Genomic DNA, 44,943 nt, shown 5'->3' with positions numbered 1-44,943 from the left:
GCTGCAGGCCAATGGCGAATGGCGAGATACTCGAGCCAGTACGGCATTGCTTAGCATTTTCTAAAAGCGCGTAATGATGGTGAGGCCAAGCGGCGACAGTGACCAAGGATTTGAGGCTTCGTCTTTGGGCTGCTTTCAAAGACGACCTTGCTTCGATGTTGAAAAGAGAGATATCCATTAGCCGGAACCGTGAGCTCGATTGGACGTTGGTGCCCACCAATGACCAATATGACCCGCCCTTCGTGAGGTCGATGTGCTGAATATCTCGGTGGCTGATCGGCTGGCTATCAAGTCCATTCTCGTTATTCAGACGAAGTACATCGGGGATGTCATTCTGACCTCGGCGCTCGTGCGAAATCTGCGCCTCGCTTACCCAAACGCCGCGATAGCCATGCTTTGCGCTCCTGGCCTGCGAGACTTCATAGTCAGCCAGAATATCGCAGACGTGGCCATCGGATTCGACCGTCGAGGTGCTGGTAGAAGTCTGCCTCAGCGAGTGAAGGAATATTCAAGCTTGGTCGCTGACCTCCGCCGCCGAAAATTCGATCTCACCATTGATCTAACTGACTCGAAGACATCAAGGATAATGCACAGGTCAATCGGCGCCCCCCTGCGCGTTGGATACAATCCCCCGGAAAGGCCCCTGAAATTTTGGGAAAGTCAGCCTGCTAATATATTTGCTGAAACCTTCGGCCATGGAGGCGCGCACTACTTGTACCGATATCTGTCCCCGCTTGAAGCTCTTGGGATAGAATTACGCGAAGTGACACCGAGGCTTGAACCCACACCAGTCGGGCGAAGCGCATCTACCCAGGTTCTGGCGCAAAGCAATCTGGCTGTAAAAGCTTTCGTCGCAGTACACGCTGGAGCAAGGTTCGAAGGGCGGTGTTGGCAACCTGAACGGTTCGCTGCAGTAATCGACGAGGTTTATGCAACGACGGGCCTGCGGTCACTGCTGATTGGTGGACCTGATGAGAGCGCAACCGCGCAAGCTATCCTGAATGTGGCAGTGTCACCATTGGTGAGCGTTGTTGGTCAAGCCTCGCTTGAGACACTAACAGCATTGCTTGCGGATGCATTTATCTTTCTAGGAAACGAGAGCGGCCCAATGCACCTGGCTGCGTCAGTCGGAACTCCAGTTGTGGGCCTGTATGGCCTGACGCCCCCCGACATCTGGGGGCCTTTTGGGGTACTTCACCGCACCGTTGAGCCGCCGTTGCCTTGCCAGTGTGTTGCGCCCGATTTGTGCAAACCCGACAACCCGGGCGGCGTCTACTGCGTTCATCGACTACCAGTTGCCAAGGTCGCTCAAGCGACACGAGACTTGATAGATGCAGTGAGACAACAGGCGAATGAGACGGCCAATTGAACCTACTCCCTCCGGTAGGAGACAGCCATGACCGGCCCGCTTGAAACCGTGAAGAAGGCCCTGCAGGCCTATGTCGACAAGGATCGTGCGCTCATCGATCCGGTGATCGGCAAGCCGTACAGCTTCACCAGTCGCGGCGCTCGGGCGGTACGGCCGCTTTTTGATCGTTTCATCGTGATAGCGGACGGCCGGCTTCCGGCCCCCCAGGTAACGGTTGGTATCCTTCTGGCCAATACTGGCCGAAGGAGAACATTATGGGACATTCACATTACGATCCTGCGACGCATGGGCGGCGTGCGTGGAACGCAGGCAGAAAGGTCGGCGCCAAACGAGCGCTGAACCCGCGACAGATTCATATCGGCGGAAGTCGGCGAGCGTCACCCCCTTCATGGTGGCGCCGCCCGGATCGGCAGGATTGTCGCTCCATCCACTTTCAGATTTCAAAACGAGCGCAAGCGCCCGCGCGTAGTTGCGGTCCATGGGTTTTCCTTTCGGGTGATGATTGGCTATGGTTGGCGGCCGGGAGGAGCAGATCGTCGATTGCCTAGTATTCAGGCTTCGGGTAGAGACCAAGAAGATCCGGAGGCCAAGTTGCTAGGGATTTGTTCGAGACTGCGACGGCTGGTTCGCCCCACTGTCACTCAACGACCATCTGACGAGTATTGCGTCGAGCGCCTCTCGTTCGTGGATGGAGTTTTGATCGCAACTGGCCGGACAACGGGGGAAGATCCCCAACTTGTGTACGGAGGCGTCCCGATCCCTCGCCAGGCGTGCGCCCGCTATTTTCGGCCAGACATCGATATACCCCGAAGTGCCGGCTTTAGGATCGCTGCACCGCTGCCCGACAAGAACATTGCCGAGCAGGAAGTCATAGTCAGGTTTGACAATGGTGCTGAACTCCGGCCAGCACCAGGGTTTTTCGATACCAACACCATGCTGGATAAATTCCGGGGGGAGGTTTCCGCGAAGCCTGGGGCCAAGCTGATCGAGATCGGATCCAGAGCCAGATCCGGTAATACCTACAGGCAACTTTTCCCGAACTGCGCATACTTCGGCATTGACGTGGCGCCAGGCCCCAATGTCGATCTCGTTACCGACGCTCACAGCATGGCCGGCGTAAAGGATATGTTCGATTTCGCCTTTTCGATATCTGTGTTCGAGCATCTGATGATGCCGTGGGTCGCGCCTCACGCGCTCAACCGCGTTCTTAATAATGGCGCATTGGCCTTTATCCAGTCCCATGCGGCATGGCCGCTTCACGTGCAGCCTTGGGATTTCTTTCGTTTTTCGAAAGAGGCGTATTCCTCGATCTTCAATGCCTTCACCGGCTTCGAGATGATCGATGCTGGCTATTCGATGCCGGCCTTCATCGTTCCCACAAGCGCCGAAGGCGGGGCTCTACATGGATTGGACGACCAGCCCGCATTCCTGCTAAGCGCTTGCCTGGTAAGGAAGACAGGAGAGCCGACAGTCAATTGGTCAGCTGACCCGTCGACCATTTTCAACCTTAACTATTCGCACGGCATCTTGACGTAGAGAGTAGAAATGGAGATCGATCATGACCACGCCAGATTACCCGATTGGTGGCGAAAAGCTGCCGTTTCAGACGGCCGAAGACCGCGCCGCGTTGGTCGGCCGCGAAGTACGCTATTTGAGGCAGTGAGACATCGTCGATATGGGCGGCAAGCCGCATTTCTTTCCTTTGTTGGCCACCGTCAAAGCGGCGGATCAGTCCGGCTTGCTGATGGATAACGGCACGCGGGTAGGCGTTGATGAGCTTAAGATTATCGTCGCTTAACCATTTATTGCGTGGTGAATTCCCAGCCACGTAAATAGTACCCACGGCCGCCATCGCTGGCAACCTGCCGCATGAGGATTTGAAGTGCGCCAGACGGCCCAATCGGAACACCGTTGATCCGTAGGGGACCTGTTCCGGTGTGCCCGGTCCACGCGACCGATGCTTCAAATTCAACGACATCGCCAGACCGCTTGTACCAGCCTTGCTGTGTCGTAGGTGTGTAAGTACCGGCAGTAGTGGCACCAAATACTACAGGTGTGAAAGGTATCTTGCGCGGGTCAGCAGCCGATAAAATCTGGTAGTCCAATATTGCCCCCGAGGATGAAGTGTTGGAAAAAAATGGGGAAATTCCTTGCAGTGCTGCTCTTTGGCGCGAGCCTTTCGGTATTGCCGGTTCAACCGTCTCAAGCGTCGAATACCCCTTGCAGCGGCCACAAGGGTGGTGTCGCGCACTGCCAAGGCCGCACGTTCGTTTGCAATGACGGCTCGGTGAGTGCCAGCAAAAGGGATTGCTCTGCCGACAAAGGTGGCGGTTCCAGTCAGGGGCTTGGCCTGGTGGGCAACGAAGATGCAGACATGACGCCGACAGACAATCAGTCGGAATGCTCGTGTAGATCCGGGCATTTCTGTACGGGACCTAGAGGCGGGCACTACTGCATCACCGACGGTGGGGCCAAGAGCTACTTGCGCAAGTAACCTATTGGACCGTCATCTGCTTGCGCCATTCCCACGGCCTTTCGAACGACCCGGCCCACATACCGCGCGGCGCGGTAGCCTCGGCATTTGGTACGTTGGCGCTCGTATGGGCATTGGAGTTGGGATTGCTGCTACGACGGGCTTCGTCACCTTTATTCTGGCTTGCAAATAGCGGCCGCTACACAACGACGACGCCAAATGCTGCGAATTTCGCTACCTTGGCGAAAACGTGGCGTCACATCATTCCGGCAGGGACGAGCAATCTCACAGTCTATGTTGGTGGTGTTAATCTGGGCACTACGGCGCTTCCAGTGCCGTATGTCGACGGCTTTAAGGGTGCGCGTGCGGACGGTGCGGGAAAGACCATCGTCATCACTGATCTTCGCGACATCGAGCACTAGCACCGGTATCTCAATCGTTGCGCCGAAATCCCAATCCATGTAGGGCATGAACATCACGATTTGGCGGTGGGGTCGATCAGGTAAATACAATGACGCCGAGCAAGCCGGACCGCTTCCCCTACCTCAGCGCGCTGCGTGGTCTCGCCGCTCTATGGGTCGTGATGGCTCACGTAGCACTAATGCCCAATCCACGCTTTGTGCTCCCCTGGTGGCCGCAAACTCTGGCCCAAAGCGGCGTCATGGGCGTCAATCTGTTCTTCCTTGTGAGCGCCTTTTCCCTCTGCCTCACGATGCCAAAGCACGATAGCGAACAGAGGCCATATTTGGGATTCATGCTGCGGAGGTTTTTTCGGATAGCCCCGCTGTTCTATGCCCTGATTGGTCTGGCGTGTCTGTCGCACTGGTTCAACCCGGCAGGCCTTCCCTACAATTACAAAACGATCCTGGCGAACCTGACGTTTGTCTTCAATTTTACCCCGGGCCTTGGGTACCAGTCCTCGGTCCTCTTTGCGGGATGGACGATTGGCGTTGAGATGGCGTTCTACCTAGTGTTCCCCTTCATATACGCCAGGACTAAAAGTGTAACCTTGGCGATCCGAGCGCTCGTCGTTGCCCTCGTCGTGGCCGCGGTCTTTCGCTCGGTAATCGGGAATCTCGTGGCAGAGCCCAGGATCTACATTCCTAAATCGATATTTCACCTAGCTCCAATGTTCATGTTCGGAATTATCGCGTTTTATGTGGTTCAGATTGCCGGCGAATGGACACACAAGCGAGCGATTGGCGCTATCCTGCTGGCGTCCGTGCCGCTTCAGTTCTATGTGATTGTCAGTGGCATGGTGCCATTTGGCGAGCCGATGTATTGGCAAGGTCCGATGTTTGGATGTCTGCTGGTTGGGCTCTATTTGTTCCCCATCAAGCCTCTTGTGAACAGAGCGACGGTGTGGCTGGGCAATGTCTCCTATTCAGTCTACCTGGTGCATGGCCCAATCATCGCCGCCTTGTTTCCTTTGTTCTGGCGACTTCGGCACTCGGGACTGAGCGAACCTCAGGCCTATGTGCTGTTGCTTGCGATAACGCTGCTGTGCGTCATCCCGGTCGCAACTCTGACCTACTATGGCTGGGAAAACTGGACCAATGAATGGGGCAAGCGCTTTGCCTCACGATGCGCCGGCGGGAAGCGCGTCGAGGGGACTGGCATCGATAGTGCGAAAGTTGTTGTGGCCGAGAGCAGGGAAGAGCGAGGCGGCTACCCTGCAGAGTCTTTGACCTAACCCGGACGGGAATTTCACCGGTTCGCCGCTAATTCGCCTTCCGCAGCACGTTGAGGATCACGTCTGCATCGCTGTGGTCGCCGCTCTCAAATACATCCCAGACACCGTCAACACGCATGAGACGTCCGCCGCCATAGGTGCGGATTTCGCCGGAATTACTATTTTCTTTTCGTCGCCTGCCTCGCTTCCCGGCTAACCTACACGCAATGACGGCCGGACGGACATGGTAGTAAGCGCACTGTCACCGTAGTTCCATCAAAGTCTAACGATCAGAAAAGCGCACTGGAAAGCACGTGCGGTAACAGTTGATTCAACCATCGCTGGTATATTAGAGGGTGTGAGTAGCGGCTCCGACAGTGGGCGGGCGCTGAGTGCCGGAGCCGCCTGCGCAGTCCGGTTGGGGGTTTGACCGCGCCGTCCTATTCTGGGACAGCGCGGTCAACGATTCGTTAAAATGTTCCGGAACTAATTAAGCGTGTGCTAATTGAATTGCGCCTTTTGCCAGGGAACGGCTTATTCGGCTCAGCGATGAGCGCCAGGCCGCGCGAGACGCTTCGCAGGGGTAGGACTGCTGAATTACGGTGACAGTGCACTATTTTCTTTTCGTCGCCCGCCTCGCCTTCCCGGTTAACCTACACACAATGACAGCCGGACGGACATGGTAAGAAAGTGCACTGTCACCGTAATTCCCGACTTTCGATAGTATCCGATAGCGTTATCCGCAATCATCACAATGAATGGCGGCAAGCGTAAAATGCCCATGGTAGCATCGGGCACGTTTTCCGCATCGGAAGGTCAGTCCTAAGTGCTCTCAACTGTTTTACGAGAAAAGCTGGTTTGCGAATGCGGTCGCACTGGGTATTTGAAACTACGAGAAGACGATCAGCCCCTCAGCGGCACCTGGGAATCCTACAGCTTGGAGGGTTTCAATGGCGGTAGCCTGACGATCACCAGCTCCGGAGATATTCCGGGCGACAAGTTGGCCTATCTCCATCCTTTGTGTCCTCAATGCAGCCAGTGGGGCAAGGTGAGGTATGCCTGCCGGACCTAAGCCCACAAGAACCACATATATCGTGAGCGTTTTCGAGAAGCCGCATTGGAATTACGGTGACAGTGCGCCATTTTCCTTTCGCCGCTTGTCTCGCCTTTCCGATTTCACTGCTTTTCCGGTTTGGTTGGGCAGCCCGATCCAGAAAATGGCTTCGCTGCCTGCCGGCCGACCGATGCTCTCTCGGCTTTGCGCAGTGCATCGAAAGCCGCCATTGCTGGCAAGATGGGCTATGCGGTTAACCTGCACACAATGACGGCCGGTACGAACATGGCAAAGGGCACTGTCACCGTAATTCGTGGTCAACGGCGACGCTCAAAACGGTGGATGACACCACCAGAAAGCCTTGGCTTCCTCTTCGGGCGTCATCGGACGGACCTCCCATGAGTCCGTTTTCGCGATGTAACGTGTCCAAATGGGCGTGCCTTCTTCGCTGACGCTTTCGTGCCAGTCGGTAAACCCCATCAGCGGCAATAACGCTTCTCGGATCGATCGAAGCCGCAGTGCTGCCGTGTGCATGGGAATGACCTCCCTTCGCTGGTTACGGTGAGGAATTCCGACCTATCCGTCAGCGCTCCGCCACCGATTCTTGCGCAGCCTCACCCCGCCACCACCGCGTAGCGTTGCCGACCGTTTTCCAGCGGTCCGGCGGCCATGGCGGGGGGCTCGGGGTTTGACCGCCGGGCCTGACCAGCAAACGGGGTGGGTTTTGCCGGCTGGCAAATTATAGGCCGTTTATTCGAATATTCAATTTCTCTAAAATGATCCGTATGAGCCGCAACCGACCGTGCCGCCGCTCACGGATCGGGACGGGCCCGGTGCGGCCTGAGGCCGGTTACAAAACCTCGGTTGACCAGTGAATTGATCAGCGTCGAAGCGGTCAAAGGTCCTACATAAAACCATAGGAAAAAGCCCGCCACAGGAGCGACCTGTTCGTCAAGCGTTAGCTAATATAGATAAGCCCGCGTCATCCAATTGAGGGATGGCGCGACTTAACCTCCTGCTCCACCTAATGGCAAGGCAAAGGGCGGCAACCCGGTTTTGCTGCCCAAGGGGCCTGCTGGCTCTAGGGGGCTAAATATGAGCAAAACGACTCTCATACTCACTATCCTCGCGATCAGCATCGGCTATGCCGATGCCAAGGACCGTAAGGTGAACCTGCCGGTTTGCACCGCGTCAAGCTCACTCGCCGAAGTCCTGGGTGACAAGTGTTATCTCGTCAAAGGCTCGATGATCTACGGCGACATCGCCGAACTTTCCCAGATAATCACTTGGGCTGGTGGCGGAACTGGCGGTCTGTGAGGGTGCCCTGACCGGAACATCTCGTTCACCAGCATCCGAAGACACCAGGACCGCGGCGCTCAGACTAGGCGGCCCGGCATCCCTGTTACAGCGCGGTGGCCAGCAGGGCGCCGGGCCTGACCGGCGCGGGGGGCATGGGCGGTCGCGCCGGCTGGCGAATATATGTATGCCTCTGCTAATATAATCGGCACTTATCCGTATGAGCGATGGAAGCAGCAAAAGGTCGAGCACAAGCCGGTAATGACCTGGCACCCACCTTTTTGCGTCTAGCGCCTGCCATCCCCGACTGTACGTTTTTAACCAAGGCGCATAGGGCCGCTTCAATACGTCAAAGTTGAATGCGGCGTAGTTGCATAACTGCTAATATATATCGATGGCAGGGCTGCCTTCGCGGAATGGCCGGCGCCTGTTGTATGGGCTTTGTGGTAGAGGCGCCGCCTGGCAGGGGGTGAGAGCTCGTCGCTTCGCAAATGGGGCGACGGGCCGTCGACAGACTTTCCAAGCAACTTTCAGAGGCTGAGATCGAGCGCTTTCTGACGGCAGCGGAGTCGCTCCATAAGAGCATCGTCAAGCCGCTTCTATTGCCTACCAGCGACCACCATCGAGCGCTCCAGGGGGCGCATGAAGCGCTCCTAAAATCTATCCGAGAAATCACTGGCAAGGATGCGCCGTTCATTCAATTGTTCGGGGCGGGGCCGGTGCGGCCTACGGCTGGGTAGCGCTGGCTGAGCGGCCCGGCGCCCTGCTTTTGACACTGAACAAACCAGAGGGGCGCCGAGCCTTTACCGGCGGCGCTTTGAGGAAACGACGCCGAGTATTGAGTTATAGCGCTCTCGCTAGAGTTGCGGGAACACAGCCTTTTGGACGATGGCCGACGCGGTTTGCCATTTCATTAGAAATTGCTAAATTACAGTCGATATCGGGAATTGTGAGATTGGATGCTGCACGCATTAGCGTTGAGGCCAGACGACGGGCAGACTCGGTTGCTCCGCCGCCTCAATATGATCCTTTCTGGGCAAGTGCGGCCGGGGCGGCGATAGCCGGCGGCGTGGTCGCTATTTTTTGTTGGCTTCTCGGCAGCAGTCACATGACGGGTGCGATCGGCATAGTCATGATTTTGGCATTTGCGCTGCCGTATTTCTATCTCCGGAGCCAGGACCGGAAGAACAGTGAGGCCTTTGATACCTATTACATCAGGTTGTTGGAACTGGAGAGGGCAAGAGAGAAAAGCTTGCCTGCCGCCAAACCAAAGTCGCTTCCGGTAACAAAAGCTCGCCTGACGATAAGAAGGCCCCGCGTGCCCGTAAGAAAACCCCGCCTGTAATCGCGACTGGAAGCCGACATTCGAGAGAAGATGAATAGGCATCATAAGTCGCTGGAACATTAGCGACCTCTAAATGTTTTTACCTGGCGGCAGGTGGTGCCCTCCATCGCCTGCCGAAGATCGGGCCTCCGATCGGCCCGCGCTCTCCCGCCGAGGCGCGGGCTTTTGCGTGGCGGCTACCCCTTTCACTATGTGGCACGGAGGGTGTTCGGTGCGGCCCCTGCGGCTGGGTAGTCGACTAGGGACTTCAGTCTTAGTTGAGCTATCTCTAATATGAGGATAGCGTAGCCACAGTGGGCTGGGCTAGGTCCCGTCGCTCCGCAAAATGGGGCGGCGGGCCTTTGGATGGAGCGGCCCGGCACCCCTGCGGGTTGGGATGGGGCTAGGACACCGGGCCTAGCCGGCGGGATGTGCTCGCGAGGAACATCGCCGCCAGCTGGAGAACTTTATGCGCCTTTGCTAATGTAAAGTGAAGCACCTAATGAAGGAACGCAAAGGTCTGGCGATGACAGGTACGCCGGCAACAACCTACGTGGTGAGCGTATTCGAGAAGCCACATTGGCGCACCTGTCCTGACCACCAAAGACAAGGCCAAAGCACTGGCGATGACGAAGGAGATCGGCGACAAGGTCCGGGTTGAAGAGATAACGCCGAAGCCGAAGGAGCGTTAGGGTCGGCCCGTCAGGGCGATGCAATGGAACATTAGAGGCTGCTAATAGTTGTTAGTCAGCAGGGGCAAACCAACACCCCAGCAAGTCCCGCTATCCCTAGGGACTGCCCGCCGTTGCCGTGAATGGAGCGGCGGGTTTTTTGGCTCGCTGTAAGCAGCGCCTATAGGCACCTGCAAAAGCCCGAAAAACCTGATCAATGAAAAGCCCGCCACGGGAGCGACCTGCGGCGGGCTTTTGGAGTGGCTACATCCCTAAGGAATCGACCGCTTGTGGTTGTATTGTGAACTGCGTGATCGCGTTAGCCTATGGTGTGATCGCGGAAGCCCTGGCGTAAGCGCTCCCGTCCGTCTCACTTTCGTCATCGATATGGCGCACCGGAAGATAGGCATTCGTTTCCAGCCATTCCCGCAAGATCCGCACGATCGAGGGCGTCGCTCATCCGCGCTAATCGCCAAAAATCTCACATTTGAAGCCTCGCTTTCGCGGGGCTTTTTTCATTTCAGGGGATGCCTGAACAACCCGAAAAGTGGCCAAAGGGCGTCCAATGGACGTTGATGCATGCCCACAACGCGGGGCAGGTGGCACGTATTCGGTGTGGCTACTGCAACATCAAACGCTTCTACAAGCCTCTGGAATTGCGCGAGGTGATCGGCAACGTCACCGTCGACCAGGTGCGCGCAAAGGTACGCTGCGAGAGATGCAAGAAGAAGGAATATATGGACGCGGAACTATTTCACCCTGTCGGGCAAGAACTCGAGACCATCCGTTTCCGGCGCCTGGTCGAGATCAGGTGGGAAAAGCGCGTGATCTGGAAGGATGAGTAGCGTGACGGCCTTCATCGTCAGCTTCTGGGAGCCGTTTCCAATACGCCTTGGAATTGCGCGAGTTGCTTTGGAAAATGATGCGCTAGGTAACGTACAATCTTGAGATTATCCATCAGCCGGTTGAGGTACCCCCGTACCGCTATAAACTCAAGGTCCCATGAACCGAGGCGCTCGGCGGTGTTGCGGAACTCCTTGCTCAAGTCAGTCGATTCACTCTCCATCGCCTCGATTTGATTGGCAGTGATGCCTGCGCACTGCGTTCGCGGGATCGAAGGATCTGCAAGCTGTGATTGCGGCGTGAGCGCGATGAGGACCCTTGCCCAATTGACCTTCACCCTGTCCAACGCGATCATGAACTGTGCAATCTCTACCTGCCGGCTCGGTACGACCTTCCGTAGCAAGCCAAAGATTTTCGGGTTTACGCTGCAATCTTCCAAAAGGTCGATAACTTCGTAGCAAACACCTACGATGAGATGCTGACTCGCCGCTATGGTATGGCCCGGCTTATCGCAACCGATGAGAGTACTCGACTGATTGCGCGAGATTCTTTCTGCCAGTGTCCTTGGGGTCGTCGCGAAACCTTCCGCCTTCAGCAACGCTCGAAACGCATCAACAGGCATCAATTGGCGAAGAGCCTCGACGGCATTTTCGAGGCGCTCTCGCGACGCGTTTGCCTCACCGATGAAGCGCCGCATGCGTTCGCACTGGCGTCCGTGCGTTCTGAGCAACACATATCGGTTAAGTGGGGTCTGCGGCTCCAGCAAATCGTCGGTCAGATGGATTGCATGGCGGCTGCTCTTTAGAATGCGATCGGCCTCGGTTCGAGGCATGACTATGAGCCTAGCTCGATCGGCGCTCGCTTTGCCAACTCCACCAGAGGATCCAACGACTGGAAAAGGAAAGCATCGAGGCGCGTACCACTGTTTGATCTTAGCATAGGTGGGGCGCGTTGTGCGTCATCTGCCGGCGCGATCAGGTAGTCGCGTACCGTGACATTGTCGGTCTTCATCCTTATCAACACCGAAATGTCGGACACGGTCTCACGCCGCCTCCTAAATGGCCAGCGAGGATAACCGTAGCTTGTGGGGCGGTAGCGTGCGACCCATATCGCGACGGTGAACTCCTCATTGATCCGCAAAAGCCCCGTCTTGGCGTCGTAATAGGCCACTCCGCCTGCCTTGCCGATTGCGGCCACAAGATCCTCAATTAGCTCCAGTCGGCGCCGATGAAGCTGGTTGTTGAGGTCGAAATACCGGTAATTCAGCGAGGCCTCAAATCCTATCAGCCTATAAGCGACCTGAAGGCTTCCAAAGCGATGAATGTAAAGGCTTTTCTTCGAGCAGTCGGGCGCAGCGTTGATGATCGACGCCGATAACCACCCCCGCTTTTCCAGAAGCTTGGAAAGGTCAACCAGCATCTGCTCATTGCTGATCCGGCAAGCGCGTGCTTTTGCGATGGCCTGCGCGCGGTTGAAGAGATCGCGACTGACGAGCGGCTCGGACGCATTTTCCACGCGGACCCAGGTGCTCACAGGATTGCCAACCCGCTTGCTATGAAGCCTGGTGGATTTGCGATTCCACACATTGTTGCCGATATATTTTTCGTTGGTCAGCACCGTACGTACGGAACTGGTCGACCATGGCTGGTTCAGATCCGTCACCACGCCGCGCTCGTTCAGCGCAATTGCGATTTCGACGGCCCGTTTGCCCTTTTTGACAAACTGGCCGAAAATCCAGCGGACGATTGCAATTTCATCTGCCGGTCCAGGCACAAGGATGACCCGGTCCGTCACCAGGCTTTTATACTCCCGTTGCTTGAGGATGGTTTTGGGGTTCCCGGATGCGTCAACCATGAGGCGCCGGAAACCATATCCCGCGTAGCCGCCCCCTCGGAAACCCATCTTGATTATCCGGCTTTGCCCGATGAATGTCTTCTGCGAAAGCATGCGGCTCAACTCGGCGGCCATGGTGCGTTTGATCGCCTTAAGCACATCGGACCCGATGCTACCGTCGTTCGCAAATTGCTCGGCGCAAAACTCGATCCGCACCCCAGCCATCTGGCATCGATATTCGTAGGAGGCGCTTTCGTCGATGTTCTGGAAGCGCCCCCAACGGCTGACGTCATAGACCACAACCGTCTCAAAATCGGCCTGGCCGCTCTCGACATCGCGCAGTAGCCGCCTCAGACCAGGACGCCCTCCGATGCTAAGTCCACTCCGGCCGGGGTCTTCATATGTGGCAACGATGTCGTAGCCCATGACATCCGCATAGTCGCGGATCGCATCCCTCTGGTTTTCGATGGAGTAAGTCTGGTACTCGGTGGACATACGCAGATACTGAGCCGCGCGCACCTCGCGCCGTCCGGAGTTCTGGGTCGCCGATGCTTTTCCCATCGCCTCGCGCCACGGTATCGAGCTCGCAGGATATAGATCGGCAGACTGCGATTTGGTTAGGGAAACCTGTCCAGTTTGTCTCGAATGCGAGCATCATCGGGCACGGATTGAGGTGAATCCCAGTGCGCCATTGCATCGGCGCTCGGCGTTTCATTTCCTGATATCCCAGGCGCTGTCACATTCCGATTTGAGGACCAAACAGTTCAACGCCCGAGAAGCCGTGTCTTATATCGTGAGGCCTGGTGCCCCCGTTCCGCCGCAATGCGGCGGCACGTGGCGAGCCATAGGGATTTCAGGCCTTCAAGGGAGACTTCATATGAACTTTCACAAAGCCATTGCCGCCGTGCTGATGACTGCAGCACTTGCAGGCTGCGCACAGACCGAAGGCCAGCAGAGAGCCGGAACCGGCGCGCTGATCGGCGGCGCCGGCGGCGCCCTCGTCGGCCAGGCCATTGGCGGCAACACCAAGAGCACGGTCATCGGTGCGGCCAGCGGCGCCCTTCTCGGCGCGGTCGTCGGCTCAGCCACCACCCCGCAGCCGCAGCGCCGCGGCGAACAGATGTGCCGCTATCAGGACCGCGACGGCCGCATCTACACCGCCCCTTGCGACGACCGGTATTATAACGGCGACTATTGAGCGAGGCGACGTATTGATCTTCCCTTCTCCCTTGTTGTGGGAGAAGGGCCCGCCCGAAAGCTTGATACACACAGCGCAACGATGTCATCTTTTGCGCATTTGACGATGCTATAGGCCTGATGCGGGCGGGCACAGGAGGGTCGAAATGACCACGACGAGCCTTGCTGGCGCCTTGAAGAACCGAGGCAAACATATCGCAAAGCGGCTGCTTGGCTATGATTCCCGCAACTGGCTGCGCATCCGCCAGATCGAAGCGTTCACCGTCTTCCTCGAAGCGGGAAACCGTAAAGCCGCAGACGTGATCGAGATATCGCCCGGCTGGAACCGCTATTGGCGAGCGATGTGCCCCAATTACAGGTCGGTCGATTTCCCCAATTTCGACATCTGCAAGGACCGCACCGACGAGCAATATTCCATCGTCATCGCCGACCAGGTGCTGGAACATGTGCAGCGGCCGCAGGCCGCGGTGCAAAACATCCACGCCATGACCAGGTCCGGCGGCTGGGCAATGGTGGCGACACCCTTCCTGTTCCGGGTCCACGCCAGGCCGCACGACTATAACAGGTGGACCCCCGCCGGCCTGAAGCAGCTGATGGTCGAGGGCGGCTTTTCCGAAGCCAACGTCAAGGTCCACGGCTGGGGCAACAAGGCCTGCGCCAGGGCCCATATCGGCGGCCCCGTCCGCGCCTACGGCCTCTGGCGCGACTTGAGCAACGACGACGAGTACCCGCTGATGGTGTGGGCGTTTGCGAAGAAGGCGTAAGTACCCTTCACTCCTCGGTCGAGTTGTGCTCATTCTGGATACTATGAGTTCGCCCAGCTTAGACCTTCCGTGCCATTCGCCGACGACATCATGGAGACCTTCGACCATGTCCGGTCGGAAGAGGATATCACCACAATTCTGGTCATAGTTCTTATTGTTATTCTGCTGGGTGGTGGCGGTTTTACGGCGTGTCAACCTCAACAGTAATCCCCTTCATCACGCATATCGGGTTCTGCGGCATTGGCCAGGCGCGCGGAATTTTCCAAGCTGAGCTTCGCCGTCGTTTGAGTTAGAAGCGATATTTGGGCGGCAGCACCTCGAAGTTGCCGCACCGATTGCCAAAATGCCTGCTGATCCGGTCACCAGATCAGCCGCACCCGGGTTGTTGCGTCACCGCGATTTCTGGTAGGCGTTCCACCCAAAGGTTTTCACGAGCCCGCGCTCTGATTGACCTCTGCGTCGATCAATTGAGCAAGCGCCTCCCTAGCTGCAACCTCGGTATTGTGATGGCCTGTTTGAGTGATGACTGACGGCGCTGTAGGATTGCGCCTTTTCGCGTTTCAGGCATCCAGCCCAGCGGCTCGTCCCTCTCTCCTCGCATGTCAGCGTTCAATCCGATCAGTCCTCCCTGAAAGCATGCGCAAAGCTGTCGGCGAGGGGCTGGAATAGGTATTCGAGCATGGTGCGCTCACCCGTCACGATCGAGACGTCGACAGGCATGCCCGGATATAGCTTCACGTGCGGGAGCCCTTTGAACTGGTCGGCGTCCACCTCTACGGTCGCCGTGAAGTAGGTCGCTCCGCTCCGCTCGTCGACCGCCGCATCAGCAGAAATGCGCGTCAGCACCCCATCCAGCGTTGGTGTCACACGCTGCTTGAACGCGACGAGACGCACCGTTGCCGGCAGGCCCGGACGGACGACGTCGATATCGAGCGGCTGAATTCTCACATCCAGCACCATCTTGTCCTGGACAGGCACGAGGTCGAGGATGTCGCCGCCCGGGGCGACGACCCCGCCCGGCGTGACATAGCGAAGGTTCATTACCACTCCGTCCTCGGGCGCCAGAATGTCCCGGCGCTCAGCACGTGCGCCGGTCTTCAGGAGCGCCTTTTCAAACTCAGAGCGCTTGATCTGAGCCTCGCGAAGATCCTCGGAAGCGGTCTTGACCTGAGTCGCCCTGACATTCTCGATCTGCGCCTCAGCCTCCGCGATTTGCTGTCGAAGGCTTTCGATGCGCGCCCGGTTCGCGTCGGCATCGCCTTTGTTGGCGGCGAGCTGCCGCTCCAGACCCAGCGCGCGAGACTTCACTCCAAACCCCTTCTTGAGCAGTGTCCGGGCGTCCTTTAGCTCCTCCTGAAGGGAAGGTGTCTGCTGCTCGACCGCGTTGATCTGCGAGGTCAGCGCCAACATCTGCGCCTGATACTGGGCGCTCCGCTGATGCCAGACTTCGACCTCGGACTTCAGCACCTCGGCCTGGTCCGAAAAAATGCGCTCCTGTCCAGCAATCGCCTCGGCGACGGACGGCTCGCCCCGCCGGGCCAGCAGCTCTAGCGGAAACGAAATCCTGGGGAGGCTGTCGCGCTGCGCCGTCAGGCGAGCTTCGCTGGCGAGCAGCGCATCGACCTGATCGCGCACGGAGTCGCGATCCGAATCGGCATCAAGCCCGTCGAGCCGAACCAGCACCTGGCCTTGCTTGACTGCATCTCCCTCGCGGATCAGGATTTCCCGGATGATACCGCCTTCCAGATGCTGGACGGTCTTGCGGTTGCTGTCGACCTTGACGACGCCCGGAGCAACCGCCGCGCTCGTTAGCGGGGCGGTTGCCGCCCAGAAGCCGAAGCAGCCGAACATCAGCCCGATCACGACAAGGCCGCCGACCACGTTACCGCGAAGCGGCGGATAGGGGGGCGGCGCCGCCAGCTCCAACATTCCGGCAGGCAGGCGGGCTGCGTTCCTCACGATGCTTCCCTTTCGGAGCTTACTACCCGGACCTGCGGCATGGCCACGGGAGACTGGCCGCGACGGAGCTGCGAAAGCACTTCGTCGCGCCGGCCGAACATCTGCACCTGGCCCTCGTTGAGCACCAGCACGCTATCGACAAGAGCCATCAGGGAGGGCCTATGCGCAACGATCACGACGGTCGAGCCGGCCTCTTTCATCGCAACGATCGCCTGGTTCAGCCTCTCTTCTCCGGCTGCATCGAGGCTAGAATTCGGCTCGTCCAACACCACAAGTGCCGGGCGGCCATAGAGTGCCCGGGCAAGCCCAATGCGCTGACGCTGCCCGCCGGAGAGCGCCGAACCCTGCTCCCCGATCTCTGTTTCGTATCCCTTGGGCAGCCTAAGAATCATCTCGTGCACCCCGGCCATTTGGGCGGCGGCGACGATCGTGGCCGGGTCGCCTTGCTCCATGCGCGCAATGTTTTCGCGGATCGTACCTGGAAATAGCTCGACGTCCTGCGGCAGATAGCCGACGTGCCGGCCGAAATCGCTCCGGTCCCAGGCAAACACGTCCGCGCCATCAAGCCGCAGTTGGCCGTGTTGCGGCGCAGCCATGCCGACGATGAGCCGGGCGAGCGTCGACTTGCCCGCCGCCGACGGACCGATCACCGCCAAGACTTGGCCGGGCGACAGCGAGAAGGTGACGTTCCTCAACACCGGCGCCTTGGCGGCTGCCGGCGTATAAGTGACGGCTTCGGCCGAAAGCTGCCCCTGCGGCTTCGGCAGTTCCATCCCGGTGGGGCGAAGCGGCGGGGCCTCGAACAGCCGAGCGAGCCGGCCCCAGGCCTCGCGCGCGCCCGCCGTCTGCTTCCACGTGGCGATCGCCTGCTCGACCGGGGCAAGCGCGCGCGACATGACAATCGAGGCGGCAACCATGGCGCCGGGCGAGACTTCATGACGCAGCGACAGCCACGCGCCAAGGCCCAGCACCGCCACCTGCAGAAACATCCGGAACGGTTTGGTGAAGGCGTTGATCAGACCGGCGCGGTCGCTGGCGCGCGATTGCAGCGCGAGCACTCCCGCATTGGCTGCGTCCCAGCGTCGCATGAGCACGCCGCCCATCCCCATTCCGGCGATCACTTCGGCATTCCGGAAGCCGGCGTCTATCGCTTGGTAAGCGCGAGCAGAAGCAGCGTTGGCTTGTTTGAGCGTCCCCGCGGTCAGTGCGTTATTGGCGAGCGCGAGCGCGAAGAGGATAACTGCACCGCCGAGCGCAAGCAGCCCGAGCAGCGGGTGCAGCAGGAAGATGAAGATGAGATAGAGCGGCATCCAGGGTGCGTCGAACAGTGCCATGATCCCGCCGCCGCCCAGATAGCCACGCACGGTGGCGAGATCGCGCAGGGCTTCGGTTCGATAGGGGAAGCCACGCAGTGCATTTTCCAGGCCGCGTCCCAGCACCTGCGGCGCGAGCACGCGGTCGATCCAGACGCCGAGGCGAACCAGCAGGCGGGAGCGGAAAAACTCGAGCGCACCCATTGCCGCGAGCGCCATCGTCGCAATCAGCGTCAGGTAGATCAGTGTCTCGACGCTGCGGCCCGGCAGCACCCGGTCATAGACCTGCAGCATATAGACAGAAGTCGACAGCACGAGCAGGTTGATGACGAAGCTGAAGGCGCCGACGGCGACAAAGCCGCCGCGGCAGCGCGCGAAGGTTTCTGCGAGCAGGTTACTGGTTGGCGTCATGGCGGGGCAAACTCAATGAGGCCCGCAGCGCATAAGCTTCGGAAGCGGGCGGGAACGCGTCACGGAAAGGACTTGGCCATATTCGGCCGGCTCATCGAACAGGAGCGGCACGTTGCCGTGCCGCCCCTCAGATATGTTTAGACTGCCGACGCGAAGTTGAGGTGAGCCCCCACTTCGCCTACGTCGTGTACCCCGAGCACGACAATGTCGAAACTGCCGATGTGAACGGTGGTATCGGTCCCGTCCGTGGTGATAGTTCCGCCGGCTGCAGCAAACTGGTCCGCGGTGATATCAAGAGCGATGTTGTCGTGACCGTTCCCAAAGTCGTGAATGTAGTTTGTGCTGGTATTTGTGGTGTAGCCGCCACCCTCAAGCCACGAGAACGAGTTATCGTAATCCACGCTTCCCGTCTTGGCTGTCTTGCCGCTGCTGTACGTGTAGTCAACGTGGGTCGTGTCTTGGTTCGTGTCGTCGCCGTGCAAAGCGTCCATTGCGGCACGCCAGTCTTCGAGGTTGGATGCGTACGAATTCCACACGCCGTTCGTATTGGCGCCGCTTGTCTGGGTGGGGACAGCCCCATCGTGGTAATATTCGGTGTGGAGTGTGGGGGCGGAGCCTTGCAGGTTTAGATGGAACTCGAACGTATCGTTTCCGTATCCGCCCGTGAGATTATTCGTGCCCTGGGACTCAATGATCGTATCGTTGTCCTGGACGACTTGCACAACAGGATGCGCGGACGATCCAGTGGTCCAGTTCTGTTCCGTTGCAGCTCCGGCTGTGATGCTATCATCGCCGCTGCTGCCGGTAATTGTGTCGTTCGTTTGGCTGCTATTGCCGTCGGTGTTCGCTTCATTCGAAAGGTCCAGCGTGTTGGACCCATTGTACGGCAACGTATAGTCGGCCATTTACTTCTCCTGTCCTGTTTGGGAGCGACTCGCGCTCATTTTTGATCACCCGGACGCCCCCCATGTCGCGCGATCGCGGAACAGGCGTACTCGGTGCCGCGGACCCTACATTAGCGTTTTACCATTTGGAAACCCTAATTTAGAGAATTGGCAAGTATACAGAACTTTAACCTTAACGGCCCGACGACAGCCTACTGCGCCAAGGTGCCTATGCGCCCATCGAACGGAAAGCTGCCATTCCGCTTCCGGCCCCCAGGCTGCCGGGCGGCAGTGCGCCTCACCCCGTCGTTAAAGTTAGCTGGGCGCCTGTCTTTAAGCGGACATTACCGGCGACCGCGGTGGACGTCGCGGGTGCGCCAATTTCAGACATCGGAACCAAAACGTGAGCCTAAGGGACCACGGCAAAAATTAGCTGCATTGGCAGGCCGCGACGACCTTCGAAGCACGCTTCCTAAGGAGGTTTGGCTCTCACCAAATACCCGGGAGAAGTTGCCATCGGACCCGCGCGGCGTAATCCGAATAGCCCGCAAGCTCCGCGCGAAGAATTCGGTCCTCCGTGATGGTGCGGTAGAGCAGAAACGGCAGGCTAAAGAGCACAACGAGCGCAGCCGCGAGCCACGATCCGAGCGCGGGTCCGCTTGCCGCTATGATCAGAAATCCAGCGGTGTAGCCAGGATGGCGGACGAAGGCATAAGGCCCCGTGCTGACGACGTGCTGGCCGCGGTCGGCCTGGATGCGAATGACTGAGGAGAAAAACCGGTTCACACGCATAGCCCATAGTGCAAGGGCGTAGCCGGCCGCGACCGTGAACAGGCAAACGCCCTGAAGCCAATCGGGCACGTTGTCGCTCCAATGGAAACGGCCACGGTCAAGCCCGGCAACGATCCAGTGCACGAACAGAACGAGCGAGAAGACCCTCAGCGAGAGCGGCGGCTTCTTGCCACCCGGCCGCATGCGTTCGCGCAGGAGGTCCGGATCGAGCGCCGCGAACGAAACGATCATGACGACAGCGAAGATTGCGAGATAGGCCCAAAAGCCCGGGACAGCGATCGTGCCGGCCGCTTCGAACAATGCGGCAGCCGCGGCGACCACAAACAAACCTGCCTTGAAGTAAGCCGAGACGGGCATCCGCTACCTTACCACCTCAAAGGAGAAGCGAAGTACGGTGCCCAGTTTACCCCGATGTCTGGCTTGGGCCTACAGGGGACGGTGGCATTTGCCACTTGCGGCGTCATCGACGGATTGATTCAATGGTTGCGCAAGGAGGCGCTGCCATGAGTGATTTGATGCTGTTGTCTGAGGCGCAGATGCGCCGCATTAAGCCATACTTTCCATTGTCGCACGGTATTCCGCGAGTGGACGACCGCCGGATCATCAGTGGTATTGTCTTCGTTATTCGGAACGGATTGCGCTGGCGCGACGCGCCTAAAGAATATGGTCCCCACAAGACGATTTATAATCGCTTCATCCGATGGAGCAGGCTTGCTCGCAGCCAGACGCGGCAAGCCGGAACAATTGATGATCGATGCTACCCATTTGAAAGCACATCAGACGGCAGCCAGCCTGTTAAAAAAGGGGATGTTCCTAGACGTATCGGGCGGACCAAAGGTGGTTTGAATTCGAAACTACACGCGGTGTGCGATGGCCAGGGCCGACCTTTGATCATGTTGCTAAGCGAAGGCCAGATGAGCGATTTCAGAGGGGCCGCTCTTATGCTCAAAGCCTTGCCCAAGGCCAAAGCAATGCTTGCAGACAAGGGATACGACGCCGACTGGTTTCGAAAGGCGCTGGCTGATCGCAGAATCACCGCCTGCATTCCGTCAAAGGCCAACAGAAAGGTCCCAATCCCGCATGATGTTGTGCCCTACAAGCAACGTCACAAGATCGAAAACATGTTCGGAAAACTCAAAGACTGGCGTCGTATTCACATTCGATACGACCGCTGCGCCCACACCTTTTTCTCAAGCTTATGCATAGCAGCGGCCGTGATCTTCTGGCTCTGATTAGTGAGTCCTGACCCTAATTAAACGGTTACGTTTGATCGGTTGAGACACCAAACGATAATGTTGCTAGTTATCCTTCGAGTGGGAAGCATCGCGTTCGGTATTTTTCGAAGCTGGTGTTTATTGGGGGGTGTTTCATTGTCGCGAAAGACGACGTTTTCATCGACTCAATTGCCTCCGCATCTCAACGAACGTGATCGATTTTCCCTCTGGCAAGATATCCATGTCGCGGAGATATGGTCGGTCGAATACGGAATATCCGGCAATCTGCCTTTCGAGGCCACGATCGAAGCCGAGGCGATCGGGCCCATTGTTCTTGGCCAGATGTCCGGAACAATCAAGCATGCGACGAGAAAGGCGAGCAACATCGCCGATGATGACAATGACGGCTACCTTCTGCTGATCAACAAAGCCGACACCGTGCTGGCCGGAACCCAGGTCGGTCGTGACTATGGTGTGGGGCAGGGAGAGGCGGCCCTGGTCACAGCGGCAGAACCTCTGAAAATGATCGGCAGCGACAAGAATGTATGGATGAACGTGGTGATCCCCCGTGCCATCCTCACACATGCCTTCCCGCGCATCGATGTGCGGAATCCGGGTTCCGCGGTCATTCACAGAATTGACGTTTTGACACAGTTTGATCTAAGCGTAGGATCCTTACCAGGACCAGAATGCAAAGCACCTTCGATTGATAACCAAAATAGCCGGACTACCATCGTCGCCGGACCGGCAGGCCATCCTTGTCCTTGGAATGCACCGGAGCGGGACCTCGGCGCTTGGCGGCGTGGTCAACACACTGGGAGCTGTCGGGCCGAAAACCTTATTGCCCTTGAATGCCTCCAATCCGCTCGGATTCTTCGAGAGTTTGCCCCTTGTCGCAGCGCATGACGAACTGCTCGCATCGGCAGGCTCTTGCTGGCATGATTGGCGTCAACTCAATCCACAATGGATACACTCGGAGGCAGCAGAGCGGCATCGTCAGAAGACAAAGGCGCTGCTCATCGACGAGTTCGGCGACGAACCCTTGATCATTATCAAGGACCCCCGGATATGCAGATTTGTTCCATTCATGTCGTCGATCTTGGCCGAGATGAATGTCAGTCCTATCGCTTTTCTACCGGTGCGCAATCCTCTTGAGATCGCATATTCGCTGCAGCGGCGGGACAAGATTGCGCTGCCGAAATCGCTTCTTTTGTGGCTCAGGCACGTGCTCGATGCCGAATATCATTCGCGACACCTGCCGCGATACTTTCTCCCATATGAAGGATTACTGATCGACTGGCGAAATCATATGGACCGCGCGGCCGAAAAAACCGGTCTGATCTGGCCCGTTCGTTCCGACCGCCCCGACGTCAAGATCGACCAGTTTTTGACGACGGACCTTTATCATGAAAGGTCCACCCTCGAAGACATGCAGAACCATCCGGACATTACAGCCTTGGTCCGCGAGACCTACGAAATTCTGACCGCCATCGTTGCTGACGGTGAAAACAGGGATTTGCTTGATCGGCTGGACCTTGTGCGAACGAAATTTGATGAAGGCTGCGAAACATTTGGGGCAGCGGTGGCGGCGGAGGAATTGGCGGTTGAGCAATTGCGTGGTGACTACGGCATGCTCAACGCCGAGGCGGAGCGGATCCGCCAGGAGAATTCGAAACTTACAACCTTTTTGGAACAGCAGTCCACGGAAGTTCGCGTCCTGGCGGGCGAACGTGATGCGCTTGCCCAAGCCCACAACAGTCTGCTTGCTGACCGGAACAACCTCGCAACAGCCCAAGACAGGTTGATCGCCGCACACGATGCCCTAGCTTCTAACCACAACAATCTGATCGCTGAGCGGAACAACCTCGCAACAGCCCAAGACAGGTTGATCGCCGCACACGATGCCCTAGCCTCTAACCACAACAATCTGATCGCTGAGCGGAACAACCTCGCAACCGCACAACACAGGTTGATCGCCGAACGCGATGCCCTCTTGCGCGACAGGGACGGCGTCGTCGGTGAGCGCAATGCGCTGCTCGCGTCGCACAGTTGGCGACTCACAGCACCCTTGCGAGGGATAAGAAAGCTGTTCGCCCGCTGAGTACCGCGCCGACCGAGACGACCATTAGAATCGGGAAGGCGCAACATGCTGATCAGCGACTATGTCGGCAAGGAATGATCCCGGGCATGCCTGAAGACGAGAAAAGCCCGGGTCTCCCGCGCTTCTTCGGTCTTGTCTTTGCGCGCTCAGGAGACGCGCGGCGGCGCGGGCGAGATCAGCAGTATGACAGCGCTTCTAGCGCCTCGGCGGCTGCTTTGAGAATGCTGATCGCCTCGACCTGCTTGTCGGCCGGGGCATCGACGAAGTCACCGAGAGCCGCGCGCAGCCGGCGGGGGCGGCGCGGAATTCGTCGCGGGCTTCCGAGCGGCCACCGCCGCGACCGCCACGACGACCGCCCTTTTCGCTTTCGTCGTTCCAGCAGTCGCATGCCTTGGTCATCTTGCGGCCGAAGCGCTCGAGCCAGCAGGTGCCAAACGACAGCGCCTAATCGGCATGCTCAAAATAAGAATAATCAAGAGAATGGCGGCTCGGCGGTAGGTCCTTAACCTCGCCACGCTCTAGGCTTCCTCGGTCGGTCGAAATCGCCAACTGCTTTTCAAGCAACGCAATTACGCCCGACAGGCCGACCGTCTGCTTTTCGAGCAACGCAATCACGCCCGACAGGCCGACCGTCATGACGCCCATACCGAACGAGACCGAGCCCAGGATCTCTTGGATTTCGGACTTGGCGAACAGGAAGATCAAGATCGCACCGCCGATCTGAATAACACCAAAAATTCCGAGTATCGCGCGCATGATATGCCTCCCACGTTTTCGCTAGACAGTCGAGCAATAATCGCGCGTGCGCAAGTGCTAAATCTGGCTATATTCGCCCCGTCTAATAAACAATAGGCACGGTGCAATAGATGAAACCAAAGCAGCTTGACCTGTTTGACCGGGCGGAGCGCCAGCCGACTGCCGTCATCCTCGACTGGAGCGCACGGTTTGATCGACGGCTTCTTCTGGGAGAGCGCCGGTGAATATATCGAAGAGGACCTGGAACGAGCGCGCAGGATCTGCTGGCGCTACATCTGCTTGCTGATGCCAAGCATCGAGTTGTAAGGACGTTTCAACACCACCCGCAAAGCCATTCGCAACAGCTCGCCCTTCGATCTCTGAAACCAGAAGGCGGATGAAATGGCGGAGAAGCAGCTATGCCGAACGTCACCTTCACGTCAGCGTTGCGCCTCCTCTCGGTCGTGGAGTTCAAATTTCCGTTTGCCCAAAAGCAGAGATCTCCGGCGACCACACTGGAGGTCGCGGTTGCGCCAAGAATTGCAGCTTCAAGAAAGCAAAAACCATATGAGCCGTGGTCAAGGCCCATGCAGTTGAGTCTGCATTGATCTGTCAGACTGCCAGCGCGTAGCCCAGATCGCGCAATGGCAGGCGGCGCACCCGCTCTCCGGTGGCGGCGAAGATGGAGTTGCCAAGTGCTGGCGCCAGCGCCGGAAAGGCGGGTTCGCCCATGCCTGTCGGCGGATTGTCCGATTGGATGAAATAGGCATCAATCGTCATTGGTGCGAAAGGCATGCGCAGGATCGGATAGGCATTGTAGTTCTGCTCTTGGATCCGGCCATTTTCGATGTTGATCTTGAGACCCATGGCGGTGGAAAGAGCGTCGGTGGACGCGCCCTGCGCCTGGGCTTCTGAGCCAGCCATGTCAATGATTGGGCCGACGTCAAGCACCACCACGATGCGACCGATCTTGATCTGCTTGTTGGTATCGACACTAAGCTCAATGGCCTGCGCAACGTGTCCGGCGTGGGAATAACACCAGGCCAGACCCAAACCGCTGCGCTTCGGCAGTGTCTTTCCCCAGCCTGCCTTCTCGGCGCACATCCTGATGACGTCGGTGGCCCGTTTGGGACTGAAGTTGACGCTTTTGTCCTTGGGCGCCAGTTCAGGCACGTCGCGGTTCACTGCATCGATCAGGAACTCGACATGGTCGCGGCCAGACGCGAGCGACAGTTCATGCATGAAACTCTGCGCTGCGAAGACCTGGGCGTTGTCGCCCGGCGCGCGCCAGGCGCCGGTGGGGATCCTCAGCGGCAACATGGTCTTGGCGCGGCGCAGGTTTGGCGCCTTGATGGAATATCTCAGATTGTCGGTGAGGTTGGCGCCCGAGGCTTCTTTCTTGCCGTCGGCGGTGAAAGTGATGAAATGTTCCCGCCAGGCATCGAGCCTGCCATTCTTGTCGATCGCGCCCTTGAACTGATGGTAGCCGGCGGGCCGGTAGAAATCGTGGGCGAAATCGTCTTCCCGGGTCCATTGCAGCTTGACCGGGGCGTTGACCTTCTGCGCGATGGCCGCGGCCTCGCAGGCATAGTCATTGACCAACCGCCGTCCGAAACCGCCGCCAACGCGGGTCTGGTGCATCACGACTTTTTCAGGCGCAATGCCTGCCACTTTTCCAATCAGCGGCAAGCCGCGATCGGGCTGCTGGGTGGGCACCCACATTTCCATCACGCCGTCATGCCAGTACGCCGTGGTGTTCATCGGCTCCAGCGGCACATGGGCGGCGAAAGGATATTCGTAGTAGGCCTCCACGGTCTTGGCGGCATTGGCGAAGGATTTGTCCACGTCACCGACCTTGTCGTCGGCCTTTTGCGGGAAACTGGTCGCCAGCTTGCTGGCCTGGACCGAGAATTGCGACGTCGAATCGGTCGACGCCTTGCTCAGGTCCCAATCCACCTGAAGCTTGTTCTTGGCTTGGAAAGCGCTCCAGGTGTCCCTGGCGATGATGGCGACGCCCGGCATCACTTCGACCATCATGCCGGTGCCGTCCACCGCGAAGGCGTCGAGCACGCCGCGCTGGGCCTTGATCTCGTCCACATTGAAGGATTTGACCTTGCCGCCCGCCGCCGGACATTTGGTGTAGGTGGCATAGACCATGCCGGGGAGCTGGACATCGATGCCGAACAGCTGCTGGCCGCTGACGACCTTTGGATCGTCGACGCCGCGATAGCGCTTGCCGATCAGGCGGTATTCGGTCCGGGTCTTCAGCTTCAGGTCCCTGGGATCGGGCACCGGCATTTTCGCTGCCGCCGCGGCAAGCGACCCATAGGTTGCGGACCGACCGCTGGCGGCATGGGTCAAGATTGAATCCCTGGCGGTAATCTGCGACGAGTCCACTGCCCACTGTCCCGCCGCGGCGGCGATGAGCATCACCTTGGCGCCGGCGCCGGCTTGACGCAGCTGGTCCCAGGCATGCGGGATCGAGGTCGAACCTCCCGCGCCCTGGCTGCCATAGACCTTGGGATTGATGTCCGCCTGCTCCATGACGACATGGTTCCAGTCGGCGTCGAGTTCGTCGGCAATGATCACGCCGAAAGAGGTCTTGATGCCCTGGCCGATCTCCGGGCATTTGGAATAGATGGTGATCGTGTTGTCCGGAGCGATGCGGATGAAGGCGTTCATCGCCTGGTCCTTGCTATCAACCGTATCGACGTTCGCACCATCCGCCGCGAACGCTGCGCCTCCAAGGTGAAAGCCCAGCACCAGTCCTGCGGCACCAGCGCCGGCCAGCTTGAAGAAGGTGCGCCGTCCCATTGTCACCGTCGCACTGGCCGTCGGTACGGAGCGAACCTCGCGTATCAGCGCCGAGAGGTAAGCATCGGACCGGGCAAAGCTGGATTGCGTGTCAGCCATTGGGGGTCTCCTTGGATTGCTGGGCCGCCTGCTTGCGCAGATCCGCCACATCCTTGCCTGTCAGGTTCGCGCCTTTGGCGCCAAACCGGGCGGTGACATAGTTGGCCACGGCGGCAATGTCGTCGTCGGAATAGCCCTCACCAAAAGCAGGCATGAAGATCGTGCCTTCGACGGTCTTGCGGTTGACGCCGTTGATGACCGTCTGCGCCACGTTGGTGGCACTGGGATCGTTCACCGCACGCACGCCGGTCAGAGTGGCATAGTCGGTGACCGGGCTCACGCCAGTCCAGTCGTGGCAGCTGGCGCACGCGCCGGCGAAGATCTTTTCACCTCGCGAATTGGACTCCGCCGCCACACCCTCCTTGTACGACGCGGGCGCCGCCGTCTTGACGGTGCGCGGCAGGTCGCTCGCATGGGAAGGTATGCTGCGCAGATAAGCCACAAGAGCATGGGTGTCGTCCGGCACCAGATAGCTCAGGCTGTCGTCGGCCGCTTCACCCATCGGGCCGGCCGCGCCGCCATGGCCGTTGGCATGACCGGTGGAAAGATAGGAAAAGAGATCCTGGTCGCTCCAGTTGCCAATGCCTGAATCCTTGTCGCCTGTGATGTTGTAGGCGCGCCAACCCGCGGTGGGGGCACCAGCGAATTTGCCGTGATTGTCCGGCGCATAAGCCAGGTTGCGCGGTGTATGGCATTCGCCGCAATGGCCCATCGCCTCGGCAAGATAGGCGCCTCTGTTCCATTGCGGGCTCTGGCCGGTGTTGGGACGGAAGCGTTCGTCGGGATTGAACACGACGTTCCAGATTGCCAGCAGGCTGCGCTGGCTGAACGGCCAGGAAAGCTGGTCCTGCCTGGCCGGGGCATGTACCGGCGCTAGCGTGAAGAGATAGGCCTTGATGGCCAGCGCGTCGGCATCCGTCATGTAGGTATAGGAGCTGTAGGGCATGGCGGGATAGAGTTTTTCGCCGTCGGCGCGAATGCCCTTGTGCACAGCCGCAAGGAACTGGGCGTCGGTATAATTGCCGATGCCCGTTTGCTTGTCCGGCGTGATGTTTGTGGAATAGATTGTGCCGAACGGCATGTTGAAGGCGAAACCGCCTGCGAAGGGGGCGCCGCCCGGAGCGGTGTGGCAGGCCTGGCAGTCCGCGGCATGGGTAAGATATTCGCCGCGCTTGACCAGATCGGCACTGGCAAGCTGGGCGGGAACACCGGTGATATCGACGCCCTGGTAAGCTGCCAGTGCCACGGTCGAGCCGCCGGCAAAGGACATCGGATCCCGGCCAAGAAACAGGCAGCCCGAGAAACCAAGTGCGACAACGGCAATGGCCGCGACGACGATACCGATGGCTTTTTTCATGGTCATGCCGATTTGGCAGCGGCGTTCTTGATCGCCCGGCGGATGCGGATATAGGTCCCGCAGCGGCAGATATTGCCCGCCATGGCCGCGTCAATGTCGGAATCGTCGGGCTGAGGGTTGCTGTCGAGAAGCGCCGTGGCCGACATGATCTGGCCGGCTTGGCAATAGCCGCATTGCGGCACTGCGGCTTCCATCCAGGCCTGCTGGACTTTGGCGCCGTTGGGCGTGCTGCCAATCCCTTCAATGGTGACGACGGCGCGGGTGCCGACATCGCCGATGGTCAATTGGCAAGAACGCACCGGCTTGCCACCCACATGCACAGTGCAAACGCCGCATTGGGCGATGCCACAGCCATATTTGGTGCCGACCAGATTGAGATGGTCGCGCAGCACCCACAGAAGCGGCATGTCTTCCGGCACATCGACGTCGTGTGATAGTCCGTTGATTGTAAGAGTGAGCATGTCTCCATCCCTCGCTGACAATGAAATCCACGCATCAGCAGAATTTCCTCGTCAAATTGTAGGGGACCGGAACTCCGCAGGTAGGATCCGTTGGATCACATTTAAGGGAGCGTTGGACGGTTATGCACCAGAGGATTTGATGTAGGCCCAGCGTCCGGCCAGGTCGATGTGCCCAAGGCGCATGAAGGTCCGCTTCTGACATTCAAAGGCTCAAAAGCTGCCAGTCCGCGTCCGAGGCATCCGTTGCCGGGGGAACGCCGCCCACAAAAGCCCGCCGGGCGCAGCCAGCGGGCCAAGTCAGAGTGGCTTGAGATCAACTCGGCATGGGGCGGTCGCTTATGCCCCAAATCAAACGAAACGAGCCCGCCCACCTTTCGGCACGGCGGGCTCTCCACGGTCCAAAAATTGCTTGGGTTCCCGGACCGGTAAAATCCAGTAGCCGAAATGGTTCCGGCAATCAAGCCGGACATTGTTGTGACTTGATCCGCTATCGGACGTTGTAACCGTTGAAAAGTCGGCCTTGCGCCGGCATCTAGGTTCCGGCATGCTCAACGCCGTCGGAGGGGAAGGTGGTAAGACTTTTATTTTTGGCAGCGTTGCTATTCATCGGCGCCTATCCGGCGCTGGCCAACGATCAGGCCGACTCTCTAGCCGACATTGAGGCCAACTGCAAAGCCGAATGGGCTAACGACTACTCGATGCAGGAGTATTGCATCGGCAGGCAGATCGACGCGATCGACGCCGTCGCGAAGATTCATAAATCCTCGCTCAGCGTCGCCGAGAAAGACATGCTCAGTCAGTGCCTTTCGCAATGGACACAGGATTGGGGCATGGTGAATTACTGCTACAAAAAGCAGCATGACGCCTACGTTCGGCTCCAGGAAATTGAGCATCGATAGCTGGGTTTCCCCGATAGATTGGTCGCTTCGAGCGCCAGTGATTGCCGGCGTTGTCAGAAAAGAGGCGCGCAGCTGGCGTCGGTATGGGCGGCCGGCGGGCGGCATTTCGGCAAGCTCGCCTTCGCGCTGTCGTGGTGAGCGGTGGGACGCGCTGGAGATTGGCGAAAGCGTCGATGGCGGCCAATCTCCGCCTTGCAGGGGAGATTGGCAGCTTCGGCGTCCGGCCAAAGCCGGCGATCGTCCTTATCTGTCGCCGTCAGAACCTGACGTTCAGGTTGGCCCTGGCGCCGTTGTCCGCAGTGTGGGAGCCGAACTGGCCGACATAGGATAGACCGAATGCGGCATTGGCCGACATCTGCAGGTCGAAGCCGGCTTCGATCATTGCGCTGTCCTTGGAGATAGGCACGCCACCAATGGTGAAGGCATCGCCGCCGGCAAAGGCGAAGGTCGAAGTCGGCATGATTGGTCATATTCGCCCATCCATTCAACAACGGACTGTTGCAACAGGTGAAATCAGAGCAGCTTGATGCAATGGCATGCCTTAATGAGTACGATGACCCTTGACCGGAGGTGGTATCGATTTTCTGCAAACGTCAGAGCATATCATATCCAAAAAGCTCAAAGTCTTTGGCGAAAAGTTCGTTTATACGGTCCAATGCTCGCCTAGACATTCTCCCGGCATATTTGCAGGTGTCACCTGTCGTCGGTTCGGTCTCATGTTCAGAGACATTCGACAGTTGAACTACCGGCGGCTCAATGTCCACGTAGTCACAAAATCGATGGAAGTCGTGCTCGAATTGCTCGACCTTTCCGACAAACCCTACGAGCTGCTCACCATTCACGTGCGTCCAATAATGGCAGGGGTGCAGCACCATGTTTGTGTTGTGACCGGGTTCATATACTTCATAGTCTGGCAATAAGTTGATCCAAGCATCAAAGTTGAAACCTGCTGATATCACTCGCGACATGTTAGTAGCGATCTGCGCTCTCAACAAATGTGTGATCCAAGCTGGCTCGATTTCTACCTTGGGCTGCTCTTGAAAGTCCCGCTGTATTTGAATAAATCCAGAATAGGCACGATCGTAAGGGTTCCTTACAAAAGCCGCTACTTTGTATCCTAGTTTGCCTTCGGGAAGCGCTGTCAAATCGGCAAGAGTGGCATGTTGAGTTACAACACGATTGAGGAATCCATTATAATAAAAGAAACGCGGATACACACTCTCATTGTACTGACCTAAACTTGCGTGACATGTAGAACTCGCAGTCTTCCACGGCGACATGAGAATAAACTTTTTTGAGTGCGCTATAATCATTTACGCATTACCGAGCTCGATGGTTAGAAACGTCAGGAATATGCCTTAAGAGCGGTCCATGCTGGACGGATGTTTGCAAGCAGATCTCAGCTCGCGGCTGCTAATTGACATTGAATCACGAGCGAACAACGCCGCAGCCACTACCCCACACCCAACTACGAAAATCAAGGACCTAACACGCTCGACGTCTTGGTCGACAGCGTGATCGTGCCGGCGACAGAGACTTCGATCGAGCTGGACGAGCCCGGCCCCGTCATCATCACCATCACCCCGCCCTGGCTCATCATGGAAGCAGTTCATGTCGTTGAAATTGAGTAGGGCCGACGTCCTTCGCCCGGAGGCCGAAGCCCGGATCGACTGGCACTACGCGCGGAAGATCAACGACCTGATCGGGCCGCTCGGCGCGCTGCACCAGCGCAAGGTCGCGCGGGCCATCGCAGCGCGGAACTCGGCAGTGCGCTCATTTGCCGACGAAGCCGATCGGCTGGCGATCATCGCTGTCGCCAGCCAGGACAAAGCCATCGCCGCCCTCGATGTCGATCGCCGTCGAATGAAGGCCGACGTGCGCGCGGCAGACACGGCGGCCGCGATCAACGTCATCCCTAGAAAGCTGGAGATCATCCAATGAACGGGCAGAGAACGGTGCAGCTGGAGCCGCTTGTCGTCTTGAACCAAACCGCGCAGCTGTCGGGAGCTCGCTGCCGCATCAGGAACCGTAACGATCTTCAACCACGACAACACGTATCCCTGCGCGAGTGGTTCTCGTATTAAGCTATCGGGCTGGTTTGAACGGACATAGGCGTAGCTTTAGTGCGAAACCATGCCATAATCATCTTTCTAGCCGGGTTTTCGGCCAGATGCAGCGCGGCTGACGCGACGATGACGGTTAAAAGATAGGCCCATAGCACCCACTGATCTGGCAACCTGCCAAAGATTTGCGGATACCCGAAAAAGAGCCTCATAACGAGCTGATGGGTCAAGTAGATCGCGAATGAAATCTCGCCAAGATACCTCACGGGGCGGCAGCCGAGGAACCTCGCCAGCGGTCCGGTGCTTGATGCGAGAATTATGAGCAACAAGGCAGCCGGAAACGCTGGCGAAAGTGAATCACCTGTCCAGAACTTCATGGCGCCTGAATGCATGACTGGTTGCAGGATCGCGTCGATCCAGCTGCGCCCCCAGACGAGCAACACGACACCGACCAACTCGATAACGGCCCATGAAGCAAACGGAAGGCGTGATAGACCGTCGCGGGAGCGCGACCACAACAATGCAGCCGCCATGCCGAGGCAGAATTCGAAGATCCGAGAGATGGGGTTGACCATCGCCAACCCTTGGACAACGGCATCTTTACCGCCGCTATAAAAAGGCAGCCCGAGGTACCCGGCAAGCAGTCCCATCGCCGCAGAAGAAGCAAAACATGCGGCCAGTTTCCAATGCCATGTTGATGCGAAATTGCGGATCAGGAGGGGAAAAACGAGATAAAACCCCATCTCGGTGGAGATGCTCCAGCTCACGGCATTGTAGCTGAAGAAATAGTCGCCGGTTGGTATCCAGCTTTGCAGCAAGAAGGCATTTGCGAAAAAATATGGGGCGGCGAAGGGCACGCCTAACGCGACTGCTGCCAGCAAGGTGATTAAATGCGCCGGCAAAATCCTTGCGATTCTGCCAGAATAAAACTGACGGGTGTCCCCTGGCTTATTCAGCGCAGGGTAGGAATAGGTTAGCACGAACCCTGACAAAACGAAAAAGACGGAGACACCGTGAGCAAGGTTCCAGCCTTGAAACGTCGTGGCCGGTATTCCGAACAACCCACCAATGTGATGAAGAACAATAGCAAAAGCGGCGAAGAACCGAAGCCCGGTGAGCGGGAAGATTAGCGCTTTTGGATTTGTGTGCCCACCCATGCCTTCCGTTTAGCTGAAAGCTTTTGGAAAGTGAAGGTGACTACCGTATCTTCCACCACGCAATGGTGAAATCCCGCGCTTCCTCAGACAACGGGCGGCTCTCCCAAACGTCCGCCACTCGGTCATACCGCCACTCACTGTCATAGTCCGTCGTGGCCGACGAGTGCCAGCGGGTGCATCCGAGTCGGGTACAGGATATTGCGCAGAAATCGCATTTCTCAATCCTAGCATAGCCAATCATCATCCGAAAGGAAAACCCATGGACCGCAACTTCGCTCGGGCGCTCGCGCTCGTCTTGAAATCGGAAGGGCTGTGGTCGGACAATCCGGCCGATCCCGGTGGCGCCACCATGAAGGGCGTAACGCTTGCCAACTTCCGCCGCTACGTGAAAGCCGATGCGACGAAGGACGATCTTCGCCATATCACCGACGCCCAGGTGGCGACAGTCTACCGGCGCTTCTATTGGGATGCTGTAGCGGGCGCTGAGCTGCCGAATGGCATCGATTATGCCGTCTTCGACTTCGCCGTCAATTACGGGCCGTCCCGAGTTGCGAAATACCTTCAGGCCGTCGAGCGTGATCCGGATATCGAGGCCGGCGCCGCCGGCGATTCCGAATTCGGCCATGTGAGCGCGCAAGGCGTTCGGGAGCATCGTCTTCTGCCGGATCATGAGATCAAGGGTCCGATGCATCAAGACCACGCCCTGCTGCTCTGCGCCCTTGATCGGAACGACCGCATTTGACGGCCGCTACACCGCTTCGCAGATCGCTTTCGCAGCAGAGCGCGCGACGCTCTAATAATGTCAAGCTGTCAAACCAATATGCTTTGACGCGCTGGCGCAGTCAGGGTACGGAACGACTTGGGGACGGCCACTTGCCACTCCTGCCTATCAAGAATTGCGGTTCAATATTCTGGTCCCGCAATCGCAGTTAACCGTGTTCGGGAGCGGCACAGTATATCCGCATGTCATCTCAGGTAGAAAAGCCCAACGTCGTCGAACGCCATCTGATTCTTGGTGGAAGCGGCTTCATTGGCCGACATGTTGCAGCAATCTTGGTGCAAAGCGGGTGTGAAGTCGTTTTAGCCGGGCGCTCACTTTCGAAGCCGACATTTGCTCCAGCACTTGACGAGCGAATCACATGGCGCAGTTTCGATCTTGCCAACGCGCAATGGGATAGCCTGATCGACGGGATCACGGTCATTCACCATTATGCATGGTCATCCGTTCCTGCCAGCGCCAACAATGATCCCTCCCTTGATCTGTCGACCAATGTGGCGCCAACGCTGGGTTTGCTAGAGGCGCTTCGAAAGAAAGGATCGCAGGCGCCAAGGCTGATCTTCGCTTCGTCCGGCGGTACGGTTTATGGGAAACTGCTGCGCGTTCCGGTGCATGAAGATCACCGTTTAAGTCCGATCACCGCCTACGGCGCTGGTAAAGCTGCGATTGAACTGTATCTGGGGACCTATCGAGCTCTCTACGGGCTCGACTGTCGTGTGGCGCGTCTAGCCAATCCTTTTGGAGCAGGGCAGAATTTGGCAAAAGGCCTAGGTGCGGTAACGACGTTCCTACATCACGCATTGTCGCAGCAGCCAATAATCGTCTGGGGCGATGGCGAAGTCGTACGTGATTTTATTCACATCTCCGATGCCGCAGCAGGCTTGGTTGCGCTGGCACGCGCACTACCGCTCGACAGCCATCATGTATTCAATATCGGGAGTGGCGAGGGAGTCAGCCTTAACGGGGTCATTGCCGAACTTGAATCAAAACTCCCCCATAAATTGGACGTTCGCTATGAGCGCGGTCGGAAGTTTGATGTTCCAGTGAGCGTGCTCGATATCTCGCTCATTCGGGAGGTGTTGGGGTGGCGACCTACTCTCTCCTTTTCTGAAGGCTTGAGCCAAACACTCGCGGATCTTGGTGGTAGCGTAGCGCATCGTGACAGGTCGGCGGTCAGTGGCGCCGCGCACTAGACCAGTGAGAGGAATTGGCGACAATCAAATGGGAGAAATATTCGAACGGGTCCTGCCGCAGCAAGTACTAGAGTGGACCGGAGAACGGTTAACAACCGCGACGGCGGGTCAGGTGGAGATCGAGCACCTTCATCGCTATTTTCTTGCCCGAGCTCTTTGCCGCGGCCTTGATGTTGTCGATGTCGCCTCAGGCGAGGGCTACGGCTCCGCCCTTCTGGCCCAAGTCGCGCGATCGGTTGTTGGTGTCGAGTTGTCCGAAAAGGCGGTAGCGCATGCCCAGGGGGGCTATGTCGCTCCCAACCTTCGCTATCAACAAGGAGACGCTCGCAAGTTGCCTTTGGAAGATGCGAGTGTCGACGTGGTCGTATCGTTCGAAACGCTTGAGCATTTTTTTGAACATGATCTGTTTATCGCAGAGGTTCAGCGCGTCTTGCGGCCAACCGGTTTTCTGATCCTTTCGTCTCCTGAACGAGATGTCTATTCTCCGCTCGGAAGCCCTGCCAATCCCTATCATGTGCACGAGCTCTCGCGTGTAGAGTTCGAGGCCCTGCTGAAGGGGGCGTTCCGCAATGTCTTGATACTGCTTCAAAGACCGCTGCTCGGATCAACGCTTATCGCAGATGACGAGGCTGGAATATCGAGAACGCTGACGTTCGAGCGACGAGGAGAGGCGCACTACGAGGTCAGTCATGGCTTGCCGCGACCGCCTTACAATATTGCGATTGCGTCCGAATCGGAACTTCCAAGTATTCCCAATTCGTTGTTCATCGAAACAAGCGAGATCGGTGAAATCCTGGCGCGAGCAGAGAGTGGCGCGGCCGCTCACGCGGAGCTTCGCAGTCACATGGAGCAAACGGAATTGCTGGCTTCCGGTCTCCGCCGCCAAATTGAAACGGCTAGTGAAACTATCAAAGCACAAGTCGAACGGGCCGAAAAAGCGGAAGCCGATTTGGCCTTGGCTCAGTCGGGAAGTCATGCTGACCAGGCAGAGCTTCGCAGTCACATGGAGCAGACGGAATTGCTGGCTTCCGGTCTCCGCCACGAAATTGAAACGGCTAGTGAAACCGTCAAAGCACAAATCGAACGGGCCGAAAAAGCGGAAGCCGATTTGGCCTTGGCTCAGTCGGGAAGCCATGCTGACCACGCAGAGCTTCGCAGTCACATGCGGCAGACGGAATTGCTAGCTTCCGGTCTCCCCCGCGAAATTGAAACGGCTAGTGAAGCTATCAAAACACAGGTCGAACGGACCAAAACTGCGGAAGCCGATTTGGCCTTGACTCAGTCGGGAAGCCAAACTGTCATTGAGGGGCTACGGTCCGAGTTGACGCAAGTACGCTCCGAGCTGGCCGTGGCAAGCGTGCAGCGAGACGTGTTGAGAACGTCTTTCCGGGGCCACGCGAACCTCCTCGCTGAATCGCGTCTTAGGCAAGATGCCGAGGTCAAAGAACTACGACAGCGAAATGCTGAATGGGAAGGCCGGGTTGCGGATTTGGAGCGCCAAGCTGCCGAATGGGAGCAACGCTACTTGGGCCTGAGCCGCCGCCTTGAGGCCATTCTGAAACGCTTTGGGATACTTGGCGCGTCGCGGCTCGTTCCTAGCCGGCTCCGCGCCTTTGTCCGTAATCGTGTTCTTGGACCGGGACGCACACAATGAATAATCGCGAGAGCGCAATGGCTGATGAAATTCGCCATGAATTCGTCGCTATGCTGGAAATGACGGGGTTCGTAGATCCCGACTATTATCGTTCCTCCCTCAATCGGCCGGAACTACGGGATCCAGTGGGGCACTATGCCGAAATTGGCTGGCGGATTGGATTGGAGCCAAATGCGCGTTTCAACGGCGATTTCTTGCGTCCTTTTTACGAGACGGCAGGGATGTTCAAGCCGCCTGCTTATGTCTGGCTAGAACTCTCGGCTCTGGGGGGGCCGCTGCCCGCGAATAGGCACGAAGCCGAAAATCTTGCTGCAGCCTTCAGACTATCGCCTATCTTCGATGCTGAATTTTACGCTCACCGATTGCCCGCCGGTATGGACCCCGCGTTGCACTATGCAGTGGTTGGTGAGCCGTTGGGCTGGCGCGCATCGCCTTTCTTTGATGCGGCTTACTATCGGGAACGGTATCCAGATGTCGCGAGCGTCGGGGTTTCGCCATTGCTACATTTCCAGCACGATGGCAGGCGCGAAGGTCGGCGAGGAGCGTCTGTCGTTGACAGGTTGGAGTTTCCGCCCTTGTCGCAGTCCGAAAAGCCGGTTGTACTTCTGATTTCGCACGAGGCTTCGAGAACGGGCGCACCGATGTTAGGCTGGAACATTGCCCGGGAACTAGCAAAAAGGGCAACGGTGGTCTCCCTTATGATGCGCGGTGGAGAACTGGAAAATGACTTCATCGCCGTTGCCGCCTCGTCCGTTGGTCCGTTGACATGGGAGGACTGGAACTCGCTGGATGCGACCCGGCTGGCCAAGCGGATCACAGAGGAATTCAAACCACTTTATGCCATCGCCAACAGCGTAGAGACGCAGATCATGGTGCCTGCCTTGGCCTCCTGTGGGGTGCCGAGCGTTGCTTTGGTGCATGAGTTTGCCAACTATACGCGCCCTGTAACCAAGATGCGCAACGTTTATGACTGGGCGCAGCATGTCGTATTTCCAGCCGAGATCGTTGCGCAGTCTTCGTACGATGCCTTTCCTGGCCTCGAAAGGCGCCCTGGAATTCATATCATGGCTCAGGGGCGCAGCGATCCGCCGCCGGCGTCCTCAGCCCTTGAGCGGACTGACAAAAAAAGAGACGAATTCCTACTTCGCTTGCGGCCCGAAGGGGAGGAGGCCTCCTTTCTGGTGCTTGGCGCCGGCTCGGTGCACCTTCGCAAAGGCGTTGATCTTTTTGTAAGCGCAGCTGCCACAGCGAAACGGCTGCGACCGAATATTCGCTTTCGATTTGTCTGGATCGGTGATGGGTACGATCCGGATCATGACAGTGCCTACTCCGCGTATCTCGCCTACCAGATAGCCCAGTCGGATCTGGGAGATAGCCTGGTGATGCTTGATGCGGTATCGGATTTGGAGCCGGCATATGCCATTGCAGACGCCTTCTTTCTCAGTTCCCGGCTTGATCCGCAGCCAAACGTGGCTATCGATACGGTTGTGCGCGGGATTCCGACCGTGTGCTTCCAAGGAGCCTGTGGAACGGCGGAAATCTTAGGGGCCGACGTGGCGACACGCCCTCTCATCGCACCTCACCTCGATAGTCATGCTGCAGCTGTCATCTTGTGCGGGCTGGCAGACGACCGCGATAAGACAAAGGCCTTGGGAGCGGAAGTGGCGCGAGTAGGACATGCGGCCTACAACATGAGCACCTACGTTCAACAAATCGATGAGTGGGGCAAATCATCTGCGGCAGCACTTCACGACGAGGATCTTGCTACCCTGATGGCGGCTGCTGCTGTCGACCTTGATATGGTTCTTCCTCCAGGTATGACGCCGGTTTCCGAGTTGGAAGCTGGGCGGCGCACCCTCCAGCAATGGAGCATCATGGGCCTTTCGGGCGATTCGACGACCAATCCACAGTTCCGTCGCCCTTGTGCGGGCTTCAATCCGCAAAGCTATGCACAAGTGAATCCAGGCGAGTGCGGCCCGGGAAAAGCCCACCCCTTAGCCCATTGGCTCCGCGCCGAGCGCCCCGTCGGCCCATGGTCCCGGGACGTTTTCAATCCTATCGATGACACTTATCCGCCGTCGGAAGGTATGCCGCGTGTAGCCCTTCATGCCCATTTTTACTATGAAGATCTGGCTGATGATCTGGCTTTCCGGCTCAAGCGTAACCACACTCGTTGCGATCTGTTCCTGTCCACGGACACCGACGCCAAAGCGAGACATCTTCGAGCCGCGTTTGGCGACCACCACGGTTCGGTTGAGATGGCAATCGTTCCCAACAGGGGGCGCGATGTCGGACCGCTTCTTACTGAATTCTTGCCGCGATTGCTTGATGGTCGCTACGATCTAATCGGCCACGTACATGCCAAGAGGAGCGTGGGCACGGACGCGGCTATGGGCGAGGCTTGGCGCCACTTCCTTTGGGAGAACTTGGTTGGGGGCGAACACGCGATGCTCGACCTGGCTGCCGCAGTCTTCGCATCGAAACCCGCGATAGGTCTATTGATGGCGGAGGATCCACACCTCGTCGGTTGGAACGACAACAGGGAAATCGCTGAAGATTTGGCGAGACGGATGGGCATCGCCACGCCACTGGCGGACTTTTTCGATTTCCCGCTGGGTACCATGTTCTGGTGCCGATCAAAGACGTTACTTCCGCTACTCGAACTGGGTCTCGATTGGAATGATTACCCATCGGAGCCCGTTCCTTATGACGGCACCGTCCTCCATGCGATCGAGCGCTTGTTACCTTTTGTTGCGCGCAAGGCCGGATTCGATACCGCTGGTTTGCGCGTGCCTGGCACGAACTGGTAACAGGAATTGGGCTGGCAGCCGAAAGAGCTTACGGCCCCGCGTGCTTTCCAATCCTCAGAACGTGATTAGGGGATCTGCCGAATGATCGAGATGGACAACGTTTTCGTGCATGAAAAAGCACTCTGCGAAAGTGCGACGATTGGCAATGGGACGCGCATTTGGGCGTTTGCCCATATCCTGCCTGACGCGAAGATTGGCGAAGGATGCAATATCTGCGACGGAGTTTTCATTGAGAACGATGTTGTTGTGGGCGATAATGTCACCGTCAAGTGCGGCGTTCAGCTGTGGGATGGCGTCTCACTGGAAGACAACGTGTTCGTCGGTCCCAACGCAACGTTTACCAATGATCGGTTTCCGCGCAGCAAGGTCTATCCTGAAGCCTTTCACAGGACGATTGTTAGGAAAGGCGCCTCCATAGGCGCCAATGCCACCATTCTGCCCGGCATCGAGATCGGACCTGGCGCGATGATCGGCGCCGGGGCAGTCGTCACACGAAGTGTTCCTCCGAACGCGATCGTAGCCGGCAACCCAGCTCGAATAAAAGGCTACGTCCAGATAGGCGGCGGACAAATGTCCAAGCCCGTCTCGTTGGCCCCGACTCAGGGTGCCATTGCGAGCGGTGTGCAGGACTTGGGCGTTGGCGGCGCCACCTTGCATGATCTTAAAGTGGTGGCCGACATGCGCGGCAGCCTTACCGCCGGCGAGTTCGAGCGTGACATTCCTTTTATACCCCAACGGTATTTCGTGGTGTTCGACGTCCCCACTCGCGAAGTCAGGGGCGAACACGCCCATAAAAAATGCAAGCAATTCCTGATCTGCCTGAAGGGGTCTGTAGGAGTACTGCTTGATGATGGCAAATTCCGCCGAGAATTAATTCTGGACAGCCCTGGAATGGGCATATACATGCCTGAGATGATTTGGGGAACTCAGTATAAATACTCTAAAGATTCGGTCTTATTGGTTTTTGCTTCTCACTTCTATGATCCGAGCGATTATATCCGCACATACGATGAATTTCAGAAGTGCTCCGCCAATGCAAACGCAGACTGATCGAAAGATATATCAACAACAGAGCGTATGGGAAATCATCCGGTTTCTTGCGTCAGGCACACTCAACACCGGACTTACATATGTAATATTTCTACTTCTGATTCAGCTATCCTCTCCATCGATCGCGTACACAATGTCTTATTCTGTTGGGATTATCATCGCATATCTCCTAAACATATTTTTTGTTTTTAGATCGGGACACAGCAAGCGAATGGTAGCAGCTGTGATTGCCTCATACCTTCTCCAATATTTCTATGGCCTTGCAGCACTGAATATACTGATAAAGTTTTTCCTGCTGCCCGCGTTTTTTGCTATGGCTGTCGTAATCATTACGGCGATTCCACTGCAATACCTGATTTTGCGATCCGCTGCTGCACAAGCGCTGGCCGCCAAGATCCATGAGGGAATGGACAATGACTGACAGGAGCGTTCAGAGAAGTTCGGGATCGCTATGGCTACAAGCTGCGATAGTGACGGCGTTCTTCAGCGCGCTGATGATTCGGCAGTCGTTGCAGCATGGCAGGTTGGCTCTCCCACCGACCTTCGATGACGTCTCCTACCTCAACCAGGGCGGGTACTATCTTTCGATCTTCGACACTCAAGGCTTCACAGGCCTTCTCAATACCTATCTCGCCGGCCCACCTCACGCTCCGATTTCGACAGGCGCAGCCTTCGCTGGACTTGCGCTTTTCGGCGTTCACGATTGGATAGGAGCGGTAACGAACGCGGTCATACTTTTATTTTTCTCGCGTTTATTTCTTACAGTTGCACGAGACCTAACGATAGCGCAGTCCACGCTGCTTCTTTCGGCTCTTTGGTGCGGTCCGTATATCGGCATGACGCTGATATGGTTTCGTCCTGACATGCTTGCGGCACTGCTTGTCGCCATCGGCACCGTTTACATCGTCACGCGAACGGACTGGGTGGCGAACCGTCGAGCGCAAATAATCGGCGGCATCTTTTGCGGCTTGTCGCTATGGGGAAAGCCGACGATATTTCCGCTCACGCTCGCGCTTTATGGTATCGCGGTGCTGCTGACATCTCTTCCCGCCGCCTTCAACAGAGAATATAAAAAGATCCTTTATGCCGCCATAGTCCTGTTCGGCTTGGCGATAACGGTAAGCTTGCCCTACTATGCCTTCTCCCTAGATAGCGTTGTTTCGTATATATATGACGTAGTTTTTGGAAGCCAGGCTGATATCTGGGTTCACCCTCTTCCTCTTGTCGAAACCCTCAATTTTTACCTTACTGGATACTACGGAAAAATATCGATTGGCTGGTGGGTTTACGGCGCGCCGGTTGTCGCCCTCCTCGCCTTCATGACCCTTTGGATCGGAGCCGACATAACTGCACTGCGAAGAGCACTATTGGTTGTTGCGCTTGTGCTCATCGCTTATGTCGCAGTGACAATTCCCACCTTTAAGGGCCCGCACGGATTTCCATTCGCCGCTACACTGCTGGTGTCTACAGCGCTAGCGGTCACTGTAATTGCGCGAAGCTTGCCGCGCATCTATTCGACGGCATTCTGCGCGTTGATTCTTGCGGTTTCGCTCTGGCAGTTTGAGTGGGAATTCACAATAGCACACTCATACGTCACTACAGCGCAAGCAAATAGCCGACATGCATTGGTCGATGAAATGACCGAAGTTATTGGAGACAGTGTCGAGAATAAAACTATTCTGTTTTCGACATCTTCAAACTACTCGAATTTCTTGACACTGGAATTCCAATACCGCCAGAAGGGACTTCCCCTTCCTCGCTGGAGCGTTCTGCACTTGAGCGCAGATTTTGGTGAGCATGAGCGGGAAATTCAGAAGGCGGATATCGTTGTCGCCTATACGCCTGAATTCACTGAGGTCATTCCAAACCTACCCACCGCAAGTGCCGAGTTTCGGCAACGCTTTGTCGATGCCGTTAAGCAGAGCGGGCTATTTTCCGATCCAGCGCTGATACCCGATCCAGTTCTCGGTGGGGGTATCTTGATCTTCAAGAGGATTGGGGTGCGATAATCGAACCCAACTATCTAAGCGGGTGCTGACCCGTACGAATTTGTAGGACCATTCATGATCCCCTGCCTCCCGAAACGATGTGGCTGATGATGCGCAGCGGTCGCCGTTTGGTGTTTTCCGCCGTGCGCCAAATGTAGAGACCGAGAATACCCTGCACGGTCAGAATCAGCGACCCGAGGAACAAGGTCAGCACAATCTGTGTCGCATAGCCGGCCTGGCTGATATAGCCGGTTACGCGCGCAATAAGCGTTACCACACCCATGACCAGACTTATGGTGCAGCCGATGGTTCCCAGCCAAAGAACCAGCATGATGGGCAGATCAGAGAAGGAAAGTACGCTGTCCATCATGTAGCGAAATCGACGCGAAAAATTCCACGCGCTTTTACCGTGCAGGCGCGGTTTGCGCGCATAGGCAACAAATTCACGGCGAAATCCGACCCAAAACAGCTGCGCCACCAGCGAACTGTTGGGTTCTTCGATCGCCAACACGGCATCCAGAACCGCCCGGTTGCAGGCAAAGATGTCGACGCCGCCTTTCGGCATATCAGGCAGCACAAAGGCCCGGTAGGCGCTCCAGAACGTATTGGACAAGAACCGCGTTAGCGCTGGGTCGTTGCGGCCCTCGCGCTTGCCGAACGCGATGTCGGCACGATCGGCGGCCAGAATCCGGAAGAACTCGACGATGAGTTCGGGCGGTTCCTGAAGGTCGGCGGCCATCGCTGCGATGTATTTTCCCGATGCCTTTTCCATGCCGGTGCGGATCGCTGCGAAAGAGCCGAAATTGCGGCTATGGAACACCACCTTGCAAATATAGGGGGTTTTAGGCGCAAGCTCGACTAAGAGCTGTCCGGACCGGTCCGGAGACCCGTCGACGACGAAGACGACTTCGAGATCGCCGCCGAGTTTTGCGTTGAGGCCTTCTAGAGCTGCGGCAAGGCTTGGGATGTTCTCGGCATTGCGGTAGACCGGGATCACGAGCGAATGGGTGGTCATCAGGCTTTCCAATCGACAATCGCCGAACAGACGCGATCGACCTCGCCGTCCGTCATGCCGGGAAAACAGGGCAGTGACAAGATACGAGCGACGCTGTCGCGCGACGCTTTCAGCCCAGACGATGACTCCCGCATCGGCAGGCCGGACCAGCCCGCTTGGTCAGGGTCGAGGATGGGATAATGGATGTCAGAAGCGATGTTGCGTTCCGCAAGAAACTTGCGGAAGCCCTGGCGATCCGCACAAAGCGCAACGGCAAGATGGACGATTGAACCGTCACGGCGGGCGATGAAACGCACCTGTTCCTTCGCCACAAGGCTGTAGCGGTCAAGGATTTGCTGACGTTCGGCGTTTTGCGCGTCGAGATGCGGCAGCATGGCCTCCAAAATCGCCGCCTGGATCTCATCCATGCGCGAGTTGCGGCCGCCGGCGAGCCTGATCTCGTATTTCGTGCGCCAACCGTATTGCTGTAGCCGCCGGATGGTATCGGCGAGTGTCGGATCGTTGGTCGCGACCGCGCCGCCATCCCCCATCGCGCCGAGATTCTTGGTCGGATAAAAGCTGAAGGTTGCAAGATCACCCAGCGCGCCCGCCTTAGTCGCGCCGATGCTTGCTCCATGCGACTGCGCGCAGTCTTCGATGATCGCCACATGTTTGTAGCCGGCCGCGTCCATCGCCGATCGCAGAGCTGGCACATCTATCGTGTTGCCATAGAGGTGGGTCGCCACCACCGCGGCGGTGTGCTCGCTCAACCCGGCGACAGCCGATTCGATGGCCAGCAGTTGGCTGCAGACCTCGATATCGGCGTACACTGGTACCAAGCCGACCTGTCGACAAGCCGTGGTAGTATAACCGCCGGCATTGGCGACGGTTACGATCTCTGCGCCAGGTCCGCGCTGATTCGAGACGGCGCGCAACGCCAGTTCAAGCGCATCCGTGCCGTTGGCCACCGGAATGCAAATTGAAACGCCGAGATACTCAGCGAAACGGTCGGCGAAAGACTTCATCCTCGGTCCGTTGAGCCACCAGCCGGAGCGCAATGTCTCTAAGGCCGCTGCCTCGACCGCCGGCTGATGCGCTGCGAACAGCCGGCTGAGATCGTTCATCGGAATGGACCCGTTGGGGGGCAAATATCACCTTTTGGGCGCGCGCTAGACTCGTCAAGTTGCAACTATTTCGCATCTGCGTTCTTGGCTTATTCGAGCACAGAATTCAAACGAACTTTGTCTGTATTGACGGTCAAATGCAGTGGGTGGAGCCAATTAGCTGCGATTTCGAACATCTTCGACCGTCGGACGTAGAGGTCAATCTGCCCTGGTGGATGCTAGCGGTTCGACGTTTGAAAAACAGGCTCGTTTCTCGCGCAACACGACCGCTCGGTTTCCGGTGCGGCATTGACCAATTTAGGCGGCGGGTTCAACCGATCGCTGCAACACACTCGGCGAACTTCTCCGCTGGGGTCTTATAGAGCGAGGTCCGCTCCTGAACAGTGTCGGGAATGTCTGGAAATGATGCACCCGCGACCTCTGCAATGTTGATGCCGAACCGCGCCATCCCGGCCCGGCTCGCCGTGGTGCCGATTGTCTTGAGATGAGCGACAATCTCGTCGGCGGTCCAGTCTGGATTGGGCAGGGGCATCGTCATGAATGCCGCATCAAATGTCTGCGAGAGCCGGCCATGACGGTCTCATGGAAGCCGCCAGC

At 57.6% G+C, this 44,943-nt stretch carries 42 protein-coding genes and 1 pseudogene; 23 read left to right on the top strand and 20 right to left on the bottom strand.

The genetic code is table 11. The features are described 5' to 3' along the window. Nucleotides 1-253 precede the first annotated feature (253 nt). Together B5V02_RS00540 and B5V02_RS42570 are read left to right on the top strand one after the other, a co-directional pair. Nucleotides 254-1,369: a glycosyltransferase family 9 protein gene (locus B5V02_RS00540; protein ID WP_111542333.1), complete on the top strand. Its 1,116-nt coding sequence runs from the start codon at nt 254-256 to the stop codon at nt 1,367-1,369. A gap of 27 nt (nt 1,370-1,396) precedes the next feature. Further along, nucleotides 1,397-1,708, top strand: coding sequence for a hypothetical protein (locus B5V02_RS42570; RefSeq protein WP_208647015.1), 312 nt, complete (start codon nt 1,397-1,399; stop codon nt 1,706-1,708). Here the strand turns inward: B5V02_RS42570 and B5V02_RS42565 are convergent. Next, a complete protein-coding gene (locus B5V02_RS42565; protein ID WP_425374335.1) occupies nt 1,622-1,849 on the bottom strand; it encodes a glycosyl hydrolase 108 family protein in 228 nt (75 codons plus the stop codon). The two genes, B5V02_RS42570 and B5V02_RS42565, sit on opposite strands and share 87 nt — an antisense overlap. A gap of 216 nt (nt 1,850-2,065) precedes the next feature. Here B5V02_RS42565 and B5V02_RS00525 point away from each other — a divergent pair, with 216 nt between their 5' ends. Then, entirely contained in the window at nt 2,066-2,905 is an 840-nt protein-coding gene (locus B5V02_RS00525) for a class I SAM-dependent methyltransferase (protein WP_245445562.1), read from the top strand. Between the two features lie 139 nt (nt 2,906-3,044). Further along, a complete protein-coding gene (locus tag B5V02_RS42185; protein ID WP_281004878.1) occupies nt 3,045-3,167 on the top strand; it encodes a hypothetical protein in 123 nt (40 codons plus the stop codon). 4 nt (nt 3,168-3,171) lie between these two features. On the opposite strand, the gene B5V02_RS40005 is transcribed toward B5V02_RS42185, so the two are convergent. Both B5V02_RS40005 and B5V02_RS00510 read right to left on the bottom strand, forming a co-directional pair. Then, on the bottom strand, nt 3,172-3,474 hold the full coding sequence (locus B5V02_RS40005; RefSeq protein WP_146605988.1) for a hypothetical protein: 303 nt from the start codon (nt 3,472-3,474) through the stop codon (nt 3,172-3,174). Between the two features lie 541 nt (nt 3,475-4,015). Then, complete coding sequence (locus B5V02_RS00510; protein WP_146605987.1) at nt 4,016-4,312, bottom strand: hypothetical protein; 297 nt, start codon at nt 4,310-4,312, stop codon at nt 4,016-4,018. A 41-nt stretch (nt 4,313-4,353) separates the two neighbouring features. On the opposite strand from B5V02_RS00510, the gene B5V02_RS00505 reads away from it, so the two are divergent. After that, nucleotides 4,354-5,535, top strand: a complete 1,182-nt coding sequence (locus B5V02_RS00505) for an acyltransferase family protein (protein WP_111542329.1) — start codon at nt 4,354-4,356, stop codon at nt 5,533-5,535. Between the two features lie 1,363 nt (nt 5,536-6,898). Here the strand turns inward: B5V02_RS00505 and B5V02_RS40000 are convergent. Continuing rightward, nucleotides 6,899-7,102 carry a hypothetical protein gene (locus B5V02_RS40000; protein ID WP_146605986.1) on the bottom strand — a complete coding sequence of 68 codons (204 nt, stop codon included), beginning with the start codon at nt 7,100-7,102 and terminating at the stop codon, nt 6,899-6,901. 561 nt (nt 7,103-7,663) lie between these two features. Between B5V02_RS40000 and B5V02_RS00500 the strand changes: the two genes are divergently transcribed. The 3 genes from B5V02_RS00500 (at nt 7,664) to B5V02_RS00485 (ending at nt 10,704) form a co-directional block, all read left to right on the top strand. Then, nucleotides 7,664-7,885, top strand: a complete 222-nt coding sequence (locus B5V02_RS00500) for a hypothetical protein (protein WP_111542328.1) — start codon at nt 7,664-7,666, stop codon at nt 7,883-7,885. A gap of 934 nt (nt 7,886-8,819) precedes the next feature. Then, entirely contained in the window at nt 8,820-9,209 is a 390-nt protein-coding gene (locus B5V02_RS39995) for a hypothetical protein (protein ID WP_146605985.1), read from the top strand. A 1,225-nt stretch (nt 9,210-10,434) separates the two neighbouring features. Beyond that, a complete protein-coding gene (locus tag B5V02_RS00485) occupies nt 10,435-10,704 on the top strand; it encodes a hypothetical protein (RefSeq protein WP_146605984.1) in 270 nt (89 codons plus the stop codon). Between the two features lie 17 nt (nt 10,705-10,721). Here B5V02_RS00485 and B5V02_RS00480 read toward each other — a convergent pair whose 3' ends face one another. Both B5V02_RS00480 and B5V02_RS00475 read right to left on the bottom strand, forming a co-directional pair. Beyond that, nucleotides 10,722-11,534: a plasmid partitioning protein RepB C-terminal domain-containing protein gene (locus tag B5V02_RS00480; RefSeq protein ID WP_111542324.1), complete on the bottom strand. Its 813-nt coding sequence runs from the start codon at nt 11,532-11,534 to the stop codon at nt 10,722-10,724. Nucleotides 11,535-11,536: 2 nt separating this feature from the next. Further along, on the bottom strand, nt 11,537-13,096 hold the full coding sequence (locus B5V02_RS00475; protein ID WP_245445561.1) for a recombinase family protein: 1,560 nt from the start codon (nt 13,094-13,096) through the stop codon (nt 11,537-11,539). A gap of 316 nt (nt 13,097-13,412) precedes the next feature. On the opposite strand from B5V02_RS00475, the gene B5V02_RS00470 reads away from it, so the two are divergent. Both B5V02_RS00470 and B5V02_RS00465 read left to right on the top strand, forming a co-directional pair. Beyond that, nucleotides 13,413-13,733 carry a YMGG-like glycine zipper-containing protein gene (locus B5V02_RS00470; protein WP_095091384.1) on the top strand — a complete coding sequence of 107 codons (321 nt, stop codon included), beginning with the start codon at nt 13,413-13,415 and terminating at the stop codon, nt 13,731-13,733. A 145-nt stretch (nt 13,734-13,878) separates the two neighbouring features. Further along, nucleotides 13,879-14,496, top strand: a complete 618-nt coding sequence (locus tag B5V02_RS00465; protein ID WP_111542322.1) for a class I SAM-dependent methyltransferase — start codon at nt 13,879-13,881, stop codon at nt 14,494-14,496. A 618-nt stretch (nt 14,497-15,114) separates the two neighbouring features. Here B5V02_RS00465 and B5V02_RS00460 read toward each other — a convergent pair. From B5V02_RS00460 to B5V02_RS00445, 4 genes are all read right to left on the bottom strand, one after another. Beyond that, nucleotides 15,115-16,455 (bottom strand): HlyD family type I secretion periplasmic adaptor subunit, encoded by a 1,341-nt coding sequence (locus tag B5V02_RS00460; RefSeq protein WP_146605983.1) that lies wholly within the window; start codon nt 16,453-16,455, stop codon nt 15,115-15,117. Next, nucleotides 16,452-18,179, bottom strand: coding sequence for a type I secretion system permease/ATPase (locus B5V02_RS00455; RefSeq protein ID WP_111542320.1), 1,728 nt, complete (start codon nt 18,177-18,179; stop codon nt 16,452-16,454). The genes B5V02_RS00460 and B5V02_RS00455 overlap by 4 nt, the downstream gene beginning before the upstream one ends. A 137-nt stretch (nt 18,180-18,316) precedes the next feature. Beyond that, nucleotides 18,317-19,084: a hypothetical protein gene (locus tag B5V02_RS00450; RefSeq protein WP_111542319.1), complete on the bottom strand. Its 768-nt coding sequence runs from the start codon at nt 19,082-19,084 to the stop codon at nt 18,317-18,319. Nucleotides 19,085-19,552: 468 nt separating this feature from the next. Beyond that, the gene (locus B5V02_RS00445) at nt 19,553-20,212 is read right to left on the bottom strand and encodes a methyltransferase family protein (RefSeq protein ID WP_111542318.1); all 660 of its coding nucleotides are present in this window, start codon (nt 20,210-20,212) and stop codon (nt 19,553-19,555) included. Between the two features lie 146 nt (nt 20,213-20,358). Between B5V02_RS00445 and B5V02_RS00440 the strand changes: the two genes are divergently transcribed. The 3 genes from B5V02_RS00440 to B5V02_RS00430 all read left to right on the top strand — a co-directional run bounded on the left by B5V02_RS00440 (nt 20,359) and on the right by B5V02_RS00430 (nt 23,170). Further along, nucleotides 20,359-21,087: an IS5 family transposase gene (locus B5V02_RS00440; protein WP_245445560.1), complete on the top strand. Its 729-nt coding sequence runs from the start codon at nt 20,359-20,361 to the stop codon at nt 21,085-21,087. 138 nt (nt 21,088-21,225) lie between these two features. Continuing rightward, entirely contained in the window at nt 21,226-21,975 is a 750-nt protein-coding gene (locus B5V02_RS41300; protein WP_245445559.1) for a hypothetical protein, read from the top strand. Beyond that, a complete protein-coding gene (locus tag B5V02_RS00430) occupies nt 21,872-23,170 on the top strand; it encodes a sulfotransferase family protein (protein ID WP_245445558.1) in 1,299 nt (432 codons plus the stop codon). The genes B5V02_RS41300 and B5V02_RS00430 overlap by 104 nt, the downstream gene beginning before the upstream one ends. A 444-nt stretch (nt 23,171-23,614) precedes the next feature. On the opposite strand, the gene B5V02_RS00420 is transcribed toward B5V02_RS00430, so the two are convergent. The 4 genes from B5V02_RS00420 to B5V02_RS00405 form a co-directional block, all read right to left on the bottom strand. Next, nucleotides 23,615-23,926 (bottom strand): hypothetical protein, encoded by a 312-nt coding sequence (locus tag B5V02_RS00420; RefSeq protein WP_111542316.1) that lies wholly within the window; start codon nt 23,924-23,926, stop codon nt 23,615-23,617. Nucleotides 23,927-24,517: 591 nt separating this feature from the next. Beyond that, nucleotides 24,518-26,818, bottom strand: a complete 2,301-nt coding sequence (locus B5V02_RS00415; RefSeq protein ID WP_167458310.1) for a xanthine dehydrogenase family protein molybdopterin-binding subunit — start codon at nt 26,816-26,818, stop codon at nt 24,518-24,520. Next, nucleotides 26,811-28,175, bottom strand: coding sequence for a c-type cytochrome (locus tag B5V02_RS00410; RefSeq protein WP_111542339.1), 1,365 nt, complete (start codon nt 28,173-28,175; stop codon nt 26,811-26,813). Before B5V02_RS00410 ends, B5V02_RS00415 begins: the two co-directional genes overlap by 8 nt. Nucleotides 28,176-28,177: 2 nt before the next feature. Further along, nucleotides 28,178-28,636 (bottom strand): (2Fe-2S)-binding protein, encoded by a 459-nt coding sequence (locus B5V02_RS00405; RefSeq protein WP_111542314.1) that lies wholly within the window; start codon nt 28,634-28,636, stop codon nt 28,178-28,180. Nucleotides 28,637-29,205: 569 nt separating this feature from the next. On the opposite strand from B5V02_RS00405, the gene B5V02_RS00400 reads away from it, so the two are divergent. After that, entirely contained in the window at nt 29,206-29,535 is a 330-nt protein-coding gene (locus B5V02_RS00400) for a hypothetical protein (protein ID WP_146605982.1), read from the top strand. A gap of 256 nt (nt 29,536-29,791) precedes the next feature. On the opposite strand, the gene B5V02_RS00395 is transcribed toward B5V02_RS00400, so the two are convergent. After that, nucleotides 29,792-29,995: an autotransporter outer membrane beta-barrel domain-containing protein gene (locus B5V02_RS00395; protein ID WP_111542312.1), complete on the bottom strand. Its 204-nt coding sequence runs from the start codon at nt 29,993-29,995 to the stop codon at nt 29,792-29,794. A gap of 133 nt (nt 29,996-30,128) precedes the next feature. Continuing rightward, a complete protein-coding gene (locus tag B5V02_RS00390) occupies nt 30,129-30,752 on the bottom strand; it encodes a sulfotransferase family 2 domain-containing protein (protein WP_245445557.1) in 624 nt (207 codons plus the stop codon). Between the two features lie 285 nt (nt 30,753-31,037). Here B5V02_RS00390 and B5V02_RS42180 point away from each other — a divergent pair, with 285 nt between their 5' ends. Continuing rightward, on the top strand, nt 31,038-31,166 hold the full coding sequence (locus tag B5V02_RS42180) for a hypothetical protein (RefSeq protein ID WP_281004877.1): 129 nt from the start codon (nt 31,038-31,040) through the stop codon (nt 31,164-31,166). Beyond that, nucleotides 31,147-31,476, top strand: a complete 330-nt coding sequence (locus tag B5V02_RS00385) for a hypothetical protein (RefSeq protein WP_146605981.1) — start codon at nt 31,147-31,149, stop codon at nt 31,474-31,476. The genes B5V02_RS42180 and B5V02_RS00385 overlap by 20 nt, the downstream gene beginning before the upstream one ends. Nucleotides 31,477-31,615: 139 nt before the next feature. Here the strand turns inward: B5V02_RS00385 and B5V02_RS00380 are convergent, their stop codons facing one another. Then, nucleotides 31,616-32,755, bottom strand: a complete 1,140-nt coding sequence (locus B5V02_RS00380) for an acyltransferase family protein (protein WP_111542309.1) — start codon at nt 32,753-32,755, stop codon at nt 31,616-31,618. Between the two features lie 259 nt (nt 32,756-33,014). Here B5V02_RS00380 and B5V02_RS00375 point away from each other — a divergent pair. The 7 genes and pseudogenes from B5V02_RS00375 to B5V02_RS00345 form a co-directional block, all read left to right on the top strand. Beyond that, nucleotides 33,015-33,326 (top strand): annotated as a pseudogene (locus tag B5V02_RS00375) (glycosyl hydrolase 108 family protein); the annotation flags it as partial. 392 nt (nt 33,327-33,718) lie between these two features. Beyond that, nucleotides 33,719-34,726: an NAD-dependent epimerase/dehydratase family protein gene (locus B5V02_RS00370; protein ID WP_111542308.1), complete on the top strand. Its 1,008-nt coding sequence runs from the start codon at nt 33,719-33,721 to the stop codon at nt 34,724-34,726. Nucleotides 34,727-34,754: 28 nt separating this feature from the next. Then, entirely contained in the window at nt 34,755-36,380 is a 1,626-nt protein-coding gene (locus B5V02_RS00365; protein ID WP_111542307.1) for a class I SAM-dependent methyltransferase, read from the top strand. Continuing rightward, nucleotides 36,377-39,190 carry a rhamnan synthesis F family protein gene (locus B5V02_RS00360; protein ID WP_111542306.1) on the top strand — a complete coding sequence of 938 codons (2,814 nt, stop codon included), beginning with the start codon at nt 36,377-36,379 and terminating at the stop codon, nt 39,188-39,190. Before B5V02_RS00365 ends, B5V02_RS00360 begins: the two co-directional genes overlap by 4 nt. Nucleotides 39,191-39,271: 81 nt before the next feature. After that, on the top strand, nt 39,272-40,240 hold the full coding sequence (locus B5V02_RS42175; protein WP_208647013.1) for a WxcM-like domain-containing protein: 969 nt from the start codon (nt 39,272-39,274) through the stop codon (nt 40,238-40,240). Beyond that, nucleotides 40,170-40,661 (top strand): GtrA family protein, encoded by a 492-nt coding sequence (locus B5V02_RS00350; protein ID WP_111542305.1) that lies wholly within the window; start codon nt 40,170-40,172, stop codon nt 40,659-40,661. Before B5V02_RS42175 ends, B5V02_RS00350 begins: the two co-directional genes overlap by 71 nt. Beyond that, entirely contained in the window at nt 40,654-42,249 is a 1,596-nt protein-coding gene (locus B5V02_RS00345) for a hypothetical protein (protein ID WP_146605980.1), read from the top strand. Before B5V02_RS00350 ends, B5V02_RS00345 begins: the two co-directional genes overlap by 8 nt. Nucleotides 42,250-42,301: 52 nt before the next feature. On the opposite strand, the gene B5V02_RS00340 is transcribed toward B5V02_RS00345, so the two are convergent. The 3 genes from B5V02_RS00340 to B5V02_RS41280 form a co-directional block, all read right to left on the bottom strand. Next, nucleotides 42,302-43,243 (bottom strand): glycosyltransferase family 2 protein, encoded by a 942-nt coding sequence (locus B5V02_RS00340; RefSeq protein WP_111542303.1) that lies wholly within the window; start codon nt 43,241-43,243, stop codon nt 42,302-42,304. Beyond that, nucleotides 43,243-44,346 (bottom strand): DegT/DnrJ/EryC1/StrS family aminotransferase, encoded by a 1,104-nt coding sequence (locus tag B5V02_RS00335; protein ID WP_111542302.1) that lies wholly within the window; start codon nt 44,344-44,346, stop codon nt 43,243-43,245. The genes B5V02_RS00340 and B5V02_RS00335 overlap by 1 nt, the downstream gene beginning before the upstream one ends. A 310-nt stretch (nt 44,347-44,656) precedes the next feature. Then, nucleotides 44,657-44,884 (bottom strand): hypothetical protein, encoded by a 228-nt coding sequence (locus B5V02_RS41280; RefSeq protein ID WP_245445556.1) that lies wholly within the window; start codon nt 44,882-44,884, stop codon nt 44,657-44,659. Nucleotides 44,885-44,943: the final 59 nt, after the last annotated feature.

The sequence above is a fragment of the Mesorhizobium kowhaii genome, from assembly GCF_003253745.1.
Taxonomy (GTDB): Bacteria; Pseudomonadota; Alphaproteobacteria; order Rhizobiales; family Rhizobiaceae; genus Mesorhizobium; species Mesorhizobium kowhaii.
Note: the sequence above shows the minus strand (reverse complement) of the source record. Positions and strands in the feature narration are given on the sequence as shown.

Coding starts and splice junctions, on each gene's coding strand:
- B5V02_RS42570 (WP_208647015.1), top strand. CDS start 1,397: ATGACCGGCCCGCTTGAAACCGTGAAGAAGGCCCTGCAGGCCTATGTC.
- B5V02_RS42565 (WP_425374335.1), bottom strand. CDS start 1,849: ATGGACCGCAACTACGCGCGGGCGCTTGCGCTCGTTTTGAAATCTGAA.
- B5V02_RS42185 (WP_281004878.1), top strand. CDS start 3,045: ATGGGCGGCAAGCCGCATTTCTTTCCTTTGTTGGCCACCGTCAAAGCG.
- B5V02_RS00510 (WP_146605987.1), bottom strand. CDS start 4,312: ATGCCCTACATGGATTGGGATTTCGGCGCAACGATTGAGATACCGGTG.
- B5V02_RS00505 (WP_111542329.1), top strand. CDS start 4,354: ATGACGCCGAGCAAGCCGGACCGCTTCCCCTACCTCAGCGCGCTGCGT.
- B5V02_RS40000 (WP_146605986.1), bottom strand. CDS start 7,102: ATGCACACGGCAGCACTGCGGCTTCGATCGATCCGAGAAGCGTTATTG.
- B5V02_RS00500 (WP_111542328.1), top strand. CDS start 7,664: ATGAGCAAAACGACTCTCATACTCACTATCCTCGCGATCAGCATCGGC.
- B5V02_RS00485 (WP_146605984.1), top strand. CDS start 10,435: ATGCATGCCCACAACGCGGGGCAGGTGGCACGTATTCGGTGTGGCTAC.
- B5V02_RS00480 (WP_111542324.1), bottom strand. CDS start 11,534: ATGCCTCGAACCGAGGCCGATCGCATTCTAAAGAGCAGCCGCCATGCA.
- B5V02_RS00475 (WP_245445561.1), bottom strand. CDS start 13,096: ATGGGAAAAGCATCGGCGACCCAGAACTCCGGACGGCGCGAGGTGCGC.
- B5V02_RS00470 (WP_095091384.1), top strand. CDS start 13,413: ATGAACTTTCACAAAGCCATTGCCGCCGTGCTGATGACTGCAGCACTT.
- B5V02_RS00465 (WP_111542322.1), top strand. CDS start 13,879: ATGACCACGACGAGCCTTGCTGGCGCCTTGAAGAACCGAGGCAAACAT.
- B5V02_RS00455 (WP_111542320.1), bottom strand. CDS start 18,179: ATGACGCCAACCAGTAACCTGCTCGCAGAAACCTTCGCGCGCTGCCGC.
- B5V02_RS00450 (WP_111542319.1), bottom strand. CDS start 19,084: ATGGCCGACTATACGTTGCCGTACAATGGGTCCAACACGCTGGACCTT.
- B5V02_RS00445 (WP_111542318.1), bottom strand. CDS start 20,212: ATGCCCGTCTCGGCTTACTTCAAGGCAGGTTTGTTTGTGGTCGCCGCG.
- B5V02_RS00440 (WP_245445560.1), top strand. CDS start 20,359: ATGAGTGATTTGATGCTGTTGTCTGAGGCGCAGATGCGCCGCATTAAG.
- B5V02_RS00420 (WP_111542316.1), bottom strand. CDS start 23,926: ATGCGCGCGATACTCGGAATTTTTGGTGTTATTCAGATCGGCGGTGCG.
- B5V02_RS00415 (WP_167458310.1), bottom strand. CDS start 26,818: ATGGCTGACACGCAATCCAGCTTTGCCCGGTCCGATGCTTACCTCTCG.
- B5V02_RS00410 (WP_111542339.1), bottom strand. CDS start 28,175: ATGAAAAAAGCCATCGGTATCGTCGTCGCGGCCATTGCCGTTGTCGCA.
- B5V02_RS00405 (WP_111542314.1), bottom strand. CDS start 28,636: ATGCTCACTCTTACAATCAACGGACTATCACACGACGTCGATGTGCCG.
- B5V02_RS00395 (WP_111542312.1), bottom strand. CDS start 29,995: ATGCCGACTTCGACCTTCGCCTTTGCCGGCGGCGATGCCTTCACCATT.
- B5V02_RS00385 (WP_146605981.1), top strand. CDS start 31,147: ATGTCGTTGAAATTGAGTAGGGCCGACGTCCTTCGCCCGGAGGCCGAA.
- B5V02_RS00380 (WP_111542309.1), bottom strand. CDS start 32,755: ATGGGTGGGCACACAAATCCAAAAGCGCTAATCTTCCCGCTCACCGGG.
- B5V02_RS00370 (WP_111542308.1), top strand. CDS start 33,719: ATGTCATCTCAGGTAGAAAAGCCCAACGTCGTCGAACGCCATCTGATT.
- B5V02_RS00365 (WP_111542307.1), top strand. CDS start 34,755: ATGGGAGAAATATTCGAACGGGTCCTGCCGCAGCAAGTACTAGAGTGG.
- B5V02_RS00360 (WP_111542306.1), top strand. CDS start 36,377: ATGAATAATCGCGAGAGCGCAATGGCTGATGAAATTCGCCATGAATTC.
- B5V02_RS42175 (WP_208647013.1), top strand. CDS start 39,272: ATGATCGAGATGGACAACGTTTTCGTGCATGAAAAAGCACTCTGCGAA.
- B5V02_RS00350 (WP_111542305.1), top strand. CDS start 40,170: ATGATCCGAGCGATTATATCCGCACATACGATGAATTTCAGAAGTGCT.
- B5V02_RS00345 (WP_146605980.1), top strand. CDS start 40,654: ATGACTGACAGGAGCGTTCAGAGAAGTTCGGGATCGCTATGGCTACAA.
- B5V02_RS00340 (WP_111542303.1), bottom strand. CDS start 43,243: ATGACCACCCATTCGCTCGTGATCCCGGTCTACCGCAATGCCGAGAAC.
- B5V02_RS00335 (WP_111542302.1), bottom strand. CDS start 44,346: ATGAACGATCTCAGCCGGCTGTTCGCAGCGCATCAGCCGGCGGTCGAG.
- B5V02_RS41280 (WP_245445556.1), bottom strand. CDS start 44,884: ATGACGATGCCCCTGCCCAATCCAGACTGGACCGCCGACGAGATTGTC.